We start from the raw sequence: 56533 nt of genomic DNA, 5'->3' as shown, positions 1-56533 counted from the left end.
GCCCGGGCGCGGAGTTTCCTCGGCGGCGGCCTGCTTGAGCCGTTCGGCCTGGAGCCGCTCGGCCGCCGTCTTGTACACCTCGATGTTGTAGCGCCGCCCGACGGCGACGAGGTGGATGCCGAGCAGGCGGCGCGGGTTGCCCGGCGCGCGCTGCTCGGTGTAGACGAGCCGGAAAGCGTTGCGGTCGTCGAGGTAGAGCTTGCGGGCACCGCGCAGATCGCGGTCGCCCTGCTGGTCCAGCAACGGCCCGCGGACCTCGGCGCGCAGCAGCCGGTCCAAGTACTCCAGCGCCAGGTCCCGAACGTCCGCGGGCGCGTCCAGGAGGTCGGCGAGCGCCTCCGGGTGGGCGGAGAACCCCACCGGAGGACTGCTCAGCCGCTGCTCGCTCACCGCACGGCCCGCCGCCCGGCCGGAACCGGGACAGGGACGGGGACGGCCTCGGCCGCGGTGCTCTTGGCGGGGGCGGTGGTGCGGGCGCGCGCCGCCAGGGCCTGCGGGCTGTAGACGACGGTGACCTCGCTCTGTGCGACGGGCGGCAGCGCGGTGCGCCGGGTCTCCAGCCACTGCTGAACCTCCTGCGGGCTGGCGAAGCCGCCCTCGCGCAGGGTGTAGCCGCGCTCCGGATCATGGGTCTCCAGCTGCAGGAGGAACGGGCGGGCCGCGCCGGCCGAGGTAGTGTCACGCAGCATCACCCACGTCTCGCCCGGCTCCACGCCGTGCTCGACCTGCTCGTACCGGGCGTGGTCGGTGATGAACCGGGCGGCGACGGCGGCGCTGCGCTCGTCGACCGGGGCACCACCATGCCCGGCGCGGTGGAGGAAAGCACCCGGATCGGCACCGCGGGCCACCAGCCACGCCGCCGCGATGGCGAAGGTGGGGGTCGGGCGGGTGGCCAGGGTGAAGGTGCCGTCGGTGCCGTAGTGCAGGTGGGCGGCGAGCGCACGGTTGGCGGTGTCGCCGTAGGCGTCAAGGTTCTCGAACAGCAGGAAGTTGTCGCTGCCGGGCTCGTGGCCGTCGAGGTCTTCGGGATCGGTCTCGATGAGGAGGTCGTAGACCTCTTCGGACTCCAGGAAGTGCTGCTGGGCGTGGGCGGAGGCGCTGTCCGCGGGCTGCCACTCGGGCAGGCTGAAGTCGGGCATGTCAGCCTCCGGTCAGGTCGAGGGGGGAGGAGTGAGGGAGTCGGGGTCGGTCAGCGCCGGGTGCTCCAGCAGGCGGTGGCTGACGTGGCCGCCGGAGCTGGTGCAGGCGCCGAAGGGGCCGTCCGCGCTGCGCAGCTTCATCAGCGCCGGCTCGAGGTGGTCGCGCTGCCAGGCACTGGCGCCGCTCGGCCCGGACTCGGGATCGATCGCGGCCTGCCAGGCCAGCCACAGGGCGTGCAGCCGGGCCACGGCCTCGGGATGCTCAGGCCAGCGCACGCACCACGGCCGCGATGCCGTGGTTTCGGGTCCGTAGATCTTCGTGAAGATCTCGTCGACCCACGGGACCATGAGTTCGACCTCTTTTGTAGTAGGCCGGGTCCTCGAAGGCGACGATGAACATGGGCTCGGCGGCGGCGCCGTCGTCCTCGGGCTCCAGCGCGATCGACATGGTGGCCAGCTGTTCGGCCTGCGCGTCGAAGCCCGCCGCCAGGGCGGTCAACTTCGCGGACAGGGCCTCGATCTGGGCGTCGCTGTAGCCGGAGGTCGGCTCGGCGCCCTCGTCGGGCTCGGATGCGGTCAAGGGAGGATGGGGCCTTTCGGTGTGGTCGCGGGGTTGATGGGACAAGATTCCGCCACGATCGGCCGGACACATCCGGCCGATCGTGCGGTATAAGCGGTGCCCGGCTCACCGCTGGCCGCCGCAGCAGGCGGCGGCGAGGAGACCAGGGGCGTCCAGCAACTGCAAGGCTGCGGAAGCCTGTTGGCGGACGACGCCGTTGCCGAGGGCGGTCAGTTGAGCCGAGCGGGACAGGCCGGGAACGCCGGTGACGTGCCCGGAATCGAGGCCCATGATCCACTCGACGAACTCGGGGGCCAAGCGACCGTTGCCGTCGACCGGCTCCGGGGCCGGCCGGGTGAGCCGCTCCCACCGGGCGACGGCCGGGGCGTACGGACCCCACCGGTTCATTCCTGCGGCGTCTTCTCCCACAGCGGCAACAGGACCGCCGACAGCGGGGGCCGGAACCCCTGCCCGGCCCTGCGGCCGGGCGTCCCGGTGTCCGAGGCCCGCGGGGTGGGCAGCAACTGCGCCGCCGCCGACGGGAGCGTCAGATCGCCCTTGGAGCCACGGGAGTTCGGACCCCCGTGCGTCCCGTCCGACGCCTTCGGCGTGGGCAGCAGCAGGTGCTCCACCTCGTCCGACAGGTTCGGGCCGTGCCCACCCGACCGGCGCTTGTCGGGGTGCTGACTGCCGCCGATCTGACCGAGGTTGGAGGTCGGCGTCTTGAGCAGCGTCACCGTGTGCCCCAGGTCCGCCCGCCAGGCATCCGGGCCCTTCGCATCGCGTGCCCGCGGCGTCGGCAGCCCCGGAGCCGCCGGGCCAGGCCACGAGGAACAAACGCTCGCGGCGGTGAGGGGCACCGACGGCTGCTGCGGATAGCACCGTCCATCGCGCATCCATCCCGAGGTTGGCCAGACTTCCGAGTACCGCGCCAAGTGCCCGCAGAGCAGGCTCACCTCCGCTGTCTCCCAGATCGCACCAGGGGCATCCCAGGTCGCCATCGGCTGGCGAGGCAGCGGCTGCGGAGAGGATTCCGCGTACGTTTTCGATCACCACCAGGTTGGGCTTGAGGACATCGATCGCGCTGGCGATCGTCAGCCACAGTCCGGAGCGGGTACCCTCCATCAGGCCGGCGCGCTTGCCGGCGACCGACAGGTCCTGGCACGGGAAGCCCGCCGTCAGGACGTCGACCGGAGGAACGCTCGACCAGTCAACTGCGGTGATATCGCCAAGATTTGGCGTCTCTAGGCCAGTGGTGGGCCAGAATCTGCGCGGCAGAAGGGTTCATCTCGGCATGCCAGACCACCTCGCCGCCGAGCACGGCCTGCACGCCCATGTCCAGGCCGCCGAACCCCGAGCACATCGACCCGATCCGCGGCCACCCGCGGTCGGGGACGGTCATCGGCGCGCCCCGGTACGGGCGCTGACCGCGCGGCTCGGCGGCGCAGCGACGACTGTGGCACCGGGCCCGGCCGCCTTCCGAGCGGTGTCCGGCTCGGCGGGCTTGGCGACCACCGCGGCCGAGCGGATCATGCGGACGGCGGCGTCGCCGGTGAACGCCTTGAGCAGGTCAGGCTCCTCGGCGGCGGTCAGGTGTTCAGCGGTCTCCCGCAGCTTCCAGACGGCCTCGTCGAGGACCTCTCGGCCGGCGGACAGCGACTTGAAGTAAGCCTGCCGGTGCGGGGAGCCGTATGCGGGGCCGGGCGTCAGGCAGGTGAGGGTGGCGGAGACGACGGCGGGCTGCAGACGCACGATCGCCTTGGCGTTCAGCAGCGCGGCATACGCGTACGCCACGCTGCACCGCCGCCAGGCGATGTCCTCGGGCCTGGTGGAGTCGAGCGCGACGATGTCGTACTCGTCGATGGCGTTGGCCTGCAGCTTCCTCTGTACTTGGGTCATCCCGTCCAGCACCGCGCCGAGGCGAGCGGGCTGGGGGTCGCGGTAGGTGTAGAGGCGCCACAACTCCTCGCGGAAGTCGTGCAGGTTGGTGGCGGTGCCGAGCAGCCACTGGGACTGCAGCTCGACAGGGGTGGTGTAGGTCATGACGGGGCCTCGGTTTCAGCGGCGCGGCTTGGCGGCGCTGCGGGGAAGGGCAGCGATGGGGGTGGGCTCGGCGGAGCGGCGGGTGAGAGCGCGGCGCATCCGCTGCGGCAGACTCACCGCTGCGCGCTGGCGAGCCTGGGCGGGCAGGTGCGAGACACCGGCGGACGGGAGGCGGTCCGCCTCGATCCGCAGCTCCCGCGCTGCAGCATTGAGTTGGTGCCGGGCGGCGCCGTAGACCTGGCGGGGGTCGACCGGCTGCGCGTCGGGCACGGTCCACACGTCCGCGGTGACGGAGTGCTGGAACAGGTGCGAGAGGTGCCGCGTCGCCTCCGTGACCCTTGTGTGGGCTCCGGCGAGGGCGATGGCGGTCAGCCGTGCGGCGCTGGTGGCGGAGGGTTCGAGCGGAATGTGGTTGGCGTAGTCGGCGGCGCCGAGCATGCTGGTCTGGACGAACTGGAGGGCGCTGAGCTGCTCGGCGACGATGCGGGCATCCGGGACACCGGGATCGCCGGCGGTGGGGCCGGGCAGCTTCTGGGCGAGGTCGTCGGCCTGGTCGGCGGCGAAGCGGAGGCGTGCTTGGAAGTCACCGAGTGTCAGCGGGCGTGTGAAGATGGACATGAGGCTCCGTCCATGGGGGCGGTGACCGGCGCGGTGGCTGCCAGGTCAGGAACGGCGGAACGGCAGAACGGTGGCGGACGTCGCGGTTGTACCCGGGGGCGCGGCGGGCGGGGCGTCGACGATCAGCAGATGCCGGGTCCGCCGACGTGCTGCGCGAGAGCGAGACTCGTGCTCTCCGGCGGCAGTTGGCATTGGGCCAGGTTCCGCTGAGGGAAGATCGGCGGGGGCGACTGCTGCAGCCGGCAGCGGCACCTTCGGCCAGGGAGGGCCGGTGGTGATTGCGGTGCTGACGGTCAGGAGGTCGGCCGACAGCGCGTGCAGGCCGGACTCGGTGCTCTCCAACCCCCGGACGACGGTGCGCTCCAGAGCGTCGAGCTGCTGGGAAGTGAGGGCGGCGGTTTCCGCGTCGAAGCGGTGTGCGGCAGCCTCCAGGGCCTCCCCGAGGACCGCGCCGACCAGGCTCAGTCGGGCCGCAGCCCGTGCGAACGCGAGCGCCCCGGCTCGGGCGGCCTGCTGGTCGGGGGATGCCTGGTTGAAGCGAGTGGCGTTGGCGGCAGCGTCCTGCTGCAGGACGAGTACATCCTGGAGCTGCTCGGCAACATCGACCGGTTCGACGGGTGGCACCCCACCACGCGCGGCCCTGCGGGCGTCGAACGCCATCGCCCGCAGGAGGCGTCCGACCTCGTACTGGTCGCCGATCATCGGCGCCCCCGACGCACAGGATCGGCGACCGGCCCGACAGCCGGGGGTTCGGCGGCACCCGCAGTGACGGCGGTGACGAAGCCCAGGACTTCCTGGTGGCCGCGGTCGGCCTCCTTCGCCGCTTCGGCCAGCGCCGCCAATGCCGCCTTGTGGCGGTGTTGGTGCAGCGACTCGGCCGCACTGCGCGGGGCGCCGCGCTCGATCAGAGCGCACTTGACGGACAGGTCGAAGGCGACGGCGAGGTGCCGGACGATCGTGGCCGCGCGAACGGCCGCTGTCGTGTAGGCACCGGCCAAGGCCGGGTTGGAGCCGCTGAGCTTCCGGTAGCGTCGGGCGTTGTCGGCGCACTGGCGCTCGAACACGAGAGCCTGGGCCATCCGCTCCAACACGGCGGCAGGGTCGGGAGGCGGCTGTCCTGGCCCAGGTGGTGCAGCGGTCACACGGCCGAGCAGGCGCAGCATCCCGGCGACGGTGCTCATGTCGCGCGTGGCGGAGTGGGGTGTGCTGGTCAGGGTGACTCCGAGTTCAGCGGCTTCGGCCGGCTGCGTGCTGCTGCAGAAGGGGGTCGGCGGCAGCACGCCGTCGCTGGGCGGCGCGGGAGCGGGAGACGGGCAGGGGCATGGGCACTCGCTTGCAGGTCAGCGCCGGGGCGGGGAAGGTTCGACAGGGGGCCGAGCGGACCGGTCCGAAGTGCCGGTGGTGCGGGTGGCGGCCTGGCGGCGAACGCCCAGGATCACGGGGCCGCGACGGTCCGAGGCGGGGGTACCGAGGGCGGCGCGATGACGTTGCTGGAGGCGATCGGCGGGCTCCAGCGCGCGTAGCGAGTCACCGAGCAGGGTGCCGGCGGAGACAGAGGCGTCCAGCGCCAGGACGCGTACGATCCCCGCGGAGGTGGCTGAGGCCCGTAGGAGCGAGGCTCGAAGGACGCGTTCGGCCCAGTAGTCCGGATCACCCGGCATGCCCGGTGCCACCAGGGACCGCACTTCCTTGACCGTGGTCGTCCCGTCGGCCAGGGCCCCACGACGCTGGACCTCCCACAGGGTGGTGAGCTCGTCGACGGGTTCCCCCCGGTGCGCGAGGGCGGCCAGGGCCTGGTAGACGGCGCGGTGCGCTGGGACAAGGAAGTCACCGCCGCTCAACCAGGAGGCGACCTCGCTGATTCGCGTCGGAGACTCGGTCAGGGACGCCAGCAGCATGCGCTCGTCGTCGCGGGCCGCCGCGGCGGCGCGTCCGGACAGCAGGCCGACGGGGGCGTCCGGTTCGGGCAGCGGCTTCGTCGATCGCACGTCGATCGTTCCCCACGCCCTCGTGAGCTGGTCGATCACGGTGTGCAGCGAGGCCGTCAGGTCGACCGTGGTCCGCACGGAGCCGCTCTCGGCCGCGGCCAGCAGCCGGTGGGCGTGCTGCTCCAGGGAGCGGCGCACAGCGGTCTCCAGCACCATGCGCCCGTATGCGGCGGCGTGCGCGGCCGTCGGGCATGCAGAGATCAGCGACTGGCCGTAGCTGGCGCTGAAGCCGGGAATGGTGCGGACGCCGGATGCCATCGCCCGCAGTGCCCAGTCGCGGTGCTGATCGTCGGTGGCGGGCAGGGGTGCCTGCTTGAGCTGGGCGAGCATGACCGCGAAGAACTGGCCGTGGGCGGGGCGCAGGAAGTGGCGGGGCTTCAACCAGGGTCGCAGCGAGCCGAGTTGTCCAGGGTCGAGGAGGCAAGCGCCGAGCAGCGCCTGCTCTGCTTCCAGCTGGGGGCTCAGACCGGGACTGTCAACGCTCACGGGCACCGCGCGGGCGAGGGGCGGCGGTCAGGAGCGTGGCGAGCGCTTCCAGGTCGCGGGTGAGGGCGTCGTCGTCGATCGAGATGTGTCCGCGGCCGACGGCCACATGCCAGCGCCCGTCGAACCGTGCGACGGGGAGTGTCGGCAGCGGGACACAGTGCCGGCCGGGGCGGGGGGTCGTCGGCGCGGTGGGAGACAGTAGGGGGTGAGTCATTGTGAGCGAGTCCGTTGCAAGTGGATGGCGAGCGTCTGGCGGACGGCGTGCCTGACGAGTGGCGTGGTGGGGGAGTCCGGCCTGGTCGGCGGTCCGGACGCCTGGACCGGAGAACCGGTCTGGTCCGACAGGCGGGCGGTCGGATGAGGGGTTCATGAGGGGCCCCCGAACTTGGTGGTGGGGGCTGTACCCACCCGGCCCCGGCGCGCCTTCGGGCACCGGAGCCGGACGGCGGGTCACCGGGTGCGGGCCGCCCGGCTGCGAGGGGTGGGCGCGGCTGCCACGAAGAGGTCGTCGAAGCCGGGCAGCATCTGCACCTGCGCGGTGCCGCTGGAGGTGGCCGCAGCCGCCCGGGACGACGCGGGCGCCGCGGCGGCCGGGGCTGCCAGGGCCAGGCTCTCGGGACTGTAGATCGTCTCCAGGTACTTGGAGACGGGCCGCTCCCACTCCTTGCGCAGGATCGCGCCGCCGACTACGCGCGCGGCCTCGGTGGGGATGACGATGTCGGCGAGCTGCTGGCAGGCGGACGAGCGGGAACCTGTCCACGGGTAGTCGGCCGGCATCGCGACCGTGAGGGCCGCCTCCGGCACCGTGTACTTGCGGTCCTTGTTGTCGGCCCAGTACCAACCGCGGATCTTGCTGGTGGTGCCGGGCGCGATCCGATCGGCCGAGAACTCGTTGCCACCGGAGGTCCGCCTGGTGCCTCGGGTGTTGACCCGCACCCCCTCCGGCCAGCCGAGGGCCTGGGCGAGGGTGCGCCCGGCGACCGGTTCGGAGGGCTGCATGGCCTGCAGGTTGACGTAGTGGTGGCGGCCGGCCACGAGGTAGACGCGCCTGCGGTGGGCGGCGACGCCGACATCGGCGGCATCCAGGACCTGGTAGTCGGCCGAGCACCAGTCGGCGAACTGCAGTTCCTCCGAGATCGCGTCCAGCACCACCTCCGGCAGGGCGCTGCTCTGCTCCATCGCCATCCAGCGGAGGTTGTCGTAGCGGGCGGTGAGCGCGAGCGACCAGATCAGCGACTCGGCGATCAGGCCGATGCGCTCGTCGCTCATCTGCGGCACCAGGGAGCGGGCCTCGTCGAACGTCAGCAGCGGGCCGGTGAATCCGTTGTAGCCGTCCCATTCGGGGTCGGAGCAGATGGTGCAGATGTCGGCGACCTCGCACTCCCCGGTGTCGTGGTAGTGCCCGAAACTCGCCTCGCACGCCATGGTGAAGGTGTCCAGCAGCAGCTCGACGTTGCGTTCCTGGTGGCCTTCGCGCTTGCCGGCCGGGGACCAGACCTGGCACGGCGCGCTGACTGTGAGCCCCTCGACGTACCGCAGCGCGGGGTGGATCGGGTTGAGGGTCCGCACGTCGGCGACGATGCGTCGGTGCCCGGCCGCGACGGCGGTCGCCGAGGCGTCCCAGCCGATCTCGACGCCGACGACATCGAAACCCGCAGGGTCCAGGACTCGCAGTCCCTGCTCCCAACCACCGGGGCCTGCGAAGAGGTTGACGACTCGCTGGGGGTCGCCGGGGCGAGGAGGGAACAACCAGGCGACGGGCCAGGGGTGGGCGAGGGCGACGAGCTGCTCGTGCGTCCACGGGCCCATCTGCGGGCCCTCGTCGGGCCAGTGCAGGTCACCGGCGGTCGACAGCCGCGGCCGGAAGTCGCGCGGCGGAATCTCGGGGTACCGGTAGCTCAGCGCCGGCCCCGATCTGCCGCCCGGCCTGGCGCTGAGGCGAAGGGCGTGGGGCCAGCGCCCGACCGCGCGGTTCCTGACGCGGCACCGGCGGCCGGGGAGGCGCTCATCGCAGCACTGGCACGGGCGCCCTCCGCGGCGGCGCGGTCCGCCGCCAGGTCGGCGGTGATCTCGTGGTCAATCCCGTCCAGGGTCGCCGCGTGGGCCCTGAACACGTCCCCGCGGCCGGGGTGTTCGCCCTCATCGGCGCAGTCGGCGACAGCGATCAGCGCCGTACGCAGTTGGCGGAGAGCGGCCGGCCACTCGGCCACCGCGACCGGTGCGCTGTCGGCCGCCTGCCGCTCTCCGGTGAGCGGCAGCAGGTCGAAGTAGATCTCGCCCGCGACATCCCGTAGGACCTCTGCGTGGGCGAAGGCGCGGCCGGCCAGGGTCTGCGAGGCGACCGAGCCCAGGTGGTCGAGTCGCCGGGCCATGCTGAACAGAGCGCCCAGATGGGCGGCAACGGTGAACTCCGGCGCGGGCGGCGGCGCGAAGGCGGCGGTGTACTCGGCGACGGCGTCCCGGAGGCGGCGGGCATCGATGCCGTCCAGGACCAGCAGGAAGTCAGCGTTGTAGCGGGTGAGTTCCCCGCCACCGTCGCGTGCGGACGGTGCGCGGTGCCGTTCGTTGAAGACGCCGTACTGCGAGAAGCCGAACCAGTTGGCGTCGATCGCGCCGGCGGACGGGGAGACGATGCGGATGCGGATGCCGCTCCAGGTGTCTTCCCTGATGGTCTGCGCCAGTTCAGCGGTAACAACCATGTCGTCGCGGCGGGCCACCTGACGCAGCCCGACGACAGAGCCGTCCGGCAGGGGGCAGATCAGGCGCAGGGCCTCGGCCTGATCGACGGACTCGATCCGAGCCAGGGGGTACCTCCTGATGAGGGGTGGGGACGCAGTCAGCGTGAGCGGGACGGATGCGGCGGCGGCACCGCGGAGTACGCGGGCGGCACAGCGGGCGCGGCGGCGTCAGCTCGGATCGTGGCGATGTTCGCGGCGGCAGCCCGGGCAGTGCGGGGCGAGGCCCGCAAGTCTTGCGCCAGGTAGTGGATTTCGTCGCCCATCAAGCGCAGCGCCTCGGCATGTTCAGCGAAGCTGGCCGCACGGGACTCGTCGCCGCTTTCGCGGAAGACCTCGCTGGCTCGGTCCAGAAACTGGTGAAGCGCGCCGACAGCATCATCGTTGGCGTGCTCCAACACGTCGGCCAGCTGCCCCGAGGTCCCGGCGCGATTGAGCCGCTCAGCCCACGAGAGCACTTGCGGCGCCAGCACGGACTCGTGGACGCCCGATTCGCACGGTTCAACGTCCCCGATCTCAGGATCACCGAAGCCGAGTTGGTCGATGCGGAAGCCGGCCCGGGCGAGGTCCGAGAGACCGAAGTCGCTGTCCTCCAGGAGGGCCGCGGACTCCATGGCCTCCTCCGCAGAAGAAGCCTCAACGATCAACGTGACCGCCCTGGGTATGGCGCTGAAGGAGAAGTGCGAGGCCGCCTCGACCGGCCCGCCGGTGCGAGGGTGGTGAGTGGTCACGCGACCGCCTCCCCGGAGCGGCAGCTGAACGGGGAGCAGCCGTCCTCCGGCCCGTTCTCCAGTTCCTCCTCCGCCAGCGGGAGTTGCTCCTGCAGGGCGGCGAGTTCGGCGCGGCTGAGGCGGTCAATCGGAGCTTCGGCCAGCGGCCGGCGGGAGCGGTGGAGGTAAGCCTGACCGAGCAGCGGGCGCCCCTCGGAGTTCGCCCGAGCATTCCCCGCGCGGATCGCGGCATCGAACTCGACGACGTCTACCCATTCTTCCGGCGACTCGTCGCGGATCCGCCTCCACTGGGCATTTCCATGAAATGGACACCCGAGGCATGCGGATTTCGGGGTGGATTCCCAGCCGTGATCAGCAAGGAGCTGTAGGCAGTCCTGGCGCGACAACCCGAGGTCGATCAGTGGAAAGCTGTGGCGGGTGTACTTGACGTCCGAGTCCTTGGCGCGGTGGAACTCGTCGGTCGAGATGCCGATCCACTGCTCGACGTATACCCCGAGCGGCACCCGTGCCGGATGCGGGTAACCGAGAATGCGTCGAACTTCCCGCTTTATCGGCTTTATCTTGTATTCGCCCGTGCATTGGCGACGAGTCATTCCCGGACTGCCATCCTTGTTCAGAATGTACAGCGGCATGGAGGCGAATCGGTGGCCAGGGTCCAGGGCGTCCGCCCTTATGTTCCCCGAGGAGACACGGAGGATCGGAATGTTCGCCGGGCGGGCGACCCGGCGCTCCACCTCGTCCAAATGCCGGTAAACGGCTTCGGGTTCCCAGCCGGTATCAGCGAAAATCGCGTAGTCGAGTTTGGGCAGCTCTCCGAGAGCGGACAGCAGGAGAAGCGTCGTGGATTGCACGCCGGCACCCAGTGACAAAATGCGGCTTACGGGCTCGGCGGTGTGGTTCACGCGGCCTCACCCGCCGCAGCGAGCGCGCGCTCGGTGATGAGGTCGGTCTGTCGCGAGGACGCCTTGCCGATCGCGCCGGCACCCGGCTCCCTGTACCAGGGCCGCAGGTCGAGCATGGCGGGGCGCATGCCGGTGGCGAAGAGCAGGGCGGTGCCCTTGCGCAGTGCGCGGATCTGGTCCGGCGGAAGAATGCGCTCCTGGCGCATGCTGGTCGAGGTGGACCGTCCGGATTCCGAGGTGGAGTGCGAAACGGTTTCCACATCGTGCTCGCCGACCAGCCTGGAGAGTTTGTCCGCGAAATCCGCGTCGTCGATTCCTGAGCCGACGACCTTGACCGTGGCGGCGGACCACATCGCGTCCATGCCCGCCTCTCCCCAGACCTTTTGGCCCTGGCGGTAGGACTGCAGAATGGTGATCGGGATGACGCCGCGCGACCCTAGGTGGGAGTACAGGTCGGGGAGGTCCGAGATTTTGCAGACGTTCGCGGCCTCGTCGAGGATCGCGAGGAGCGGAGGATCGAGCCGTCCGCCGGCGCGTTCGGCCTGGATGACCGCGGTGCGCATCACGGAGTCGGCTGCCGCAGCGATCAGGGCGCCCGCGGATCCACCGCCGTCCTTGGACAGCAGATACAGGGTGTCCTTGTTGGTGACGAATTCCTCGGGCTTGAACTCGGGCAGATCCGGATTCGGCGTGACCCACCGCGAGATCTTCGGGTCGAGCAGGCATGCCGCGTACTGGCGGGCGGTCTCATAGATTCCGTCCCGGGTTTCTACCGCGCCGGATACGGTGCCCTGTAGCTGATCTGCGATGGCCAGCAGATTGTGATCGCGGAGAATGTCGATCGGGGTGCGGTTGGAGGGTACCGCCAGCCACTTGAGAACATCGGTGATCGGGCGCCGGTCGCATCCGGCGGCCAGGAAGAGCGCGCACAGGGTGTTCTGGGCGGCGGTGCTCCAGAAGTCTCCCTGGGAGCTTTCGTCGACTGCGGCGGCGACGAAGTGTCCGGCCAAGCGCCTGGCGCCGGGGAGGTCCTTGGCGTCGGCCAGGATGTCCCACCACATGCCCTGCGGCGTGTGGGCGATGCCCTGCGGGTCCATCGTCCAGACCCGGCCGGCCTCGGACCGGGCCTCCAAGGTCGCGGTGTAGGCGTCTCGCGCGGCCTTGTTGCTGGTCAGGAGGACGGGACCGGGGGCCCGCAGAATCGCCGGTACGGCCAAGCTCGTGGTCTTGCCGCTTCGCGGCGCCATGATGGCGACGCACACGTCCTCCCAGGAGGCACGGACCTCCGGACCGGACGGGGCGAGGTTACCGAGCAGCAACCCGCTGTCGTCGGGGCGGATTGCCCGGTCTTTTACAGTCCGCGAGACTCGGCCGCAGGTCGCGCGCCTTGGCGGTGATCTCGGCGGGCAGCAGAGGCGCCAGGTCGCCGGAGGTGGCCAGGCCGCTGGGCTTGCTCCGGTGCCGGGACCACAGCCACAGGCCGGCGGCGGCCAGGGCGAGCGTGGCGATACCGGGGACGATGCGGGTGGCGATCAGCAGCGCCAGTGACGACAGGTTCGGATAGAGCTGGCCGGGGTGCAGCGCGGCGGTGACCGGCTCGAAGGGGGCGTGCCAGGGGCCGCTGCCGGTCAGGGAGTTGGCGGTGTTGCCGCCGATCCAGGCGAGGGAGCCGAAGACGGCGACGGCGGCGCCTGCGCCTATGAGGGCATAGAGCAGGGCGTCGGTGCCCGGACTCTGCGAGGGGCTTTTCGGGGTGGCTGGCAGAAGTGGTTCCTTACAGGTGGAGGGGAGTTGACCTGCTGGGCGCGGGCAAGGACAGCGACAGGTCGCCGCAAGCGGGCGGTGAAGTCGCCGATCGGCACCGAGCGAAGCCCGGGTGCCCGTCGACTGCGGCTGGCGCAGCGCGTCGAGCAGGGCGGCTCAGCGCGAATGCGGGCTGGCGAGGCGGCCCGGGACCGCAGGGCGGGTCGGCGGGGAAGGCGCAGGGTCCTGGCCGCCGGTGGTGGTGCGGGTGCGTGCGGCGGCGGCGCGGGGGGAGTCGGCCGGCTCCTCGCGGTGCGCCGGGGCGAGGTCGGCATCGGTGACGGTGTAGCCGAAGGCGGTCAGTTGGGTGCTGACCTCCTGCATGGCCTCGGCCAGGAGTTGCGCCCGGCCTTCGGTGATCGGGTCGGCGGCGGATATCGCGCTGAGCCGCTGGGAGGCGGTGTCCAGCAGGGCGGTCATACGTCCGATCAGGCCGAAGGCCGGGTCCATCAGCGGGCGGACGATCTCGTGGACGTCGTCCGTGGTGGTCGCGGTGTACGCCTGCGCGGTCGCGGCGACGAGGCGGCCCTCCAGGTAGGACCAGTCCTGGGGCTGGAAGGGCTGCCGCTCGATTCGCTGCCGGGGAAGCGGCGGAACCACGCGGGGCGCGTACCCGGCATCGGTGAGCATGCGCTCGGCGAGGCGGATCCGCTGGTTGGTGTCGCTGGGGCTGTGGCCTTCGACGGTGAAGACCGGATCGCTCTGCCCGGGGGACTCGATGTCGAAGCCGGCCCGTGTCAGCAGCGTGCGGCTGGCCAGGTCAGGAGCTTGCGCCCAGGCGCTGGCGGTGGTGCCGTCGGCGTTCGGGAAGCGAGCGATGACGATCGAGTAGGTCATCGGTGGTGAGGTTCGACGATGCGGGAGTGCGGGACGGCGGCGGGTGCGGCTTGGACTTGGGGCCCAGGGCCGGCCACCTGGATGGCCGGGGAGGTGGCGAGGGCCGCCCGGGGGCGAGGACCTTCGGCCAGGAGGTCGATGACGGGCGCGGCGGCGCGGTACCCGGTGGCGGCGAACCGGGCGCCCGCGTCCAGGACGGGCTCCCATACTTCGGGCTGGTCGCCCAGTTCGGTGCCGAGCCGGTTGCCGAGGGCGGTCATGGCGGCGGCGAGCCGGTGAGCCGGTCCGGGCCGCAGCCCGATCCACTCCACGACCTGGGCCGCGTCCTCCGCGGTCAGCTTCGGCGCGAGCTTCTCGATCTGCCGCAGCGCGTCGCTGGCGCGGACGACCGCAGCCTCGACGTGGGCCAGGGTGGGGTCGGTGGGCACGGGACTCCTACGAGGAACGGTGGAGGGGACGGGCTGCAGCAGCCTGCGGAACGGCGGCCGGTGGTGCGGCGACGACGGCGCCGCGGGGAGCGTGGGCCGAACGGGCAGCCGTGCAACGGGGGTTGAGGCCCTCGTGCTCGGCCAGCTGGCACACCGCCAGGGCGAGGGCTCGGTCGCGCGAGGTCTCGGCGAGGCTCTGGTCGGCGCGCGCCAACGGGGCCAGGAGACGGGCCTCGTGCGGGTCGGTGCGGATGAGGACCCAGCGGCAGCCGGCGGGGTCGCCCGGTGCGGCGATCCCTGTGGCCGCCAGGATCCGCCGGGAGACTTCGGCGAACCGGTGGTCAGGGGCTGGGGCCCGGTCGGGGTCGGTCCGCAGCGTGCACTGCCACACCATCCGGGACCTCAGCGCCTGGGCCGGGTTTTCTGGCGGGGGGGTGCCCCTATGTGTTTGGTCAAGCGGTTCGAGGTTGTTCCTCAGCTCTCGGTGGCTGGCTCCGGACCGGTGTAGGCGTAGATCCAACCGGCCCGGACGTCGGTGGAGCGGACCGCCTCGTAGGCATGCCGACTCGGGCCAGCTGGCCCGTCTGATGCGCGTATGACGGCGGGCGGCCTCCCGTCCTCACCGAGAAGCACGATCTTGGTCTGGCCGTCGAACGGGCCGCCGACGACCTTGATGCCGACGGTGTTGTTGACCACCTCACCAGCGAGCCAGCGGTCGATGGTCCTCATGTGCTCGGAGTTGTCGGTGCTCATGGGCAGAGCGGATCACGGCTGCTGCCGGTGAACAAGAGGCAGCATCACGTCGCGGCCGCGGGCCGGGATTCGTAGAGGGTGCCGTCTCGGAGCATGGCGAACAAGACGTCGGTCCGGCGTCTGGCCAGGCAGAGGAGTGCCTGGGTGTGGCGCTTGCCCTGGCCGATCTTCTTGTCGTAGTAGGCGCGGGAGGCCGGGTCGCCGAGCGAGGCGAACGCGGCCAGAAAGAAGGCCCGTTTCAGCTGCTTGTTGCCCCGTCGGGAGGGTTGCTCGCCGCGTATGGAGGATCCGGAACTGCGGGTCGCCGGGGCGAGGCCGGCGTAGGACGCGAGGTGGGCGGCGGTCGGGAACGCGCTCGCGTCGCCGACGTCGATCAGGACGCGGGCACCGGTCCGCGTCCCGATGCCGGGCATGGAGGTCAGGATCTGCGACAGCGGGTGCTCGTCCAGCAGTTCCTGGATCCGCTTCTCCAGGAGTCTGCGCTGATCGAGGACGGCCCGCAGCGAGCCGGCCAGGCTCGGCACGATCAGCGCGGCCGCCTCGGTGCCCGGGACGATGACGGTCTGCTCGTCGAGCGCAACCAGGATGTCCTCGACGAGACGCTCGAACATGCGCGGGGCCAAGGGCCGGGCGACGCCGAGCAGGCGTCGACGTCCGGCCTCGTGCAGGGCGGTCGGCGAGCCGAACCGCTCCAGCAGGGCCAGCACCGCCGCGTGGTCGATCCTGGGCCCCAGCACGCGCTCCAGGTGCGGATGGATCTGGGTGAGCAATCCGCGCAGGCGGTTGGCGATGCGGGTCGCCTCGCCGGCCAGGTCGTCGTCGAAGCCGACGATCATCTCCAGCTCGGCGATGGTCTCGTCGGTGACCTCGATGCCGCGCAGAGTGTGCGGCATGGTGCGGGCGGCGTCCGCGATGACGAAGGCGTCGCGTGCGTCGGTCTTGGCCTCGCCGGGGTAGAGGTCGGCGATGCGGCGCATCGTCAGACCGGGCAGGTAGGCGACGCGGCAGCCGGCGTCCCGGGCGACCGCCAAGGGCAGGGCGCCGATGGAGGCCGGCTGGTCGACGACGACCAGGACAGTGCCGTGCTTGGCGGTGAGCTTGTCGAGCATGGCCCGCATCTTGGGCTCGCTGTTCGGCAGCCGCTTGTCGAAGACCCGCTTACCCGCCCGAGTCAGGGCGGTTCCGTGGTGCTCGCCCTTGCCGACGTCCAGGCCGAGGAAGACGTCCACGTCGCCGGTGTCGATCACGCTGTTCCCTTACGAGGTCGTGCTGTCCCGGCCTCGTTGGCGTGGCACCAGTCGCCGGCATCCACGTTACGAAGAGCCTCCCAGCGAGCTGGTGGTCCTGCCCCTATCAGCGGTCTACCGGTGCCTCCGGCCCGGTGACACCACCCCCCGGATCATGCGAACTACAGGGGGGAACAGTCATGCCGAGCCGGAGGCCGGGAGCCCCGTTGCGGGGCCACGAAGAAGGTAACGGGGGGGGGGAGGTGGGCGGTCAGCTCGGCGATGAACGCCTGTTGGTCGAGGGCGGAGAGTTCGGGGACCGGTCGCCAGGCGTCCAGTAGCCGCAGCGGCTGTCCTCGTGTGGCTGCCGCCGTGGCCAGGCTGGCGATCAGGTCCTGGGCCGAGGAGTAGCGGGAGATCACTGGGTGCACGATCACCTCCCCGGCGCGATCGCGGCGGGCCGGGCCGCCGCGACCGGGGCGGGTTCTGTGGTTGGCGGTGGAGCGGTGGAGCGGTGGAGCGGCGGTCGGCCGGGCGGCCGAGCGGGCGAGTGCCGCCTGGTGGCGTTCGGCGGCGTCGAGTGGGCCGTCGTAGTCCCAGGGCCAGTGACCGCCGATCCGGTAGAGCCCACGCTCGTCCGGGGCGACGGACTCGGTGCCGCCGTCGCCGTCGTAGTCGGGCGTCCAGTGGAAGGTCAGTACCTCGCCGTCCCAGCGCGCGGTCATCCCGCAGTTGTCCTTGTGCAGGTCCACGACGATCTGCTCGGCGGTGTGCCGGGAGAAGGCGGGAGAGCAGTAGGGGCCGAGGTGCCCGAGGGCGTCGACCAGTCCGGGGTAGGGGCCGTGCTCCGAGCCGTCGACGAAGAAGTGGAAGAGGCGCTCGGTCACGGGGCTCAGTAAGGGTTCTCGGTGGTGCGGGCATTGTGGGCGGCGGCCACCAGTTCGGGCAGGTCAGCGGGGGCGGCGTCGCGCTGGTCGATCCACCAGGTGGCCTTGTCGAGCAGGCGCACCTGGTCCTCGATCTCCTGCCAGTCGGCCTCGTCCAGGGCGCCCTCTTCGACGAGCACTCGGTAGGCGCCGGTGACCAGCTGGTGGCGGCAGCGCTCGCCCCACGGCACGGCCTTGGGCGGGCCGTCGAGGTCGGGCATGCGGAACTGCTCGGCCCACTCGGTGGCGGCCTGCTGCTCGGCGGCGCGGCGTTCGGCCAGCCAGGCTTCGCGGGAGGCGGTGTCCGACTGGCGCTCGGCCAGCCAGCACTCCTTGCAGGAACGTTCCGCCAGCCAGCGGGCGAAGCCGGCGCGCTTGTCGGCGGGGCGTTCCGACAGATCGTGGTCGACGCTGTGGCCGCAGGAGTGCTCCACGGCCCAGATCTTCTTGACGGCCAAGTTGGCTCTCCTTAACGCGAGTTCGTGTGTCCGGCGGCCCACTGGATACGCGGGTCGATGGCGGGGACTGCGGCTGCGGCCGAAGCAGCGCTCTGCGCGTGGAGTGCTGCGCTGGCGCGGACCCGGCCGCCGGTGGCGAGCGCGGCGCGGGTTCGGGGGCTGGCGGGGCCCGGCCGGGCGGCGGCAGCGGGCCGGGCTGCGACGGCTGCGAGATCCCGGCTGTTGCCGGCCAGGACGGTGTCGGCCTGTGCGATCACGGATTCCACGCGGGAGAAGTTGACGGCGGCGGGGTCGGCGCGCAACTGGGTGTCGATGGCGCGAAGGCTCGCGGCAACCTCGTTGTTCATCGCCACGCGGTTGTGCAACAGCGCGTCGGCACCGCGGTCCTGGGCGCTCGGCCCGGTGTGGACGACCGTACCGAACGGGTCGGACTGACCAGCGGCGTGGGCGGGTGAGGCAGGAATGCGGGCCTCGGGCGCGATGAGCTGGGTGGCGAACGGGTTGGTGTGCTCGGCGGCCGGGCTCGGTGCCGGGGACGGTGGGGTGCGGTCCATGGCAGCGATGAGCCGGGTGGCGAACGGGTCGGTCGGCACGTACGGGCCGTCGAGCGGTTCGAAGGCGAGGTCGGCGGCCACGCGCAGGCCCTGTCCGCGAAGGGCGCGCAGGACGGTCGTGGCGCGCTGCTCGCCTTCGAACTCCGGCTCGTGGAGGGCATACAGGTCGGAGCCCGGGTCGGTGCGGACGAATCCCGCGTCGGCGAAGGCACGCTGGGCCTCCGGGCTGTGGGAGAGGTTGCGGGCGACGATGCCCAGCCGGGGGTGCCGGCCGAGCGTGACGTCGATGCTCGGCGTCCGGGGAGACGGGGAAGCCTGCACGTTCGCGGTGGGACCTGCGGCGGCCTGGGCAGGGCTCGGCAGTGAGGGTCGGCTGGCGGCGGTGTAGTCGAACTCCTCTGCGGCCTCGACCTGGACGCCGCTGTGACGCAGGAATGCGACGGTCTGCCGCACGTGGAGGAAGAGGGACTGTTGGTCGGGGGCGGCGCCGAGGGTCAGGCGGCCGTCGGCGAGCGGTCGGAACCCTGCGTTGAGCAGGATCTGGCGGGCTGCTGGGTCGGCGTCGGCGCCAAGTGAGGCGGCGACTCCGTACTGCGGATCTCGGGTGATGGCGACGTGGTGGGGGTTGATGCGCTGCTCCTGGTGGCGGCGGAGAAGGGGAGGTTCAGCGGCGGGCCGTCTGCCGGACCGGCTCGTGGCCGGTGGCGGCCGTGGCTGCGGGCGCGGCGATGACGCGGGTGGGACGGGCCCCGCTCCGGGCGGCGTCCGCGCGGTACGGCGGGGTGTTGCGGACGGCGATCTCGACGCCGAGGTGGCCGAGCGCGGCGATGGCCCGGTCGGTGGCGCGGTTCTGCTGGTTCGCGTCCCGGGTTACGAGCGAGTAGCGCTCGGGGGCGGCGGGCAGACCGAGTGCGAACCCGGCGTCCGTGAGCGCCTGGTGCACCGCCGGGTCTCGACTGGCCGTGGTGGCGGTGACGCCGGCTTCCTGGAACCGTCGGAAGGTGACACGGGAGGGGTGGGCGGATTCGGCATCCTGGTGCATGAGTTGGCTCCGTGGTGACGATTTTCAGCGGCGGCGGGACGCTCCGGGACGCTCCGGGGGTACCTGCGGCGGCGGGGTGGACGGGGCCGCGCTCATCCGGGCCAGCGGCGCACGGACCGCGGCGGCGCGCAGGCTGGCCGGGTCCGGTCGCGTGGTATCGCGCTGGTAGAGAACGCGGAAGTCCCGGCGCGGCAGATCCCCGTACGAGGGGTGCCACCGGTCGGTCCCGGACAGGTACCGATCGCGCGAGTTGTAGCGGATCATTACGAATTTCCTGTCCCGGTCGAGCTGTTCGCCGAGGCGGGCGAGCCACCAGTGGTCGTGGTCGAACCTCTGGATCGCTTCTACGACGATCCGACCGTCCTGGACATCGGCCGCGATCTCGCGGCTGAGCGGGTCCTTCAGACCGGTGCGCAGTTCCAGTTCCGCGACGTTGCGGGCAGTCGCGGCGGCCAGGTCGGCGTCCGGGAACGGCTGGGACGACTGGAGCCACTCGTAGTGGGCGAGGACCTCCAGTCGGGCCTGTTCCGGCCGATGCCAGTTCGCCACTTGCACGCCAGCCTTCATCAGGGCCCGCAAGGCGTCAGCAGCGTGACGGATCTGGTCGTGCGCCTCGACGCTGGGGCGCTGATGCCAGGCGTGGTGCTCGACGTCGGCGGCGCGGTACCAGAAGCCGGCCTGGTAGAGGATCTCTCCGGCGACGCGCGGGGGGCGACCTCGGATGACAGCGAACTCGCCCGCGTCGAAGTCCCAACCGAAGGCCACATGGGGCCTGCTCATCGGCGCCGGGGCGCGCCCTGGACCACAAGGGTCGAGCGGACCGGGGCGCGCACGGCAGCCCGGTCGTGCACGGCCGCCTGCTCGGCCTCCTCCTCGCGGGCCTGGATCAGGAGCAGCAGTTCCTCCTCCAGCCGGTCGCGCTGGTCGGCAGCGGTCTCCAACGCCTCCAGCTGGGCGTCGAGCTGGTCGAGGACGGCGTCGTTCACCCGGCGGCGCGCTGCGGCGATGTTGATCAGCTTGACGCGCAGGAAGGAGACGCGGCTCTCGGCCGCGACAAGGGCACGGTGGGCGTCGATGAGTCGTGCGGTGGCGGCGTCGGCACGGGCCTCGTTGGCGGACAGGGCGGAGAGCGAGTCGCCGGTGGTGGCCGACAGGCGCTCGTCCAGGCGGGTCAGGGTGTTCGGCATGGATCTCCAAGCACAGGCGGGAAGTTGAGCGTGAGGCTCTGTCAGAAGGGGCGCGGTGGGTGTCCGGTGGTCGGCCGGGGCATCGCTGGCACCGCGGACTGGGGCAGCGGGGCTGTGGTGTGCGTCGCTCGAGCAGGCGACGCGCTGAGGGCGGCGGCCCGACGCGAGCCGACGCCGGGAAGCTGGGCGGCGTAGCCATACGCCTCCCACTCCCTGAGCGCCGGGTCCAGGCCCGGATGGCGGCTGACTCCGTAGAAGCCGCCACCCTCGCTGTAGAAGACGGCGCCTTCGCCGCCGGCTGTGTAGCGGCCGAGCAACTCATAGGAGCCGGACGGTGATTCGTGGCTGGCGAGAAGCACCAGGTGTCCGTTGCAGATGTCAGCAGTGACCAGGTGCGACCAGGCGGTGCGGCCCGGAGGCGTGCAGAGCGGCCCGTCCTCGATCCACGGTGGCCGGTTCTCGACACGCGCACGTTGCTCGACTTCGCTGTACACCCTGGTGACGCCGTACTTGCCGGCGGTGAGCAGCCGGACCGCCTCGCGGAGCTGCCGTTCGGCGACGGAGAGGGGGGTGTCGCGGCGCGGGCGGTGCAGGTCGAGCGCGTCGTCGCGGACGAACCCGGCCTGCTCCAGGAGTTGGGCACTGCGGCGGTCTGCTGCCGCGGCCACGAGCAGGTCGAGGTCAGGGCGGTGACCGGAGGTGACGACGCGCGGGCTCACGCCGGATGCCCCGGGTCGTGCATGCGGGCGTCGGTGTCGAACAGCTCCAGCTCGGCCCTGTGCAGAAGATGCTGGACGATGAACGACCGGCCGGCCACCTTCCACAGGCCTCGGCCTCGGCCGAGCTGGGAGATCGCGGCGGTCTCCACGCCGGTCAGGCCGAGCAGCCCGGCGGTGGCTGCCAGCTGGTCCGCCTCCTGCCGGTAGATCACGCGGGTCGCGCAGTCGGTCATCAGGCCCTCGGCCAGCGCGCGGGCGCGGGAGCCCTGGTCGCCCGCCGACAAGAGGTCGGACAGGCGGTGGATGATCAGCATGTTCGCGATGCCGAGGCCGCGGGAGAGCTTCCACTGGCTTTGCATCCGCTCCAGCAGCGCGGCGTGGCGCATGATGCGCCATGCCTCGTCGTAGATCACCCAGCGCCGGCCGCCGTTGGGGTCGCTGAGCGCGGCCTCCATCCACGCGGACGCGCAGGTCATGGCCAGGGTGAGCGCCGTGTCGTCGCCGGTCGAGCCGAGCCGCGACAGGTCGATGGTCAGCATCGGGCTGCGGGGGTCGAAGACGGCGGTGGACGGGGCGTCGAACATGCCGGCCAGGTCGCCGGTGATCAGCCGTCGGAAGGCGTGGGCCAGATCCTGGGAGGCTTCGCCGACGCGACGTGACGGGTCTCCGAGGGCCGCGTCCAGCAGGGCGGGCTGCCCGAGGACGGTGGCGACATCGCCGAGAAGCGGAACCCGGCCAGCGGCAGCGGCCTGCTGAACAGCGGTGTCCAGCGCGACGTCGAGACCGGTGTACTCCATCGGCCGCAGGTCGCGGCCCAGGACGGTGCGGGCGAGGCTGCCCAGCAGCAACAGCCGGCGCTTGCGGACCTCGCCGGCCCACGCCTCCTCACCGATACCCTCCGGCGCGGCGCTCGCGTCGAGTGGATTGAGACGGCCGGGCAGGCCGGGGCCGAGTGCGATGGTCGTGCCGCCGACGGCCTGAGCGACGCTCGTCCACTCGCCCTTGGGGTCGGACGCCACGTAGACGCGGTAGCCGAAGGCGGTGGAGCGCAGTGCGATGGACTTGGCCAACGCCGACTTGCCCTGGCCGATGACACCCGCGATCAGGCAGTTGGGGTTCGTGAAGTTCTCGACCTTGCCGTAGAGCGCGAACGGGTCGAAAACGAACGACGCTTCGGCGTGGACGTCGCGGCCGATCAGTACGCCGGAGCTTCCGAGGCCGCCTTCGGCCAGGAACGGGTAAGCGCCCGAGGCAGTCGCGGTGGTCATCCGGTGGGCGGGGAGCTTGAGCTTGCCGCCGCGCAGGGATGCGGGGCCGGGGCGCCCGCCGGCCGGGTAGAACGGGCGCAGCTCCTCGTTCTCCTCGCGACGGGTGCGGGTGCGCGTAGGGCGGGAGTTGTCGCGGGCGGCGCGCCGGGCGGCGGCGAGGTCGCGGCGGGCCTGACGTCGGGAGGCCCGGTCGGAGCGACTGGGGGTGAACAGGGGTGAGGCTGAGGAGCGCAGGAACGTTTCTCCCGTCAGGATCGGAGTGCGGAGAGCGGGGTCCCGCGCAGCTCGGCGGGGGTGGAGATGCGCCGCATTCGGGCGGAGGCCAGGGTGTGCCGTTGGCAGATGACCAGGTCCGGGGCGCCCTCGGGCAGTCGCCGTGCGCAGGCTTCGCGGGTGGGGGCGCGGCCGTCGGCGCGGGCGGCGTGGTGGTAGGCGGAGTGGAGGGCGTCTGCGGTCTGCCAGAGGCGGATCCGGGCGGCGTGGAGCTGGTCGGCCTCGGCGGTCTGGTGCGGCCGGGTGGTCGCTGTGTGGGTGTCGACGAGCCGGAACAGTGCGGTGCAGTGAGCGTGGAGAGCATCCAACTCGGCTCGCGACGCGGGGAGTTGGTCCGGTGCATTGGTGTGGTGGTGGACGTCCACGGCGGCGGTGGCGAACCGCAGCAGCCGGGGGCTGTCGGCGGGAGGATGGTGCACGCGGTCTCCCGTCACAGGCGGGCGAGGGGGAGAGCGGCGCGGGAGAACGCCTCGGCCTGCTCGAACTTCAGGAGGCGCAGGTCCAAGCTGGTGCTGGCGGCGGCGGTCTCGATGGAGGCGCACTGACGGCGCAGGTCCTCGGGGGTGTCCGCGCTGACGACCACGAGGCCGGTGAAGTCGACGTCCGCGTGGCCGCTGATTAGCTCGCGCTCGTGCTCCTTGGCGTCGGCGTACTCCATGGAGTCCGCCTCACTGTCCACCTGGCCCTTGCGGACGCGCTCTGCCGCGTCGGCGACGATCGACGCCTTGCGTCGCTGCACCGCCTTGAGTGCAGCGTCGAGGTCCTCGGGGCTGTAGTGCAGGGACAGGGTGCGGCGCACGCCGGCGGAGAAGACCAGGCTGTGGAGGAAGCCGTGGGAGACCTCGCTGCGCGGCCACTGCTCGATCCAGTAGACGGCGTGGCAGGCGGTGTCGCTGGTGATGCGCTCGCTCTCCTCGACCAGGACGACCGGTCCGGCGGCGGCGGGGTCGGCTTCGGCGCGGCCGGTGTCGGACCACTGGTCCATAGCGGCAAGGGACTTGGGGTCGTAGGCGCTGCGGATCACGGCGGCGAACTCTCGGCTGGTGAGCCAGCCGGACGGGGTGAGGCCCGCATTGCGCAGCGACTGCTCGAAGCCGGGGGTGAGCTGGGCGAGAACGGTGAAGGCTCCGGTGAGTCCGCCGCCGGCCTCGCCGATCAGCCGTCGGGCGGCCTTGAGATCGAGGGCGATGGCGATGTACGCCTCGTGCGGGGCCGCGGTCGGTCCGGCGGCGGCGAGGAGTTCCTGGTAGACCGGTCCGGCGATCGGTGCGTCCGGGTCGCCGTGTTCGGCCCAGTAGCGCTGCAGCGCGTCGCCCGAGTCCGGCACGGTGCGCTCGATGACCTGGACCGCGCTGATGTAGCCGGTGCGGGCGAGGGCAGCCAGGGCGCGGCCCCATCCGGACACGTTGGCGGACTGGGCAGGCGCGTCGAGGAGGGCGAAGGCGCGGGAGGTGACACGCACAGCGGCGATCAGGGTGCCGCGTTGCGGGTCGTGGACCGCGCCCATAGTCCTGCCGGGGGCGGTGACGGCGCGCAGGCTCGCCGTGGTTCCGGGGAGGTGGAGCAGGCCGTCACGGCGGGGGCGGGAGCTGGGTCGGGCCAGCCAGATCAGCTGTCCCTTGGCGCGGCGCAGGTAGTAGCGGATGACGATGGGGGCCCAATCTGCCACGGAGCGGCTGTGGAAGCGGATGAGGACGAGTGCGGCTGCCAGCGCCCAGACGGGCGTGAGGAGGACGGCGCCGACCAGGCCGCTGGCGACCATGGTCACCAGCAGCAGGGCGCCGGCGAGGCCGACGACGGTCAGCTGGGCGGGACTCAGTCCGAGCAGGACGCCGCGGCGGGAGCGGGTCGGAAACCGCACGGTGGAGAGGAACTCGGTGGACAGGGGCGACTCCTGGTGGGGGCCCGGCCGGGGCGGCGGGATCGGCGCCCCGGCCGGGGCGGGATCAGGCGGACGGTGGGCCCGCCGCCGGGCTCGGGCTGGGGCCTGCGACCGGTGCGGCGGAGGTCGCCGGACCGGCGGGCGCGGGCGATGAGGCGCGCTGGGCCGCTGGGCGGACGCCGCGGACGATCGGGACCGGCGCGCCAGGACTGCCAGGTGCAGCGGCGGCTGCTACTGCCGGCGACGCTGCACCGCTGCCCGCGCCGGCCGAAGCGGGTGCGGCTGCGCCCTGCGCGGGGCTGCTGCCCGATCCGGTGGGGCGGGTGATCAGCGGGCCGGAGGCGCGGCGGGTGACCAGAGGCTTGGAGACGGCACCGCCGCCACCGCCGCCTCCGGTGCCGGGGTAGGCGAAGCTGCTCTGCGACGGGGCGTCCGAGGTGCTGCCCGATGGGGAGGGGGTGCTGCCGATGGCGCTGCCCTGGCCGGGGACCTTCGACGGACCCTGCGGCGCGGCGGTTGCGGCTGCTCCCGCGCCTCCGGTGCCGGCGGTCGCCGCCATCTGCCCGCCGCGCTTGGCGGCGGCAGCAGCGGTCTGCAGGCCGGCATTGGTGGTGCGGTGCAGGTCGGCGGCGCTGCCATCGGATGCCCAGTGGATGAACTTGTACGTCATCATCGGGCAGAGCAGGACCAGCACCATCACGACGATGCCCGCGAGGATGTCCGACAGAGCGGCGAGCCCGTCCTTGCTGTCGGAGTTGCCGATGGCGCTGACACCTACGAGGAAGACGACGGTCATGATCAACTTTGAGGCGATCAGGGCCGCGGTAGCCTCGATCCAGGCGCGCCGCCAGCGGGCCGCCGGTTCCCAGCCGCCGCCCGCTCCTGCGAAGACCGCCAGGGTGACCAGAACCAGGATGGCGACCTTGCGCAGCACCATCGTGCCCCAGTACATGACGGCACCGACCACGCAGCCGAGAGCTACCAGAGCGGGAACGGCCCAGCCGAGCTGGGAGGTGCCGGCGATCAAGCCGACCTTGATGACGCGGGAGACGGCGTCCGAGGTGGAAGTGTTGGCAATCTTGAACAGCCCGTTCGACAGCGCGTCCACCACGCTCAAGGCGATGCCGGTGCCGGCAACCGCGACGAACGAGAACAGCACGCCTGAGATCGTCCCGGTGACGGCCTGGGACAGGGCCTGACCGTCTCGCCTCCAGGCGGCGCGCACGAGCTGCAGGCAGAAGGTGGCGACGATCGCGATCAAGCCGATCGGCAGGATGATCGCGTAGTTCTCGCGGAACCATGAGGCTCCGAGGTCGATCGACGTGGTGGAGTCCACGGCCCGGGAAGCGAGGTCGGCGGCGCTCTGGGCGAGGTCGCCGCAGGATCGGGCGATCCAGTTGCCGATGGAGCTGGTGATCGAGTCGGCGATGCCGCCGGGGGTGACGTCGCAGACGCTGCCGACGAGAGGGATATCGCAGAAGCCGATGGGGCACCCCCTCCTTTCTTATAGGGGGCGGATCAGGGGTAGACGGTCGGCGCGATCGACGCGAGGGCGCAGTCGTGGCCCGGGCGGCACTGCACCGCGAGGGTGATCGCCCGCTGCTCGTCGCCCCGACCGCCGCCGGTCCAGGTGATGGACTGCGAGCCGGTGACGGTGACCGCGTACACGTAGGCGACGGTGAGCTTGGTGGGGTCGGCGGCCACGGCCTGGTTGAACGCGGCCGGCAGGTGCGCCTCGGTGACCCTGCCGGTGGCGAACTGGCCGTTGCTGCGCATCCGGTCCCACAGGGTGGGGTCGGGGACCTGGCTGGCGAGGGCGGCCGGGTCGGCGTACGTGCTCTCGCTGGTCAGCCAGGCGCGCAGGCCGGCGAGCTGCTGCGACTGGGATGCGGTGCGGGTGTCATAGGTCCACAGGGCCTGCGTAAACGCCTTCGCGAAGACGACCGGGTCGTGGGTGTGCGGCGGCGGGGCGACCGGGTGGGTGGTCGCCGGGCCGGTCGGAGCGGTGCTCGGCTCGGCGGCCGGCGTGCTGCTGGGCGCGGATGCGGTGGTGGCGGTGCTGGTGGCGGAGGGGGTGGCCTGGCTGGGGTGGCCGCCTCCGGTGAACCGGGCGATGAGCCCGGCCACCAGGGCGACGGCCACCACTGCCATCAGGCCGAAGAGCACGCGGCGGACCATGAGGGACTGGCCGCCGGGCTTGAACGGCTCGGGCAACGTGGGCATCAGTGGACGCTCGTCCCCACGTTGGAGAAGAAGCTCACGATCCCGTTTGCGGCGCCGAGGAGAAGCGCGCAGCCGGCCGCCACCAGGGCACCCTGCTTCCCCTTCTGCTCACTGCCGTGGGAGCCGGTGTGGTGGCCCCACGCCCACACGATGCCGGAGACGCACAGCGCGCCGACGACCGCGATGATCGCGAAGAGGTTGATCGAGCCGACGGTGCTCTTGAGCACGTCGAGGCCGGGGAGGCCGCCCTCACTGGGCTTGATGCCGGGGTCGAACGCCAGCTGCTGGACCTTGACGGCGGCGTTGGCGAGGTAGGTGGTCAATCACACTCCACGAGCTAGAGGACGGGTGGACGCGGCCGGGCCGCGGCAGAGAGAAGGGGAAAAAGGGCGCGCGAAGTGCGCAGAGAAGGGCCGCAGTTGGTTGTAGGTTCCGGTCTGACGTGTCATCCGGAGTGGCCGCGACCTGCGGCGATGAGCGAGTGTCCGGATGAGTTGTCAGCGGGTCTGTCCGGTCGATCTGTCAGATTCCTCGGGAATCCGCCCCGCTCCGGCGGGGATGGCAGATCGCTCGGATGGCTGACCTGCGGCTTCCCGCCAGTGGCGTCCGGTCGATGACAAAACGACCGGAAACTGACAGGTCTAACCGGAACCTACATTGGTGTCAGGGGACGATGCGGCGGGCGGCGACGATGCCGGAGCGCCAGGAGTTCAGGGTCGAGATCTTGACCACGTCTCCGGTGTGCGGCGCGTGCACGATCAGGCCCTGCCCGATGTACATGCCGACGTGTCCGGGGCCCTCGGGCCCGGGTTCGGTGAACAGCAGGTCGCCCGGTTTGAGGGCGTCGGCCGAGACGGCGGTGCCCTCGGTGACCTGTGTGTACGTCGTGCGGGTCAGTGTGATGCCGCTGGCCTTGTAGCTCTGCTGCATCAGGCTGGAGCAGTCGCAGCGACCCATCGGGTCGGGGCCGTGCGGCGCGGTGCACGTGCCACCCCACTGGTACGGGGTGCCCAACTGCCCGAGCGCGTACCGGATCGCGGACTGCACCGCGGGCGGCGCGTCGGTCGGGATCACGTACCCGGCGGGCAGGGTGCCCGGTGGGATCGTCCCCCAGTCGATGCCCGAGCCGTCCGTTCCGCACCCGGCCGGGGAGGGGGACGAAGAGCCGGGCGAGGGCGACGGCGCCGGGGTGGCGGAACTGCCGCCCAGGGCCTGGGAGATGGCCTGCTGGAGTGCGCCGGCCAAGGGCTCCCACTTGGCGTAGGCGTCCGGGAAGCCGGACCTCTGGACGGCCTGCGCCGCCTCGGTGAGTGGCAGCTGCTGCCACCCGTTCACCTTCAGCAGCGCCTTGTAGAAGGCGGTGCTGGCGTAGACGGGATCCTGCAGCTGGGCCGGGGTGCCCCAGCCCTGGCTCGGACGCTGCTGGAACAAACCCAACGAGTCCCGGTCGCCGTACGAGAGGTTCTGGAGGCCGGACTCCTGCAACGCGGTTGCGAGGGCGATGACCTGGCCGCGGGCCGGGACCTGCATCGCGATGCCGGTGGCCACGATGACCTTGGCGTTCGGGATCTGGGTCGTCGGCTTGTCGAGGCCGGACACCGGGGCGGTGGGCCCGGCGTTGCCGGACAGGATCTGCTGGACCTGAGCGGCGACGGCCGCAGCATCCACCTGCTGGGTGCCGGTATTGCAGTTCGCCTTGGTGGCGGCGTCGTTCGCCATCATTGCCACGGCCGGGAAACCGATCGCGATGGGAACGCCCAGGATGAACGCGCCGCAGCCGCACGCTGCCTTCTGCCAGCTCATCGGACGGCCGGCCGACCGCCTTCGACGGCGGCCGGGAGGCCGGTCGAGGGCCGGGGCGGGCACGGGTTCAGGGAGCTGATGGGGGTCTCCATTTCAGGCGGGGGCGGGGGCGCCGTCCCGGCCGTGAAGGTGCGGCCGGGACGGTTCGGGAGCGGCAGCAAGCCGCCCTCGTAATCTGCGAAAAGGCATGACGGTGCCCTTTCCGTGGCATGACGGAATTCGTCGGACGTGGTTTTCCGACCGTAGGACCGGCGCGGCCGTTTACCTAAAAGCAGGGACGTGGCCTGCCCGAGGGCCAGGTGGATCCGGCAGGCTCGGACCCTCTTCGGCCCTTGGCCGTAGGTGCCGTCATCTGGCGCGGAGGGGCCCGGTCCTGCCGGTGTGTCACACAGTAGGAGCCGGGCGGCCGGAAACCTAAAAAGGGATCTGGCGGCGTCGGATCGGGTTCGCCGTGCGACGTGGAGGACGTTAGGCGTCGGTCGGCCGGAAACCTAAAAAGATCATGACTTGGTGGGAAGCAAGGCCCTTTTTAGGTTTCCGGCCAGAGAGTGCCTAACGTGCCGTTTTCCGCCCCGCGAAAGCCCCTGACCCGCACGGTCCGCGCTTCGCGCTGCCACCCGACCACCCGGGTGGCCGGGGGCGACGACACCCTGTTCCCGTTGCACAGGAGACCCCCTGAGCTACAAGATCCACCGCGGCGATGCCCTGCTCCGGCTCGCCGACATCCCCTCGCAGTCCGTCGACTGCGTCATCACCGACCCGCCCTACAACTCCGGCGGGCGCACGGCGAAGGAGCGCACCGCCCGCACCGCCCGCGAGAAGTACACCACCGCGGGATCGCAGCACACGCTGGAGTCCTTCCCCGGGGAGAACAAGGACCAGCGCTCCTACACGTACTGGCTCTCCCAGCTGCTCGCCGAGTCCTACCGCGCCACTCGCGACGGCGGCACTGCCCTGGTCTTCACCGACTGGCGCCAGCTTGCCGCCACTGCCGACGCGTTGCAGGCCGGCGGCTGGATCTGGCGTGGCGCACTCGCCTGGTACAAGCCCGCAGCCCGCCCGCAGCGCGGAAGGTTCACCCAGCACTGCGAGTTCGTGCTGTGGGGGAGCAAGGGCGCGATGGACGCCGACGCCAACCCCGTCTACCTGCCGGGCCTGTACACCGCGTCGCAGCCCAAGGGCGCGGGCCGGGTGCACATCACCCAGAAGCCGGTCAGCGTGATGCGCGAGCTGGTCAAGATCGCCAAGCCGGGCGGCACGGTACTGGACTTCTGCATGGGCAGCGGTTCCAGCGGGGTGGCCGCGCTGCTGGAGAACCGGAGCTTCGTCGGCATCGAGGTCACCGACCACTACGCCGGCGTGGCCGAGAAGCGTCTGGCGGAAGCCGCCCGGCAGGTCCGCGAGGGCACGGCCGGCACGGAGCCCTCCCCCTGACCGCAACCGCCATCGGCCGGGCCGCCGAGGTCGGCGGCCCGGCCAACTCCTCTCGCACGGAGAGCGAATGAACCCCGACACCCCCGTCCGTGTCACCCCCGGGCACCTGGCCGGACCGGGCACGCGGAGGCCGCCTTCGACGACTTCTTCGAGAGCTGCCCCACCTGGAGCCGGTGGCGCCCGCACGACGAGACAACCCTCGCACTGCACAGGCGCCTCACCGCCGTGATCGAACTCGACCACGAGACCACCCAGAATCCCCGCTGGACCATCGCCTCCTACCACTCGCCGGTAGACCAACTCGCCTGGCAGGCAACGTTCTGCCCCCGGACACCCGTCGAGATCGTGATGGCCGTCGCCCGCCGGCTGACCGCCGCGCTCGACTCCCCGTCGCGGCTGGCCGGCGAAGACCTTGTGTGGGGCCCTCGCCCCTACGAGGACGCCGTCCGTCACGCCGTGGAAGGTGCCGCGGTGCCGTGGAAGCAGGCCGCAGACTCGCGCCTGTGGACGCGGGCGGACGGGACCGCAGCGATCACGCTGGCGTCACACGACCCGTGGGCGCCCGGCCCGGCGGAATCCGTCACCAGGCTGTCAGGAGGTCCCAGCGGCAGTGACTGCGAGCAGCACCGGTGGACGGCGACGTTCACCCGGCACACGCCCACCACCCTGATCACCGCGGCCCTGGAGGAGGTGGCCGAACCGCTGCCCGCCGACCGCGAGTTCGGACAGGTCCCGGAAGCCAACCGCACCCTCGTGCAGATCGAGGCTCGCCGCAGTCGGGCCGCCAGCGCGACCTCCGGCGGGATCCCCGTCATCGGTGCCGCCGTCCCGGGACCCGCGGTCGCCTACCCCCAGACCGGCCCGGCGAGGAGGGGCCGGTGAACCGAACCCACGGTCAGCCAGCTCACGCCGAAGCCCGACGACCAGGCGGACGCCGCCCGGGCGAAGCCGGCGCGGCCCCCGGACTCGGCACCACACCCAGCGAGCCTCCAACAGCCGGACCGCACCGCGCCGGCCCCGACGGCGGACTGTCCCGATGAGCTTCCGACACCCCCCGAAGGAGCGCCCCACGCCGACCGACCAGCCGATCCCGGTAGCCCCTCGCTATCTCGCCGGGCCGGGCTACGACACGGACCAAGCCCTCGAAGTCCTCTACAAGAAGCGGGGCTGGCCCATCCACCAGGACCTCGACGCGGGCAACACGTTCATCCACAGCCCCTGTGGACGAGTGGACGTCGCGTTCATGGGCGACCACCTGTCCCCGTGGCAGGTCCGGGTGAGCCGCGAACCGATGGAAGAGCCCGCCTGGTTCGCCGCCTTCGACGGGAACACCCCGCCGGAGATCGTCGCGGCCTTCTTCGAGACGCTGGCCGGCACCCTCGAAAACCTCCCCGACCAGCTCACCCAGAGCCGCACCATCTTCGTCACAGAGGCCGCCCGCCTTCTGGAGCAGGCCGGCTGGGACAAAGAAGTTACCAGCACGCACACCCACATAACGCCGAACGGCGAACACGCCGGGCTGGCCGGGCTGTCCGTCCAGCAGCGACCCGAGGCGTGGCAGGACGAGGAGTTCGACCCCTACTCCGAGCCGATCATCATGTGGGGCGGTCCGAGGGCGGCGACGACCGATGGGAGGCCAAGTTCACCCGCGACACCCCGATGCACTTGGTCGCCGCGGCCACCCGCTCGCTGATCACCACGGCACCGGTCGAGCGCTACCAGGAGGACCTCGACCCGGCTGTCCTCCGGTACCTCACCGGTCCGAACACCGCGCCCTCCACCCGGGCAGCCGCCGCTCGTACCGCCAGCACAGCCGCTGCAGTCGCCGTCCCCGGCAGCGCCAGCATCGTCTCGGCCCCGGCCGCCGTTCAGCGCGACACCGCGGCTGCCGCGAAGAAGCGCTGAACCTGTCCGCGATCCGGCTCAACCCGGCCCGGGCTCCCCCCTGCGCCCCACGGCCCCCAGCCCTGGGGCGGACACCACCACCTCGACCTGGAGAACCCGCTGTACTACGCCCCGTTCACCGACATCGTCTCCGACCTGGACCTCGACGAACTGATGCCGGCCGACGAGAACACCGCGCGAGTCCTCGCCCGACTGGCCGACTGGGAGGACCCCTGCATCACCCTGGCCAGGTACGACCAGCCCGACCACCGCACAGGCCGGTCGGACCACTTCTACCTCGCACACGACGAGCAGATGGCACAGCAGCACAAGCCGTCCTACCTCGGAGTGCACCTGGAGCTGGACCAGAACGCGGGATTGGTGCGAGCCACCGTGCGCGACGCGGCGATGCCCGTTCTGGCCGAGGCATGGCTCCTCACCCGCGGAGCCAACCCCGATCGGCTGCGAGAACGTGTGCGCTCCAGCGAACTCGAGCCCGCCGACACTGAGACCGAGGCGGCCGAGGCCATGCTGCGCCACTCCGGAACCCGCTTCGACGTCCACGACTCGGCATCCACGGCCGGCCCGCTGTACACCACGTGGGTGATCGCGATCGACGCCGAGGCCCCCGACCCGGCTCGCCCGGTGGCCGTCTTCGTCGGCCAGCGGGAGAAGGACAGCGACACGTTCACCCTCCGCCACGGGCACTTCGCCAGCGTGGAGAGCGCCTACGACTGGACGCGCCATCCCGACGCCCCTCTGCCGCAGCCCGGTCCAACCGGTGCAACTCGCGCCGACGCCGCTCGCCTCGACCGCCGCACCCGCACCCAGAGCGAGGCCGCCGCCGGCACTGCGGACCAGCCCGCTCCCAAGCCCGACGCCAAGCCGCGCCGACCGCGCGAACGCTGACCCTCGAAGGGAACCCTTCCGATCACCACCGAGCCCACCCCGAACACACCCCTCGACATCGTGCCGCGCTACCTCGCCGGAGCCGGCTCCCGGACGGCCCCCCTCGCACGCCACGCCCTCGTCTTCCACTGGCCGCGGAACTACAACCGGGAACTCGACCAGACCTTCGTCAGCAGCCCGGACCACCGCATCCGCATCGCCTCGGGCCAGCTCGACCCCGGCGCCTGGTGGCGCATCAGTGCCGCCCGCGAACCCCTCGGCAAGCCCCAGTGGATGGCCGCGTTCTCCAAGGACATCCCCGAGGAGTTCGTCACCGCCGCGATCGACTCCCTCATCGTTCCCATGCCCACGACGGACTGGACCGGCGAGAAGCACCCGGCCCTGAAGAACGGCCAGTTCAACGGGGATGCCGCCATGGACGCGCTCGTCGCCGCAGGCTGGCGCCACATGGGCGGTCTCGGGGGAGTTCGGCGCGCCGAGTCGCCCGACGGCCTCGCCCGCGCCGTGCTGCGCCGGGACGCCGATCCCCTAGACCTCATGGGCCACTGCGCGCTGGCCATTGAGGCAGGCCCTGAAGACGCCGGCGAGCCGTACTGGCAGGCCCTGTTCACCGCCGACACCCCCGCACTGGTCACTGACGCGTTCGTCCGCTCGCTCACCGACCCGGCACCGCTGCGGCGCGACGGGGAGTGGATGGACGAACACCTGCTCGCCCACGCCGGCTACACCCTGACCGAGGACGGCCTCGTCCCGATCCCGCCGGCCTACACCGACAAGGACCTCACCCTCGCCACCGCGCAGACGCTGTCGACCCTGCTGGCCGCCGCGGACGGAGTACTGAGCGTCGAGGACGTCATGGCCCACCTGGCCGACCGGGCACTGCCGAGCACGCAGACAGGCCCCGGCCCGCACACCACCTGGGGCCAACTCCCCGCAGAACAGCAGCGGCTGGCCGCGATGCTCACCCTCGACCTCGTCATGGACTCCGCCCGGTACAGCCATCGCCTGCTCGGCCTGAGCGACACGGACGCCACCCGGCACAGCCGCAGCCTGTTCGCCCCGGACGGCGCCGTCTCCCGCCCGGCATGGCAGCGCACCACCCGCGGCCGCATCCCGAACACGCCGCTGGACAGCCTCACGTTCACCAACGACGACCTGTACGCGGCGGCGGGAGCGATCACCGCCCACGCGATCGCCTGCACCGAGCCCATGGGCGTGTCCGAGGGCTTCTACGATCAGCCGATTCCCAGCCGGAGCACGCCGGACGGCCAGGACGTGTACTGGGACGACCTGCCGCAACACCTCGGGAAGCCCGCACACGATGAGATCTACCGCCGGTTCGCCGCGGTCAGCGAGACCGCCGGCGGCCTGTTCGCACCGGGCATGCCCCGCCCCGCACCGCTGGTCGCCGCCGCACCTGCCTACCTGGCCGGGCCCGGCCACACCGCAGCGAGCACCCCCGCGACCCCCCTGCTGGCCGCCGGCTGGAACTTCGTCGACGCCCCGCTCGGTGACATCTACCTCAGCCCCTGCGGCCGGATTCGCACGACCGCCACCTACGCGGCGGGCGGCGTGAGCTGGAGCACGGTCTACACCGACCCATCGACCGGCGACCCGATGTGGCACTTCACCGCCGACGACCGGACCCCCGCCGAGATCACAGCGGCAGTGCACGAGGCGCTCGCCGACGCCCAGGCCACCACACCGGCTGACCTCCGCTACCCCGCACTGTCCGGCGGCCTGGAGCCCTTGGCCGAAGCCGACTGGTTCATGGACAACGTGCCCGGCCACATCATCTGGACCGCACCCGGAGGCGAGACGGCCTCGGTCAGCCGCACCATCAGCGCCTCCGCGATCGCCGATGGCGCCAATCCCCACTGGATGGTCTGCGGCGGCGACCTCCAGCCCGGCGGCCAGGGCTGGTACATCGAGATGGCCGACCGGGTGCCCCGTCCGCTGCTTACCGCGGTCGCCGCCGCCCTCACCAGCACCGAACCGGTGGCCCGGCTCGCCCGGCAGATACCACCCGAGCACAGGCTGCACCTGGACACGGTCCCTCTGGAGTGGCGAACCGCAGCGCCGCCGGCCGACCGCGCAGCCGCCGCCCGCCGACGCCCCCTCGACGGCAAGGCAACGACCCCCGGACCTCATCCCGCCGACCCGCCCCGCACACCGCTGCCCGCACCCCGCCGGCGGACGCCATGACCGGCACCTGGGGAAAGCCCGCCGCCGACCGCGTCGCCGAACTGCGCGCCACCGCCCAGCGCTACGACGACCACCAGACCGCGACGCTGTCCGACCTGGACCTGCTGAACGAAGCGTACGAGCGCGTCCTGCGCGAACAGATCGACACCCGCGACCGCTACATGACCGTGCTCACCTCACTTCGCGGGCACGACGCGGCCGTCCGCACCGCCGCGGTCGCCGGCTTCCGCGACGGCGCCGACCGCTACGCCCAGCACCTCGTCGGCCAGCACATGCGCCCGTACGCGGAACTCGCCTACCGGATATCGCAGTTGCCTGACCGTCCCGGCGTTCGGCAGCTGGAAGACCTGCGGTCGGCGGCCGTCAGGGTCAAGGCCGGTCTCGCGGACCAAGACCCACTCGAGGAGTGGGTCGACCCTGGTGACGCCCGGCGCCCCCTGCGCACCCTACGCAACGTCGTCAGCGTCCTCGACGACCGGCAGGGACTGGACGCCAACGAGGTGCTTGGCCTGGTCAAGGCCGCGCTCAACGACGGATCGCTGCGCGACCTGTTCTCCGTCGCTGACCGCGGCGAGCGTCCCCACGAGAAAGCCGCCGCCCCAGAGTTCGTCGGCCCCGGGTGGAAGCCGCTCCACCGCACCCTGTGGCACTACCAGCCAGAGTCCGACCAGGCCCATGTGAAGGCATTCCCCCTCGGCGGCGAGTGGTACCTCGACCTGTGGTCCAGCGACGGGTCGCTGCTGGCCTGGGGCGCTGTCCCAGCCGACGAAGTCGCCGCACTGGCCCCTGCCCTGGCTGCCCGAGCATCGAGCTGGGCCGCCGACCGAACCGACTACGCATGGCGCCGGTTCGCCGAGATCGCTGAGGAATCACGCGCCCAGGTCGCATCGCCCGCGGCCGCTTCCGTGCTGGAAAAGTCGTCGCGCGCGAGCGCCGCTCGGGCAACACCGACGCACCAAGGCCCGGTCACCAAAATCCCCGTAGCTCACCAGACCACACAAGCCGCACCGGCTCGCCTCAGTCGCTGATCCGCAAGAACCTGATGAACCGGGCCGCCACCACTTTGTCGGGCCGTCGCTTCGACATCTACCCCTATAGGCGTGCTGCCGCCGACGAGCGGGCCGGTCAAATGGCGATGGGCAGTACCCCGGAAGGGGGTACTGCCCATCGGCATTTGACGAGCTACGCCGCAGCGGCGTAGCTCGTTCGCAGCAGCGCCATCGACCGATCGAGATCCTCCACCGATCCGATCCGGACCTCCAGCTCGCCCGTCCCGAGGTGCCCGATTCTCCGGACGTCGCGGGTCCAGCCTGGGACCAGCTGGACCGTCGTCGGGTCGACGCGCAGGAAGACGACCAGAGCCTGCTCGCGCGTCAGAACCCGGACGCAGGCGAAGTTCCGCCGACGGCGGTAGGCGACGTAGTGCTGCAGTGGCACCGAGTGCCCCTCGCCCAGGTCGAGCAGACGCGAGTCAAGATCCTCGTACAGCCCGCGGATCTCGCTGCTGGACTGCGCGAGCATGTCGGTCACCGTCCGGCGGTTGGCCGAGACCGGCCGCGTAAGCTCCGACCGACGTCCTGGAAGGGCACCGCACCCGCCGGCGACCGACGCCGCCAGCTCCAGCGTCACCAGGTCGTCCCCGTAGCGACGGTAGACCACCATGTCGATCCGGTGGTGAGACATTCCGGCCGCCGCCAGGTCGTACCGCGTGAAGCCCGCTGCGATGCACACCACCCGCGGGCGGCTCCAGTCCACCTGCTCCGCAGCCTCAGTGCCGAGCCGCTGCTCGACGAGCGCCTCGAACTCGGCGCGGTTCTCCACCAACCACGACAGGTAGAACAGCCCCTGCGCGAGGACCGACTCGCTGCGCTGGCGCTTGTACTCGATCAGCACCGGGCTGCCGTCCTCGTCCAGACCGAGGCTGTCGATCCGGCCCCGGTGCACCGGGCCGGTGGAGTACTCGCTCGCCAGGAAGCGGACGCCGCCCAGCATCTCCTCCATGTTCGCCTCGACGAGAGCCTGGAGGTGACGCTCCAGCTCCACTGTGTCGGCCTTGACACGACGAACATCCCCATCAGACACGCGGAACACCTGCAGACCCGCCACGTACCCCCCAGTACCCCACCTGCCGGTCCTTCCGGCGATGGGCGAGACAACGTACACGCAGTAAATGGGACAGTCTAGGGATTGTTGGATTTGTCGCACTTGGTGGCAGCGGGAATAGTCCTGGCCGAGGGATGGGCAGGGATGCGCTCACCGGAATGTTTACCCTGTGTGACGGTCTCGCCGGGCGATGTCCGTTACCGGAAGTCGGGGCGGAGACTGCCCGTTTGCAGGTTGCGCTGAGCTACGATGGGCCTTGGGACCATTTTGGGACCAGGAACGCTGGACCCTGAAGGACGCATGTGGACGGAGTTGGACATCTCTGGCCATTGTCACAGCTGGGCCTCCGTCAGCTCGCGGAAGCCTTCCGATTGCCTCTCCCGGGCCAACTCTGTTGTCCGGCAAGCAAGTTGACCCCCTGCTCGGGACCCGTCGAGCAGGAGGTCAATCGGCAGGCTAGCGAACGCACTTGACTGGGGGTCAAGGGGTCGCAGGTTCAAATCCTGTCGTCCCGACTGTGAAGTCGGTTGTGAGAGCCGGTACTTGGGAAACCGAGTGCCGGCTCTTTCTGTTGCCGTGTCAGCTGGTGGTCGCATGGTGGTCGCCCGGCCACATCGGCCAGTCCTCGGTGGGGTCGTCTGTTCGCGGGGTGCGGTTGGCGGGGCGTGGCCGGTGGGGGCGCGGGTGCTGGCGTGCGGGACGGCGGGCGCGGCAGACGGGGGTGCCGAGTAGTTCGCGGTCGGCGGTGTCGAGAATCCAGGCGATGCCGTCGACGCCCGCGCGGGCGGCGCGGGGGGTGAGTTCGGCGTAGATGTTGGCGCTGGTGGACAGGGTCCGGTGGCGCAGGGTCTTGGACATGATCGGCAGCGGGACGCCTGCGGCGAGGCCGAAGCTCATAGCGAGGTGGCGTAGGTCGTGGAGTGCGATGCGGGGGACGCCGGCTTTGGCGCAGAGCAGGTGGAAGCGGTCGAGGACGCTCTTGGGGTGCAGGGGGCGGTCGTGGCGGTGGAAGACGTATCCGGTGGGGTCGCCAAGGCGCCGGTGCAGGCGCGGTTGTCGAGGGCGGTGGCCGCGCGGGGGGAGAGGGCGACCCAGGTCCTGCTGTGCGGGGTCTTCGGCGTGGTGAGGACGAGCTGGGTTGTCGACGACGGAGAGCGTGTGGCGGACGAACAGGACGCTCTCGGCCTGGTGGACGTCGTCCCAGTGGAGGGCGAGTGCTTCGCCTTTGTGCAGGCCGGTGTCGATCACGAGTTCGGCGAGGTCGGCGTAGAAGGGGTCGACGGCGCGGGTGAAGCGCAGGAAGTGGACGGTCTGGGCTTCGGTCCATAGGTGTCGGGGTGCGGAGGCGGGGCGGGGCAGCAGTGGGGGTTTGGCGGCGTTGCGGGACAGGCGGTCGCTGTTGACGGCGCTCGAAAGGGCGCTGGAGAGGGTCGCCATGATCCGGTGGACGGTCACGCGACCGCGGCCGGCGTGGAGTTCGCGGGTGACGTAGGCGCGCAGGTGCTGCCGGTTGAGGTCGTCGAGGGGGATGTCGCAGAGGGTGGGGGCGAGGTCGTTCTCGACGTAGTCGCGGTAGCGGGCCATGGTGGTGGGCTTGAGGTACAGGGCCTTCTCGTCGAGCCACTGGTGCAGGTAGTCGGCGGTCTTCTGCCGCGGGTCGGTGATGAATCCCACGGCGAGGGACTGGTTGAACTGCCGCAGTGCGGTGCGCGCTTCGGCCTCGTCGGGAAGCCTGAGCGGCGGGCGGTGTGGCGGCGGCCGTCGAGGGAGGGGGCGTCGACGGCGAACGCCCAACTCCCGTGGTTCGCATCGGTGGCCAGGCGCGGGCAGGAGGTGCCACGCTGGCGACGGTGGGCGTCGCGGCAGCCGCAGCGCCGGTAGACACGGCCGCGGTCGGGGGCGGGGGTGGGGGTGGGGGTGCGCATGGTGATCGCCTCGAAAGGGCCGGGTGCGCGAAGGTCGTCCGCCTCCCAGGGTGCTCCCGTGCTGCGACCACCGTGCGACCACCGTGCGACCACCGTGCGACCACCAAGGTGGGATAACGGGGTCTGACCTGTGGTTCCCCCTTGACCAATCGCAGCTGGGAGACACTCCTATCGCGGGCCTGCGCCGTCGCCGAGTGCACGGCCGACCCCGTACTGCTGAACCGGGTCGCCCAGTGGATGCTGCCCACCAGGCCGTCGGCGGCGGCTGGTCCGCCTACCCGGCGGGCAGCGTCGAACCGGCGGTCATGACGTGCGGAGTGCCTCGCCAGGGACCTTCTCGACGTGTGCGTTCAGGGGTGAATGGAGCGGATCGTCAGATGCCGTAGACGCGCGCCGCGGTGGCCCCGAGGACGGCGTCCCGTTCGTGCCCGGCGAGAGCGGAGAGCAGGCCGGTGACGGCGTCGGCGGTGCGTCGGTAGTCTCCGGCGAGGGTGGACACCGGCCAGTCGGAGCCGAACATCAGGCGGTCGGGGCCGAACGCCTCCAGGGCGGTCTCGACGCAGGGGCGGAGGTCGTCGGCGTGCCAGGTGCGCCAGTCGGCCTCGGTGGTCAGGCCGGAGATCTTGGCCGTGGTGTTGGGGAGGGCGGCCAGCAGGCGGACGTCCCGCTGCCAGCGGTCGATCCGCCGGGCGGCGATCGGGGGCTTGCCGAGGTGGTCGAGCACGAAGGTGAGGCCGGGGACGGCCGCTGCCGCGGCGACGGAGGCCGGGAGCTGGTGCGGGCGCACGATCAGGTCGTAGGCGAGTCCGGCCGCGCCGACGGCGTGCAGGCCGCGCTGGACCTCGGGCCGGAGCAACCAGCGGGGGTCGGGCTCGTTCTGCACCTGGTGCCGGATGCCGACCAGACGGCGGCCGCCGGGCAGTTCGCGGAGAGCGGCGAGGCGGTCGGCGACGTCGGGAGCGGTCAGGTCGGTCCAGCCGACGACGCCGGCCACCAGAGGGTCGGTGTCGGCGAGCGCGAGGAGCTCGGGGGTCTCCTCGGCCAAGCAGACGGTCTGGACGGCCACGGTGGCCCCGATGCCCGCGGCGGCGGCCTGCGGGCGGAGCTCGTCGATGGTGAAGTCGCGGCGCAGCGGCGTGAGTTCGGGTGCGTCGAGCCAGTCCTGTGCGCGAACGGACAGGTCCCAGAGGTGGTGGTGCGCGTCGATGCGGCGAGCGGCGGTCATGGCGGGTCTCCGGTGCGATGGCTGCGAGGGGGACGGCGGTCAGCGGATCGGCGCGTCCCGGGGGATCAGCTCCAGGTCGCGCAGCTCTCGCCAGAGCTCGGCGGGGATCGGGTGCCGGGCCATCGCGGCGGCGTCGGCGACCTCGGCGGCGCTGCGCGCACCAACGAGCACGCCGGCCACGGCCGGATGCCCGAGCGGGAACTGCAGCGCCGCCGCCCGCAGCGGGACGCCGAAGGCCGCGCACAGGTCCTTCAGCCGCAGCGCCTGGTTCAACAGGCCGGTGGGGGCGGGGGCGTAGTCGAAGGTGGTGCCGGGCCGCGGGTCGGCGAGCAGTCCGGAGTTGAACACCCCGCCGGCGACCACCGAAACGCCGCGGCGGGCGGCCTCGGAGAGGACGGTGTCCAGCCCGGAGTGGTCGAGGAGCGTGTACCGGCCGGCCAGCAGCACCACGTCGACGTCGGTGTCGCGGACGAACCGCCGCAGCATTCGGGTCTGGTTCATGCCGGCGCCGATCGCGCCGACCGTGCCCTCCCGGCGCATCCGCTCCAGTTCCGGGTAGGCCTGGTCGAAGGCCTGCTGTTCGTGGTCGTCGGGGTCGTGCAGGTAGACGATGTCGACGCGGTCCAGGCCCAGCCGGGTGAGGCTTTCCTCGATGCCGCGGCGTACGCCGCGGGCGCTGAAATCCCACACCCGCCGGTGGGTCGCGGGGACGGCGAAGCCGTTGGCCAGGTCGTCGCCGTGCGGGTGCGCCTCGGGCCGCAGCAGCCGGCCGACCTTGGTGGAGAGCGTGTACTGGTCGCGCGGACGGGTGCGCAGGGCCTCGCCCAGCCGGCGTTCGGACAGGCCGAGCCCGTAGTGGGGGGCGGTGTCGAAGCTGCGCAGCCCCAAGTCCCACGCGGTGTCCACGGTGGCTGCGGCGTCTTCGTCGGTGACGGTATGGAAGAGGTTGCCGAGTGCGGCGGCGCCGAGGGACAGCTCGGTCACGGGGACGGTGCCGCGTCCGAGTGGGACGGTGCGCAACGGGGGTCGCCTTTCGCTGGTGGTGCCCGGCCGGGGGGGGGGGGCGGGGGCGCCCCCCCCCGCCGGGGGGGGGGGGGGGCCCCCGCCGGGGGGGGGCCGCCCCGGGCCGGGCCCCCCCCCGCGCCCGCGCGGGGGGGGGCCGAAGGGGAGAGGGGCGGGTTGGGGGGGGGGGTGGGGGGGGGGGGGGGGGGGGGGGGGGGGGGGGGGGGGGGGGGGGGGGGGGGGCGGCCCCCCCCCCCCGGGCCGGGGGCTTTCGGGTCAGCCTGCGGCGGGTCGCAGGCGCAGGCCGGCCATGCCGCCGTCGACGGCGAGTGCGGTGCCGGTGACGGATCCGGCGGACGGGGAGGCGAGGTAGGCGATGGCGGCGGCCACTTCCTGGGCGGTGACCAGCCGGCCGGTGGGCTGGCGGGCGTTGAGGGCGGCGCGTTCGGCGGCCGGGTCGTCGGCGGCGTCCAGCAGGCGGCCGACCCAGGGGGTGTCGACGGTGCCGGGGTTGACGCAGTTGACCCGGACGCCTTCGCGGACGTGGTCGGCGGCCATGGCCAGGGTGAGTGAGAGCACCGCGCCCTTGCTCGCGGAGTAGAGGGCGCGCTGGGGCAGGCCGGCGGTGGCGGCGATCGAGCAGGTGTTGACCACAGCGGCATGGGACGAGTGGCGCAGGTGGGGCAGAGCGGCCCGGGTGGTGCGCACGATGCCCAGGACGTTGACGTCCAGGACGCGGTGCCACTGCTCGTCGGGGTTGTCCTCGACCGTCCCGGCCGCGCCGATTCCGGCGTTGTTGACCAGGATGTCGATCCCGCCGAGCGCCTCGGCCGCGCTCTCGACGGCCGTGCGGACGGAGTGGTCGTCGGAGACGTCGGCGGTGAAGCCGAGCAGCGGCGCTTCGACGCGCGCCGGGTCGAGGTCCAGGACGGCCACGCGCGCGCCCCGCGCGGCGAGGAGTTCGGCGGTGGCCAGGCCGATGCCGGAGGCGCCGCCGGTGACGACGGCCCGAAGGCCCTGAAGGTCCGTCATGAGTCGAGCTCCCGGCTCCAGAAGGTACCGCCCGGGAAGGAGTAGGTGTCGACGGCGTCCCGGTGCAGCTGCGCGGAGAAGCCCGGGGCGCACGGCGCGCGATAGCGGCCGTTGACGATCACGGCCGGGTCGACGAAGTGCCCGTGCAGGTGATCGGCGAACTCGACGACGCGGTCCTCGGTGGTCCCGGACAGTGCGACGAAGTCGAACATGGACAGGTGCTGCACCAGTTCGCACAGCCCGACGCCGCCGGCGTGCGGGCAGACGGGGATGCCGAACTTGGCGGCGAGCAGCAGGATTGCCAGGTTCTCGTTGACGCCGCCCACCCGGGTGGCGTCGAGCTGGAGGATGTCGATGGCCCCTGCCTGCAGCAACTGCTTGAAGACGACGCGGTTCTGCACGTGCTCGCCGGTGGCCGTCCTGATCGGCCGCACGCCCGCCCGGATCGCGGCGTGGCCGAGGATGTCGTCGGGGCTGGTCGGCTCCTCGATCCAGTACGGGTCGAACTCGGCCAGCGCGTTCGTCCACTCGATCGCCTCGGCCACGTCCCAGCGCTGGTTGGCGTCGATCGCCATTCGCACGTCCGGCCCGATCACGGCGCGGGCGGTGCGGCAGCGCCGGACGTCGTCGGCGAGGTCGGCGCCGACCTTCAGCTTGATCTGGGTGAAGCCGTCCGCGACGGCCTGCTTCGCCAGCCGGGTGAGCTTCTCGTCGGAGTAGCCCAGCCAGCCCGGCTGGGTGGTGTAGGCGGGGTATCCGTCGGCCAGCAGCCGGGCGGCGCGCTCCTCGCGGCCCGCGCGGGCCGCCCGCAGCAGTTCCAGCGCCTCGTCCGGGGTGAGGGCGTCGGTCAGGTAGCGGAAGTCGACCTGGGAGACCAGCCATGCGGGCTCGGCCTCGGCGAGCAGGCGCCACAGTGGCAGGCCGGCCCGCTTGGCGGCGAGGTCCCAGACAGCGTTCAGCACGGCGCCGACGGCCATGTGCATCACGCCCTTCTCCGGTCCCAGCCAGCGCAGTTGGCTGTCGCCGATCAGGTCGCGGCTGAGCGATCCCGGGTCCGCGCACAGCTCGTCGACGGACCGGCCCACCACGTGCTCGCGCAGCGCGGCGATGGCGGCGACCTGCACGTCGTTGCCGCGGCCGATGGTGAAGGTGAAGCCGTGGCCCTCCAGGCCGTCGGGCGCGTCGGTGCGCAGCACGGCGTAGGCGGCGGAGTAGTCGGGGTCCGGGTTCATCGCGTCCGACCCGTCCAGCTCACGGGAGGTCGGGAAGCGTATGTCGTGGGTGTCGAGAGCGGTGATGCGGGCCGAGGTGGCGGGCATGGGTTTCTCTTTCAGGCTTGTGCGAAGGTCTGGCGCTGGCTGCCGAGCCGGTCGACGGCGAGTTCGACGGTGTCGCCGACGCGCAGGTACGGGTTGCCGGGCAGGCCGAGGGCGACGCCCGCCGGCGTGCCGGTGTTGATCACGTCGCCCGGCTCCAGCACGAGGTACTGGCTCAGGTACCGGACGATCTCGGCGACGTCGAAGATCATGTTCTTGGTGCAACCGTCCTGGCGGGCCGTCCCGTTGACGGTCAGGCGCAGTCCGAGGTCCTGCGGGTCGCCGACCTCGTCGGGGGTGACGAGCCAGGGGCCGAGCGGATTGAAGGTCTCGCACGATTTGCCGAGGTCCCACTGGCCCGAGTACTCCAGCTGGAACTCGCGCTCGGACACGTCGTTGCTGATCGCGTACCCGGCGACGCAGTCGAGGGCGGCCTTGCGGGAGTCGAGGTAGCGGGCGCGGCGGCCGATCACGACGGCCAGCTCCACCTCCCAGTCGGTCTTCGCCGACCCGCGCGGGATCAGCACCTCGTCGTAGGGGCCGACCACGGTGCCGGGGTCCTTCATGAAGACCACCGGACGTGCCGGGACCGCCGCACCGGTCTCCTCGGCGTGGTCCCGGTAGTTCAGCCCGATGCACACCACCTTGCCGGGACGGGCCACCGGCGCCCCGACCCGAAGCTGCGCGGCGTCGAGCTCCGGGAGCCCGCCGCCCGCCAGGGCCTCCCGCACCCGATGCACGCCGCCGCCGGCCAGGAAGCGGCCGTCGATGTCCGGCGTGAGCGCGGACAGGTCGAGCACCCGGCCGTCCTCGCCGAGCACGGCCGGAGTCTCCTGGCCTGCCGGGCCGATTCTCAGCAGTTTCATTCGGGGTCCTTCCGAAGGTCGGGGATGGTGGCCGACCCGCGCCGCTGGGGTCGCAGGCCGGCCGGAGGAGGCCGGGTCCGCGGCGCCGGCGCACCGCGGACCCGACCGGTCAGGGTTGGACTCTCGTGCCGGCCCGGGTCAGCCGAGCGTCCACTGCTGCGCCGCCGATCCCGTGTACAGCTCCTGGGTCACGGTCGAGCCGGTGGCGGCGGGGGCGGTGAGGACCAGGCCGCTGCGCACCGAGGTGACGGTGTAGGCGCCGCCCGGCAGCTGGGTGAAGGTCCACAGCTGGTTGGCGTTGCCGGTGCAGGTCCACTGGTCGAGGGTGGCGCCCGGGCTGCTGGAGCCGCCGCTTACGTCGGCGCACAGCCCGGACTTGCCGTTGACCAACTCGTAGGATCCGGGGGTCTGTTGGACGAACTTCCACTGCTGGTTGGCGGCGCCGGTGGAGGGCCAGGTGATCAGCGGGTTGCCGGGGGCGGTGCTGCCGCCGGAGTCGTCGAGGGCGGTGCCGCCGGTGACCAGCATGCGGGTGCCGGTCATGAGGGCGTGGACGGTCCAGCCGAACGACACCGTGCCGTCGGCGCTGCCGGAGGAGGCGGTGACCGTCACGGTCGACGTCCCGGAGGCGGTGGGGGTGCCGGAGACCAGTCCGGTGGGGCTGATCGTCAGTCCGGCGGGCAGGCCGGTGGCGGAGTAGGTCAGGGGCTTGCCGGCGTTGTCGGTGGCGGTCAGCTGGAGCGAGACGGCGGTGCCGACGGTGCCGGTCCGGTCTCCGGGGCCGGTGACCAGCACGCCCTCGGGTGCGGTCCCGACCGGGGTGACGGTCAGGGTCTGCTCGGCCGCGGTGCGGCCGCCGCCGACCGGGTTGCCGGTGGCGTCGCTCCAGGAGCGGGCGGGCGTGGTCTCGGCGAGCCGCCCGGCGGTGGCGGACATGCCGATCACCAGGCCGCTGTAGCGGTTGACCAGGTGGAAGCCGCCGCTCGGGGCCGGCAGCACGAACCACTGCTGTCCCACGGCGGCCCGGCCGGTGGCCGCTGCGGCGACGGTCGGCGCGGCGCCCCAGGCCCGGCCGGCCGGGCCGGCGGCGTCGACTCCGAGGGGCTTGCCGGTGGCGGAGTTGACGACCCGGTAGGAGCCGTCGCCGTTGGCGAGGAAGTACCACGACTCCAGGGCGGAGCCGGTGCCGGCCGTCAGCGAGGTGGTCGCGGAGCTGCCGGAGACCTGGGCCAGCACCCGGCCGTTTCCGGCGCCGATCCGGTAGGTCCTGGTCAGGTCGAACGGCGCCGGGGCGGGCGCGGAGGAGCTCACCGTGACGTCGGCGTACTCGCCGGAGGAGCCGTGGCAGCTGATCGAGCAGTACGACCGGAAGCTCTTGCCGACGATCGTGGAGCTGGTGAGGTTGCCGCTGTCAACGAACCAGCGGTACCAGGAGCTGTCGGTGTAGCTGCCGGTGTCGCCGGCCAGGGTCCACTTCTGGGTGGCGAGGTCGTCGGTGACGTAGAAGCGCTGCGGCACCGTCCCGGAGACGGCCTCGGGCTCGCCGATGTACTTGCCGAGGTGGGCGTCGTAGGCGATGTTCATGATGAACAGGTCCGACTTGGCCGGCAGCGTGCCGGCCGCGACCTGCTGGTCGACGGTGCCGGTGCTGGCCGGGCTGTAGTCGCTCGCCACGGGCGTGTAGCCGTTCGGGTCGGCCGCGCTGACCGGGACCATGTTGCTCTCCCGGCCGCCGAGACCCGGCTGCGACCAGGTGCCGTCGTACCACTTCTGCCAGGAGCCGGCGGCCATCTTGGCGGAGATCGGAGCGCGGGCGACGTGCGCCAGGCCGCCGTTGCTGCCGCCGACGCCGCCCTTGGGGACGATCCGGGAGCCGTAGTAGACGTAGAAGTAGCCGGAGGCGGTGTCGACGAACAGCCGGGGGTCGCCGTCGCCGTAGTCGTAGGTCTGGTTCGGGAACACCGCGTTGTCCCCGCGGGTGGTGCTGTACGGCGAGGTGATCGCGTGGCCCGCGATGGTCCAGGTGCGGCCCTGGTCGGTGGACTTGGCGTAGTCGATCGAGTCGTAGTGCAGGCCGTCGCCGAAGGGCTGCGGGGTGAACTCGTTGTGCACCAGGCCGTACCAGTCGCCGGTGTCCGGGTCGACCCAGGTGCCGACGAGGTCGCAGAAGTTGCGCTGCGAGTAGCCGGAGCCGGCGGGCGCGGGGGTGGCCTCCCGGCCGGTGGGGCTGTTGTTGCAGCGCCAGGTGGTGTCGTTGTTGGCGTCGCTGCTGTTGGCCGGGTCGACCGCGTCGCTGATCGGCGACCTGGTGGCGTGGTCGAAGTCGCTGCCGGTGTAGAACGACCAGTTCCTGGCCTCGTTCGCGCCGTACAGCGCGACGGACTGCTGGAAGTAGAACGTTCCGTCCTTGTCGATGTACGCGCCGGCGGGGGTGTCGGTGGGGTACGCGTAGGACCCGGTCGATCCGACGGACACGGTGTAGGCCGCGGGTGGGGCCGCGGCGGTGGCGGGGGCCGTCGCCGCGGTGAGGCCGGCGGCGGCCAGCGCACCGGCGAGTACCGCGCCGGTGAGCCTTTGTCGAGGAGCTGACACAGGTACTCCTTCAGTGTGACGGGGTGCGTCCTCGCACCCCGGAACGGGCCGGCGCCGTTCGTGGCGCCGGCGGGGTCGGGGTGGGGCCCGGCTCGGCCTGCGTTCCCGTGGTGCGCGGCTCCCTTCCCACCCCCCGGTGGGAAGGGAGCCGCGGTCTCAGGCCTCCGGCATGCCGTCCGACATGCGGAAGTCGTAGTGCGGCGGCACCGGTTCACCGGGGTGGACGGCGAGCCAGAGGGTGTCCAGTGACACCTCGCCCTCGCGCATGTTGTCCACCTGGATGCCGTCGGCCAGCAGTTGCCGCACCCGGTGGTCGTCGCCGCAGGCGTGGGCGGCCTTCGCCTCGGCCAGTCGGATCCTGCCGTGGGCGCGGGCGGCGCCGGTGAGTGCGCCGATGATTCCGAGGGCGTCCGCCGGGCGGTCGGCCCGCAGCAGCGCGTCCACCGCCTCGATGGTCAACTCCTGGACATCGGGACGGAGTTCGTGGGCCTCGGCGAGGAGCTCGGCGGCCTGTTGCGGCGACGGCGCGAGGAAGGCCAGGGCGCGCAGCGCCCAGGGGGTGCGGCGCTCCTCGACGGAGCTCTCGAAGGCGGCTCGGGCGCCGTCGCGTTCTCCGTCGGCCAGGCGGATCAGCCCGAGCTGGTACCGGGCGTGCCAGTCCCGCGCGCCGGCCTCCAGCAGGGCGCGCCAGTGCGCTCCGGTGACCGGGGCGGCGGGCGGGTCGCCGACCGGCAGTGTGCCGGTGGCCAACAGCTGCCGCCAAGGCTCCTGTTCGGTGCCCGGGGTACCGAACGGCAGCAGCGGGGAGCCGGTGAAGCGACCGGCCTCGATCTCCAGTGCGGCCCACCCCGAGCCGTGCGCCAGCAGCTCCTCGGGTGCGCCGAAAGCGGCGGCCGCGGCGTGGGCGGCGGCGAGGTCGGCCGGTGGCAGCAGTTCGGCCAGAGCGTCGGCGGCGGCGGACCGGGCCTGGTCCCAACTCCCGTGCACGGCAGTGGGATCGGCCTGGAGCAGGCCGTAGGCCTCGGTCCAGGACCAGGTGGCCCCGGCGGGCATCGGCAGGTGCTCCAGCTGGGTGCGGGCCAGGCCGGCCTGGATCTCCAGGTAGGCGCTGTCCGGGCCGGAGAGCCATTCCTGCCAGTGCCGGCCGCCGGTGCCGGTGCCCCAGCAGAACAGCTTGCGGCCGCGCAGCAGGTCGGTGGAGGTCTGCACCAGGCCGGCGCCGGTGGCGTCCAGGGCCGCGATCCAGCGCCGCTCCTCGGCCGGCAGGTCGAGGAAGTAGTCCGCGGCCCGGGCGACCCGGCCGGGGTAGCTCCGGTCCTCGCCGTCGTCCAGCTGCGGGAACGGTACGTGTTTCAGGTCGCTGACGTAGTCGCAGTGGAACGCGTGCCCGGTCGGGGCGAGGACGCGGGTGTCCGCGTCCTCGGGCACCGCGATGTTGGACCACCAGTAGACCGGCGTCTCGTCGGCCGACGGGTTGTGCAGCTCGACGTGCACGAAGAGCACCGGGGAGCCGGCGGGCAGCCAGGTGTCCATTCGCAGCACGATGCCGCGCAGCCGTTCGAAGGCGTACATCCGCAGCACCGGGGTGCCGTCCGGCGCGGTCAGGCGGGCGGCGTGCAGCGGCTCGCAGGTGAGCGGCCAGTGCCCGGTGGTGCCGAGGTTCCACTCGACGCCGCCGGCCAGCCAGGCGTCGCGCAGGGCGAGGTTGGCGGGCTGGTAGACCGGGTTGCGGTGCAGCAGTTCCCGGCCGGAGCGGCGGTCCGTCAGCGACCAGAGCCGTCCGCCGAGTCCGGGCAGGAAGACGGCCGTCAGGTGCTCGTTCTCCAGGACCACGGAGGGGATCTCGCGCGGGGCGCGGTGGCGGTCGTAGCGGTCCTGCCGGGTGTAGGGGAGGAGCGAGTGCGGGGCGCCGTAGGCGAGGTTGCGGCGCATCTCGGCGTCGATCCCGACGCCTTCCGCGGTGTAGCTGGAGATGCCGTGCAGGATCGGCAGGGTGCCGACCGGGTCGGCCGCCCCTTCGATCCGGAGGGCGTCCGTGCGCAGGGTCGAGGTCATTTGCCGATCCCCACCGTCATGCCCTGGATGATCCGGGTGCCCATCCAGGAGAACAGGGCGATCATCGGGGCGAGGATCAGGCAGACTCCGGCGAACATGGTTCCGTAGTCCAATCCGTTGAGCTGCGCGGAGGCGACGAACTCGGCGAGCGCCACCGGCAGGGTGATCTGGTCCTGGCTGTGCGTCAGGACGATGGCGAACAGGGTTTCGTTCCAGTTGCTGATGAACTGCAGCAGGAACGCGGTGATCAGGCCGCCGCGGGCCACCGGCAGCACGACCTGGAGGAAGGTGCGCAGCGGGCCCGCGCCGTCCAGGACCGCGGCCTCCTCCAGGACGGCGGGGATGCCGCTGAAGAAGCCGGTCAGCAGGAAGACGGTGAAGGGCATCGCGAGGCCGATGTAGACCAGGATCAGGCCGAGTTGGCTGTCCGTCAGGCCGACCTGGGCCAGGCCGACGAAGAGCGGGACCACCAGGACCTGGCCGGGGACGCCGAGGCCCATGGCGAAGGTCATGGTCAGCGCCGAGGAGGTCTTCGACCGGCGCCGGGCCAGCGCGTAGGCGCACGGCGCGGCGAGGGCGACGGCCAGGACGGAGGCGACCACCGAGACCACGACGCTGTTCAGCGCCGCCGGCCCGAAACCGCCCTCGTTCACGGCGGTGGCGTAGTTGTCGAACTTCGGTGAAGTCGGCAGCCCGACGGGGTGCTTGAGGATGTCCGGGCTGTCGCGCAGAGAGGTGAGGAGGATCCAGAGGACCAGGAGGAGATCGGCGGCCACCACGCACCAGATCAGGGCGGTGCCGATCAGTCGTGCCGGCCCGGCCGACCCGCGCTTGCTTCGCACGTGCTGCGACCTTTCTCAGTACTCGATCGGCTCACGGCGCATCAGGCGCCGCAGGACCAGCGTCACCACCGTGACCATCACCAGGCTGGTGATCGCGGCGGCCGTGGCGATGCCCAGCCGGGGGATGGTGGCCTGCGGGAACGCCTCGGTGTAGACGTACAGGGCGGTGTTCCAGCTGCTGATCGGCGGGTAGGCGCTGCTGCTGCCGCCGAACAGCAGGATCAGTTCGAAGATCTTCACCGAGCTGACCGTCCAGAGCACCGCGCAGACCGAGATGACGTCCCAGGCGCACGGCAGGGTGACGTGCCGGAACCGCTGGAGGGCGTTGGCGCCGTCCAGCTCGGCCGCCTCGTAGAGGTAGGCGGGGATCTGGTCGACGGCGGCCATGATGATGGAGGTGTAGTAGCCGGTGGCCGTCCAGATCAGCGTCCCGAGGACCATCGGCAGCAGGTTGTCGGTCGACAGCCACTTCGGCGGTGTGGTGACACCGAAGAAGTGCAGCACCTGGTTGACCGGGCCGGTCGGGGAGAACAGGAACCCGGCCGCGATGCCGAAGACCATGCCGTTGACCAGGCAGGGGAAGAACAGCACCGAGCGGGCGAACAGCCGCCCCTGCATCTCGCGCAGCACCAGGGTCAGCGCGAGGCTGATCGCGAAGGTGACCGCGCCGCCGATGAACATCAGCTTGAGCGTGTTGACCAGCGAGGTCCGGAACGTCGGGTCGTCGAAGAGCAGTTGGTAGTTGCGCAGGCCCCGCCACTGCATCGCGCCCATGCCGTCCCACTTGTGCAGGCTGGTCCAGAAGGCGTAGCCGACCGGGGCGAGGAACAGCACCGCGTAGGCGAGCAGTGCGGGGGCGGTGAACGGCCAGAACGTGCGCCGCTGTTGGCGCTCGTGCGGGCCGGTACCGCGACGGGAGGAGCGGGCCGCCCGGACCGCGCGGGTCCGGGGGGCGTCGAGGATGCCGGCCAAGGCTCAGCCCTGGGTCTGCCAGTAGGAGACCTGGTCCGCCTTGCACTTGGCGACGAACTGGGCGGCGTCGGTCCTGCCGTGCCACAGGTCGAGGAGGTTCTGGTTGAACACCTTGGCCGGCCAGCCGCCCGCCACACCGTCGTAGGGCAGCCGGACGGTCGCGCCGCCGAGCGCCTTCTGCGCGTCCTCCAGGCCGGCCGGGGCGGGGATGTCGGCACGCGGGGTGAGGTTCAGCGCGGTGGTCGCCATTCCCGCCATCTGCTTCTTCTGCATGAAGAAGGCGATGAACTTCTCGGCCGCCGGGGCGTGCTTGGCCTTCTTGGTGATGGCGAAGCCGAAGAGGTTGGCGTCCGGGGCCTTGGCGCCGGGCGGCAGGATCGACCCGAACTTCCAGCCTGCCGGGATCTGCTTGGCGACCTCGGCGGTCACGTAGCTGCCGTCCATGTAGAAGGCGGCCTTGCCGGAGGTCCAGTTGGTCTCCTGCGCCGGGTACTTGGTGGCGTCGTAGCCCGGGATGACGTACCCGCCCTTGACCAGCTGCTCGACCTGCTGGGCGGCGGTGAGCACGGCCGGGTCGGTCCAGGCTGCGCCGGACTTGTCGGCGGAGAGCTTGTTGACGTCGACCCCGCCGGCGTTGAGCAGGTAGTCGAAGTACAGGCCGTTGGTCCAGGGGTCCTCACCCTCGGAGGCGAGGCAGGGCTTGTTCTTCGCCTTGAGCGCGTCGCAGACCTTCAGCAGACCGGCCCAGTCGGCGGGGGCGCTCGGCATGGCGGCGGCGATGTCCGGGTCGGCCGCGTTGTAGTACATGCCGGTGGTGGCGATCTCGTAGGGGATCATGTAGTGGTTCGAGCCGGCCGGGTCCTTCGGCAGCATGTCGAAGTACTTGGCCGGGATCACGGCCGAGACCGGCACGTTCTCACCGGGGACCTGCTGGTCCAGGACCGGCGACAGGTCCAGGGCCTGGCCGGCCGAGGCGGTCGAGCCGTAGATCACGTCATTGGACTCGTCCCACAGGTCCGGGGCCTGGTTGGCGGCGATCGCCGGGCCGATCTTCTTGGAGATGTCGCGGCCGGTCCAGTTGACGTCGACCTTGATGCCGGTCGAGGCGGTGAAGTCGGCGATCGCGGCCTTCAGCACCTGTGCCTGCGGCTCGTCGGCCCGCCACATCGACCAGTAGGTGAAGCTGCCGCCGGACTTCGCGTCACCGCCGGAACCACCGCTGCTGCCGCAGGCGGTCGCGCCGAGGGCGAGGGCCACGGCCGTGGCGGCACCGACGATACGGAGCGAGGGCAGGGGAAGTCTTCCCATGGGGGGTCCTCTCGGAGGCAAGGAAGTCGCACAGATGGGGGCCGGCGACGGGGACAGTCACTGAGGGAGATCCGTCGACCGGCTCAGAACGTACGGTTCTATTGACCGGTAAAACAAGAGGAGGGCAGATAACGTTTCGGTGATGCCACGGCCAGATGAAGCTTTTGCGTAGTTTGCCCGTCCAAAGGGCGCGACCCCGGCGGAGCGCGGCTTGACCCGGCCCGGGAGTGGGGGCTAGCCTTCCGGCTCATTCGATGGACCGGTCAAATGGGGAGGGCCTACTCATGGTGACGATGCAGGACGTGGCTGAACGGGCCGGAGTCACCAAGCAGACCGTCTCCAACGTCATCAGCGGCCGGGTGCCCGTCCGGCCCGCGACGGCGGCCAAGGTGCGCGCCGCGATCGCGGAACTCGGCTACACGCCGAACCTCGTCGCACGCTCGCTGGCCACCGGCGCGACCAGGACGGTCGGCCTGTTCGTCCCCAGCGTCTTCGGGGCCTTCTACGCGGGCATCGTGGAGGAGGTCGAGGACGTCCTGGAGGAACACGGCTACCACCTGCTGCTCTCCACCACCCGCCTGGACGGCGAACGGGCCCGGCGGCACCTGGCCAACCTGACCAGCCGCTCGGTGGACGCCCTGCTGATCGCCGGCGACCGGGACCTGATCGACCATCTGCCGCTGCTGGGCGACGCCCGCTTCCCCGTGGTGCTGTGCGCCTGGGAGACCGAGGCGCCCGACAGGTTCCCGGTGGTCACCATCGACTACGAGCGGGCCGGCCACCTGGCCGGCCGCCACCTGCGCGAACTCGGCCACCGGAACGTGGCGGTGCTGGCCAGCCCGGCCCACGCCGTCCGCATCGAGGGCTTCCGCCGCGCCTTCGAGGCGGACGGGCTGACCGTGCCGGACTCCGCCGTGCACTACGCGCCCGAACCCACCCCCGGCGGCGGTTTCGAAGCGGCCACCGCCGCCCTGACCGCGAACCCCGAGGCGACCGCCCTCTTCGCCACCCACGACGTGCTGGCCCTCGGAGCACTGGACGCCGCCCGGGCCGCCGGCCGCTCCGTCCCGCACGACCTCTCCGTCATCGGCCACGACGACATCCCCGAAACCCGCACCACCCGACCGGCGCTCACGAGCGTGGCGACTCCCAACCGGGAGATGGCCCGCCAGGCGATCGAACTGCTGCTGCGCGCCGTCACCAAGTCGGGCACCCTGACCAACTCGCTCCAGCTCCTGCGACCCGAACTGGTCGTACGGGACAGCACCGGCCCCGTCGGCGACCCGCCGACGCGGCGCGGCGCCTGACCGGCGAACAGCCCACGGGGTGAGCGCCCGACCGGCGCACACCCCAGGGGGCCGCTGCCGGCGCACACCCCCCGAAAGGACACTCAGTTGTCGATGGACCCCGGCCCCGGACCGGACCGACTGTGGTACCGCCGACCGGCCGCCTCCTTCCTGGAAGCCCTCCCGCTCGGCAACGGCCGGCTCGGCGCCATGCTGTACGGCGGCACGAACGAGGACACTGCGCCCGGCGCAGGAGAGACCCTCCGGCTCAACGCCGACACCCTGTGGTCCGGCGGGCCCGGCCCGCACGACCGGGAAGGCGCGGTCGAGCACCTGGCCGCGCTGCGCGCCGCGGTGCTGGAGGACCGTGACTACGCCCGCGCGGAGACGCTCGCCACCCGCATGCAGGGCCCCTACACGCAGGCCTACCAGCCCCTCGCCACCCTCCGACTCCACTGCGGCGAGGACCGGACGGACGACTACACACGCTCGCTCGACCTCGCCTCCGGCCTCCACCGCGTCAGCTACCGCAGTGGCGACGCCGACATCGTGCGCGAGTCCTTCGTCTCGGCGCCCGCCGGGGTACTGGTCACCCGCATCACGTCCTCCGTCCCCGGGCGGCTCGACCTCACCGCGCGGTTCGACACCCCGCACCCGGGCTCGCCCACCGGCGTCGACGACCACGGCGACCTGCTGATCACCGGCCGGGCACCGGCCCACCTCGCCTTCGCCGAGCCGGACGCGGCCCACTACCGCGCCGACGCGGGAATGGGATTCGCGGCCGGCCTGCGGGTGCTCGCCACCGGCGGCCGGATCGAGCGGCAGCCGACGGCCGTGGTCGTCGACGGCGCGGACGAGGTCGTCCTGCTGGTCGCCGTCGCCACCGGCTACCGCGGCTACACCGAAGTGCCGGCCGGCCCCGAGGACGGCCCTTCGTCGGAGGTGGCCGGGATGCTGGCAGCCGCCTCCGCACTGACCTACCAGCGTCTCCTGGACGAGCATCTCGCCGACCACCGGCGGCTGTTCACCACCAGCACGCTCCGGCTCGGCGCCGAAGGGCCCGCCGACCGGCTGCCCACCGACGAACGCGTCGCCGCCGTCCGCGCCGGAGCCGCCGACCCGGGGCTGGCCGCCCTGCTGTTCGCCTACGGCCGCTACCTGCTGATCGCCTCCTCACGCCCCGGAACCCAGCCCGCCAACCTGCAGGGCATCTGGAACACCGAAGTGGTCCCGCCGTGGAACGCCAACTGGACCACCAACATCAACCTGCAGATGAACTACTGGCCGGCCGAGACCACCGGCCTGGCCGAGTGCCACGAGCCGCTGTTCGACCTGCTCGCCGACCTCGCCCACACCGGTGCCCGCACCGCGAAGACCTACTACGGCACCGGCGGCTGGGTGGTCCACCACAACGTGGACCTGTGGCGCGCGGCCAACCCGGTCTCCGGCGAGCCCGTCTGGGCCAACTGGCCGATGGCCGGCGCCTGGCTGTGCGCCCACCTGTGGGAGCGTCACCTCTTCGACGGCGACCCCGACTTCCTGGCCGGGCGCGCCTACCCGCTACTGTCCGGCGCCGCCCGGTTCCTGCTGGACTTCCTCACCGAGGACCACGAAGGCCGACTGGTCACCTGCCCGTCGACCTCCCCGGAACACCGCTTCCGCCTGCCCGACGGCAGCCTGACCGCCGTCTCGGCCGCCGCGACCATGGACCACTGGCTGACCCGGGAACTGTTCGCCAACACCGCGGCGGCAGCCCGGACCCTGGGCGTCGACGAGCAGTTCGCGGCCGAACTCGACGCCGCGAGCGCCCGCTTGAGGCCACCGGCGACGACCGCCGACGGGCGCCTGCTGGAGTGGTGGGAGGACCTGCCCGAGGAGGACCCCGGCCACCGCCACCTCTCCCACCTCTACGCGCTCTACCCCGGCAGCGAACTCGACCCGCTCACCGACCCGGCCGGCACCGACTCCGCGCGCCTGGCTCTGCTCCGCCGACTGGCGCACGGCGGCGGCTCCACGGGCTGGAGCCGGGCCTGGGTCGCGGCCCTCGCCGCCCGGCTTGGCGACGCCGACCTCGCCGGGCGCAGCGTGCACACGGCGCTCGCCGAGTACACCGCCCCCAACCTGTTCGGCCTCCACCCGCCGGACCTGTTCCAGATCGACGGCAACTTCGGCATCACCGCCGCCATCGCCGAGATGCTGCTGCAGAGCCACAACGGAGTGCTGCGCCTGCTGCCCGCGCTGCCCGCCGCCTGGCCCACCGGCCGCGTCGACGGGCTGCGTGCCCGCGGCGGAACCACCGTCGACCTGCGCTGGGACGCGGGCCGCCTCACCGAAGCGGTCCTGCACCAACGGGCGGAACGGGAGGTCGCCGTCCTGCTGCCGCCCGGCACTCCGCAGTGCAGGGTGACCGACCGCACCGGCCGACCGGTCGGCGCGGTCGCCGTCCGGACCGCCGCGGGCCTGCGCCTGGACCTCGCACCCGGAGGCGAGGGCCCGCTGACCCTGCGCCCCCGCCCGGACTCCGCCCGTCGCTGACCCGGGCACCGGCCGCCTCCCCGGACGGCCTGAGGCATCGTCATGTGCTCGGCGTCGGCGTGCTGGTTGCCGGGCCGGGTGCGTGTGAGGGGGCCCGGGCGAGTCCAACCCGCCCGCCGCCACACACGGTCGGCCGCCGAACGACCTCTTCCGCACGCATCATCGGTGACGGTCGATCAGCCTGGAGCGGGGCGGTTTTCGATCCGCACCCGAAGGGGTGAAGATCCGGGCGTTCGCAGAGCAGCGCCTCCTGCGGGGCGTAGGCGTCCTCCGGGATCGCCCCGGTGCGGGGCCTGCGCGGCGGGGCCGCCCGGGGCGGGCCGTCGGGATCCGCTTCAGACCAACGGACGGCCCGCCCCGCTGACGGCGGTTTCTAGCGGTCGTTGCAACACGTGGTCGGTTGTCTAGGCCGCGACGAGTTTAGCGAGACGCTCGGCTGGGGTTTCCCAGCCGAGCGTT

General features: G+C 72.0%; 56 protein-coding genes and 2 pseudogenes (1 of these 58 cut by a window edge). 9 read left to right on the top strand and 49 right to left on the bottom strand.

Annotated features, from left to right (window positions below; all coding sequences use genetic code 11):
- The 37 genes and pseudogenes from ACIHEI_RS28100 to ACIHEI_RS27920 form a co-directional block, all read right to left on the bottom strand.
- On the bottom strand, positions 1-390 hold the 5' portion of the coding sequence (locus ACIHEI_RS28100; protein WP_396608581.1) for a hypothetical protein. Its footprint begins 132 nt before the window's first position; only the first 390 of its 522 coding nucleotides appear in the window; the start codon lies at positions 388-390; its stop codon lies beyond the left edge, outside the window.
- Positions 387-1139: a hypothetical protein gene (locus ACIHEI_RS28095; protein WP_396608580.1), complete on the bottom strand. Its 753-nt coding sequence runs from the start codon at positions 1137-1139 to the stop codon at positions 387-389. The genes ACIHEI_RS28100 and ACIHEI_RS28095 overlap by 4 nt, the downstream gene beginning before the upstream one ends.
- A gap of 12 nt (positions 1140-1151) precedes the next feature.
- Positions 1152-1487, bottom strand: coding sequence for a DUF4913 domain-containing protein (locus ACIHEI_RS28090; RefSeq protein ID WP_396608579.1), 336 nt, complete (start codon positions 1485-1487; stop codon positions 1152-1154).
- Positions 1402-1719, bottom strand: coding sequence for a hypothetical protein (locus tag ACIHEI_RS28085; protein WP_396608578.1), 318 nt, complete (start codon positions 1717-1719; stop codon positions 1402-1404). The genes ACIHEI_RS28090 and ACIHEI_RS28085 overlap by 86 nt, the downstream gene beginning before the upstream one ends.
- 105 nt (positions 1720-1824) lie before the next feature.
- On the bottom strand, positions 1825-2106 hold the full coding sequence (locus ACIHEI_RS28080) for a hypothetical protein (RefSeq protein WP_396608577.1): 282 nt from the start codon (positions 2104-2106) through the stop codon (positions 1825-1827).
- Positions 2103-2435 (bottom strand): hypothetical protein, encoded by a 333-nt coding sequence (locus ACIHEI_RS28075; RefSeq protein ID WP_396608576.1) that lies wholly within the window; start codon positions 2433-2435, stop codon positions 2103-2105. Before ACIHEI_RS28075 ends, ACIHEI_RS28080 begins: the two co-directional genes overlap by 4 nt.
- A gap of 145 nt (positions 2436-2580) precedes the next feature.
- Positions 2581-2880 (bottom strand): annotated as a pseudogene (locus ACIHEI_RS28070) (DNA cytosine methyltransferase); the annotation flags it as partial.
- 28 nt (positions 2881-2908) lie between these two features.
- Positions 2909-3100: a hypothetical protein gene (locus tag ACIHEI_RS28065; protein ID WP_396608575.1), complete on the bottom strand. Its 192-nt coding sequence runs from the start codon at positions 3098-3100 to the stop codon at positions 2909-2911.
- Complete coding sequence (locus ACIHEI_RS28060; RefSeq protein WP_396608574.1) at positions 3097-3741, bottom strand: hypothetical protein; 645 nt, start codon at positions 3739-3741, stop codon at positions 3097-3099. The genes ACIHEI_RS28065 and ACIHEI_RS28060 overlap by 4 nt, the downstream gene beginning before the upstream one ends.
- Before the next feature lie 15 nt (positions 3742-3756).
- Positions 3757-4359, bottom strand: coding sequence for a hypothetical protein (locus ACIHEI_RS28055; RefSeq protein WP_396608573.1), 603 nt, complete (start codon positions 4357-4359; stop codon positions 3757-3759).
- A 45-nt stretch (positions 4360-4404) separates the two neighbouring features.
- Positions 4405-5061 carry a hypothetical protein gene (locus ACIHEI_RS28050; RefSeq protein ID WP_396608572.1) on the bottom strand — a complete coding sequence of 219 codons (657 nt, stop codon included), beginning with the start codon at positions 5059-5061 and terminating at the stop codon, positions 4405-4407.
- Positions 5058-5438: a hypothetical protein gene (locus ACIHEI_RS28045; RefSeq protein WP_396608571.1), complete on the bottom strand. Its 381-nt coding sequence runs from the start codon at positions 5436-5438 to the stop codon at positions 5058-5060. The genes ACIHEI_RS28050 and ACIHEI_RS28045 overlap by 4 nt, the downstream gene beginning before the upstream one ends.
- Positions 5439-5699: 261 nt before the next feature.
- Positions 5700-6833, bottom strand: coding sequence for a DnaB-like helicase N-terminal domain-containing protein (locus ACIHEI_RS28040; RefSeq protein ID WP_396608570.1), 1134 nt, complete (start codon positions 6831-6833; stop codon positions 5700-5702).
- A gap of 450 nt (positions 6834-7283) precedes the next feature.
- Positions 7284-8642, bottom strand: a complete 1359-nt coding sequence (locus ACIHEI_RS28035) for a DNA cytosine methyltransferase (RefSeq protein WP_396608569.1) — start codon at positions 8640-8642, stop codon at positions 7284-7286.
- Positions 8643-8731: 89 nt separating this feature from the next.
- Positions 8732-9550, bottom strand: coding sequence for a hypothetical protein (locus tag ACIHEI_RS28030; RefSeq protein ID WP_396608568.1), 819 nt, complete (start codon positions 9548-9550; stop codon positions 8732-8734).
- A gap of 119 nt (positions 9551-9669) precedes the next feature.
- Positions 9670-10299 (bottom strand): hypothetical protein, encoded by a 630-nt coding sequence (locus tag ACIHEI_RS28025; RefSeq protein WP_396608567.1) that lies wholly within the window; start codon positions 10297-10299, stop codon positions 9670-9672.
- Positions 10296-11150: a hypothetical protein gene (locus ACIHEI_RS28020; protein WP_396608652.1), complete on the bottom strand. Its 855-nt coding sequence runs from the start codon at positions 11148-11150 to the stop codon at positions 10296-10298. Before ACIHEI_RS28020 ends, ACIHEI_RS28025 begins: the two co-directional genes overlap by 4 nt.
- 47 nt (positions 11151-11197) lie before the next feature.
- A pseudogene (locus ACIHEI_RS28015) lies at positions 11198-12965 on the bottom strand (type IV secretory system conjugative DNA transfer family protein).
- Positions 12966-13121: 156 nt separating this feature from the next.
- A complete protein-coding gene (locus ACIHEI_RS28010) occupies positions 13122-13841 on the bottom strand; it encodes a hypothetical protein (RefSeq protein WP_396608566.1) in 720 nt (239 codons plus the stop codon).
- Entirely contained in the window at positions 13838-14269 is a 432-nt protein-coding gene (locus tag ACIHEI_RS28005; protein WP_396608565.1) for a hypothetical protein, read from the bottom strand. The genes ACIHEI_RS28010 and ACIHEI_RS28005 overlap by 4 nt, the downstream gene beginning before the upstream one ends.
- Positions 14270-14276: 7 nt before the next feature.
- Positions 14277-14663, bottom strand: a complete 387-nt coding sequence (locus ACIHEI_RS28000) for a hypothetical protein (RefSeq protein ID WP_396608564.1) — start codon at positions 14661-14663, stop codon at positions 14277-14279.
- 80 nt (positions 14664-14743) lie between these two features.
- The gene (locus ACIHEI_RS27995; RefSeq protein WP_396608563.1) at positions 14744-15022 is read right to left on the bottom strand and encodes a hypothetical protein; all 279 of its coding nucleotides are present in this window, start codon (positions 15020-15022) and stop codon (positions 14744-14746) included.
- Between the two features lie 44 nt (positions 15023-15066).
- Positions 15067-16269, bottom strand: coding sequence for an IS110 family transposase (locus ACIHEI_RS27990; RefSeq protein WP_396608562.1), 1203 nt, complete (start codon positions 16267-16269; stop codon positions 15067-15069).
- A gap of 161 nt (positions 16270-16430) precedes the next feature.
- Entirely contained in the window at positions 16431-17135 is a 705-nt protein-coding gene (locus ACIHEI_RS27985) for a hypothetical protein (protein ID WP_396608561.1), read from the bottom strand.
- Between the two features lie 5 nt (positions 17136-17140).
- Entirely contained in the window at positions 17141-17632 is a 492-nt protein-coding gene (locus ACIHEI_RS27980; protein ID WP_396608560.1) for a hypothetical protein, read from the bottom strand.
- A gap of 11 nt (positions 17633-17643) precedes the next feature.
- Positions 17644-18639 carry a hypothetical protein gene (locus ACIHEI_RS27975; protein ID WP_396608559.1) on the bottom strand — a complete coding sequence of 332 codons (996 nt, stop codon included), beginning with the start codon at positions 18637-18639 and terminating at the stop codon, positions 17644-17646.
- Positions 18640-18850: 211 nt separating this feature from the next.
- Positions 18851-19228: a hypothetical protein gene (locus ACIHEI_RS27970; protein ID WP_396608558.1), complete on the bottom strand. Its 378-nt coding sequence runs from the start codon at positions 19226-19228 to the stop codon at positions 18851-18853.
- A 24-nt stretch (positions 19229-19252) separates the two neighbouring features.
- On the bottom strand, positions 19253-20008 hold the full coding sequence (locus tag ACIHEI_RS27965) for a hypothetical protein (RefSeq protein WP_396608557.1): 756 nt from the start codon (positions 20006-20008) through the stop codon (positions 19253-19255).
- Complete coding sequence (locus ACIHEI_RS27960; protein ID WP_396608556.1) at positions 20005-20415, bottom strand: hypothetical protein; 411 nt, start codon at positions 20413-20415, stop codon at positions 20005-20007. Before ACIHEI_RS27960 ends, ACIHEI_RS27965 begins: the two co-directional genes overlap by 4 nt.
- A 41-nt stretch (positions 20416-20456) precedes the next feature.
- Entirely contained in the window at positions 20457-21134 is a 678-nt protein-coding gene (locus ACIHEI_RS27955; protein WP_396608555.1) for a hypothetical protein, read from the bottom strand.
- Positions 21131-22654 carry an ATP-binding protein gene (locus tag ACIHEI_RS27950; protein ID WP_396608651.1) on the bottom strand — a complete coding sequence of 508 codons (1524 nt, stop codon included), beginning with the start codon at positions 22652-22654 and terminating at the stop codon, positions 21131-21133. Before ACIHEI_RS27950 ends, ACIHEI_RS27955 begins: the two co-directional genes overlap by 4 nt.
- Positions 22651-23094, bottom strand: coding sequence for a DUF6238 family protein (locus ACIHEI_RS27945; protein WP_396608554.1), 444 nt, complete (start codon positions 23092-23094; stop codon positions 22651-22653). The genes ACIHEI_RS27950 and ACIHEI_RS27945 overlap by 4 nt, the downstream gene beginning before the upstream one ends.
- An 11-nt stretch (positions 23095-23105) precedes the next feature.
- Entirely contained in the window at positions 23106-24536 is a 1431-nt protein-coding gene (locus tag ACIHEI_RS27940) for an SCO6880 family protein (RefSeq protein WP_396608553.1), read from the bottom strand.
- A gap of 85 nt (positions 24537-24621) precedes the next feature.
- Complete coding sequence (locus ACIHEI_RS27935) at positions 24622-26043, bottom strand: ATP-binding protein (protein ID WP_396608650.1); 1422 nt, start codon at positions 26041-26043, stop codon at positions 24622-24624.
- Positions 26044-26075: 32 nt separating this feature from the next.
- On the bottom strand, positions 26076-26780 hold the full coding sequence (locus ACIHEI_RS27930; RefSeq protein WP_396608552.1) for a hypothetical protein: 705 nt from the start codon (positions 26778-26780) through the stop codon (positions 26076-26078).
- Positions 26780-27103, bottom strand: a complete 324-nt coding sequence (locus ACIHEI_RS27925; RefSeq protein WP_396608551.1) for a DUF6112 family protein — start codon at positions 27101-27103, stop codon at positions 26780-26782. The genes ACIHEI_RS27930 and ACIHEI_RS27925 overlap by 1 nt, the downstream gene beginning before the upstream one ends.
- 340 nt (positions 27104-27443) lie before the next feature.
- Complete coding sequence (locus ACIHEI_RS27920) at positions 27444-28583, bottom strand: C40 family peptidase (protein ID WP_396608550.1); 1140 nt, start codon at positions 28581-28583, stop codon at positions 27444-27446.
- Positions 28584-29258: 675 nt separating this feature from the next.
- On the opposite strand from ACIHEI_RS27920, the gene ACIHEI_RS27915 reads away from it, so the two are divergent.
- The 7 genes from ACIHEI_RS27915 (at position 29259) to ACIHEI_RS27885 (ending at position 36043) form a co-directional block, all read left to right on the top strand.
- Positions 29259-30017 carry a DNA-methyltransferase gene (locus tag ACIHEI_RS27915; protein WP_396608649.1) on the top strand — a complete coding sequence of 253 codons (759 nt, stop codon included), beginning with the start codon at positions 29259-29261 and terminating at the stop codon, positions 30015-30017.
- 225 nt (positions 30018-30242) lie between these two features.
- Positions 30243-30899 carry a DUF317 domain-containing protein gene (locus ACIHEI_RS27910; RefSeq protein WP_396608549.1) on the top strand — a complete coding sequence of 219 codons (657 nt, stop codon included), beginning with the start codon at positions 30243-30245 and terminating at the stop codon, positions 30897-30899.
- A gap of 154 nt (positions 30900-31053) precedes the next feature.
- Entirely contained in the window at positions 31054-31710 is a 657-nt protein-coding gene (locus tag ACIHEI_RS27905; RefSeq protein WP_396608548.1) for a DUF317 domain-containing protein, read from the top strand.
- Complete coding sequence (locus ACIHEI_RS27900; protein ID WP_396608547.1) at positions 31617-31922, top strand: DUF317 domain-containing protein; 306 nt, start codon at positions 31617-31619, stop codon at positions 31920-31922. The genes ACIHEI_RS27905 and ACIHEI_RS27900 overlap by 94 nt, the downstream gene beginning before the upstream one ends.
- Before the next feature lie 153 nt (positions 31923-32075).
- Complete coding sequence (locus tag ACIHEI_RS27895) at positions 32076-32810, top strand: hypothetical protein (RefSeq protein WP_396608546.1); 735 nt, start codon at positions 32076-32078, stop codon at positions 32808-32810.
- A 60-nt stretch (positions 32811-32870) separates the two neighbouring features.
- A complete protein-coding gene (locus tag ACIHEI_RS27890) occupies positions 32871-35015 on the top strand; it encodes a DUF317 domain-containing protein (protein WP_396608545.1) in 2145 nt (714 codons plus the stop codon).
- Positions 35012-36043: a hypothetical protein gene (locus ACIHEI_RS27885; RefSeq protein WP_396608544.1), complete on the top strand. Its 1032-nt coding sequence runs from the start codon at positions 35012-35014 to the stop codon at positions 36041-36043. Before ACIHEI_RS27890 ends, ACIHEI_RS27885 begins: the two co-directional genes overlap by 4 nt.
- Before the next feature lie 154 nt (positions 36044-36197).
- Here ACIHEI_RS27885 and ACIHEI_RS27880 read toward each other — a convergent pair whose 3' ends face one another.
- The 12 genes from ACIHEI_RS27880 to ACIHEI_RS27825 form a co-directional block, all read right to left on the bottom strand.
- On the bottom strand, positions 36198-37121 hold the full coding sequence (locus ACIHEI_RS27880) for a DUF5655 domain-containing protein (protein ID WP_396608543.1): 924 nt from the start codon (positions 37119-37121) through the stop codon (positions 36198-36200).
- Between the two features lie 576 nt (positions 37122-37697).
- Positions 37698-38792 (bottom strand): tyrosine-type recombinase/integrase, encoded by a 1095-nt coding sequence (locus ACIHEI_RS27875; RefSeq protein ID WP_396608542.1) that lies wholly within the window; start codon positions 38790-38792, stop codon positions 37698-37700.
- Between the two features lie 624 nt (positions 38793-39416).
- Positions 39417-40268: an amidohydrolase family protein gene (locus ACIHEI_RS27870; protein WP_396608541.1), complete on the bottom strand. Its 852-nt coding sequence runs from the start codon at positions 40266-40268 to the stop codon at positions 39417-39419.
- 39 nt (positions 40269-40307) lie between these two features.
- Positions 40308-41288, bottom strand: a complete 981-nt coding sequence (locus tag ACIHEI_RS27865) for an aldo/keto reductase (RefSeq protein ID WP_396608540.1) — start codon at positions 41286-41288, stop codon at positions 40308-40310.
- 258 nt (positions 41289-41546) lie between these two features.
- Entirely contained in the window at positions 41547-42302 is a 756-nt protein-coding gene (locus tag ACIHEI_RS27860) for an SDR family NAD(P)-dependent oxidoreductase (protein WP_396608539.1), read from the bottom strand.
- Positions 42299-43621, bottom strand: coding sequence for an L-fuconate dehydratase (locus ACIHEI_RS27855; RefSeq protein ID WP_396608538.1), 1323 nt, complete (start codon positions 43619-43621; stop codon positions 42299-42301). The genes ACIHEI_RS27860 and ACIHEI_RS27855 overlap by 4 nt, the downstream gene beginning before the upstream one ends.
- Before the next feature lie 11 nt (positions 43622-43632).
- Positions 43633-44484 carry a fumarylacetoacetate hydrolase family protein gene (locus ACIHEI_RS27850; protein WP_396608537.1) on the bottom strand — a complete coding sequence of 284 codons (852 nt, stop codon included), beginning with the start codon at positions 44482-44484 and terminating at the stop codon, positions 43633-43635.
- A gap of 138 nt (positions 44485-44622) precedes the next feature.
- On the bottom strand, positions 44623-47076 hold the full coding sequence (locus ACIHEI_RS27845) for an RICIN domain-containing protein (RefSeq protein ID WP_396608536.1): 2454 nt from the start codon (positions 47074-47076) through the stop codon (positions 44623-44625).
- A gap of 156 nt (positions 47077-47232) precedes the next feature.
- Entirely contained in the window at positions 47233-49131 is a 1899-nt protein-coding gene (locus ACIHEI_RS27840; protein ID WP_396608535.1) for a DUF5107 domain-containing protein, read from the bottom strand.
- Positions 49128-49973: a carbohydrate ABC transporter permease gene (locus ACIHEI_RS27835; RefSeq protein WP_396608534.1), complete on the bottom strand. Its 846-nt coding sequence runs from the start codon at positions 49971-49973 to the stop codon at positions 49128-49130. The genes ACIHEI_RS27840 and ACIHEI_RS27835 overlap by 4 nt, the downstream gene beginning before the upstream one ends.
- Positions 49974-49988: 15 nt before the next feature.
- Positions 49989-50945 carry a carbohydrate ABC transporter permease gene (locus ACIHEI_RS27830; RefSeq protein WP_396608533.1) on the bottom strand — a complete coding sequence of 319 codons (957 nt, stop codon included), beginning with the start codon at positions 50943-50945 and terminating at the stop codon, positions 49989-49991.
- A 3-nt stretch (positions 50946-50948) separates the two neighbouring features.
- The gene (locus ACIHEI_RS27825; protein WP_396608532.1) at positions 50949-52253 is read right to left on the bottom strand and encodes an ABC transporter substrate-binding protein; all 1305 of its coding nucleotides are present in this window, start codon (positions 52251-52253) and stop codon (positions 50949-50951) included.
- A 254-nt stretch (positions 52254-52507) separates the two neighbouring features.
- Here ACIHEI_RS27825 and ACIHEI_RS27820 point away from each other — a divergent pair, with 254 nt between their 5' ends.
- Positions 52508-53560, top strand: coding sequence for a LacI family DNA-binding transcriptional regulator (locus ACIHEI_RS27820; RefSeq protein WP_396608531.1), 1053 nt, complete (start codon positions 52508-52510; stop codon positions 53558-53560).
- A 93-nt stretch (positions 53561-53653) separates the two neighbouring features.
- Entirely contained in the window at positions 53654-56074 is a 2421-nt protein-coding gene (locus ACIHEI_RS27815; protein ID WP_396608648.1) for a glycosyl hydrolase family 95 catalytic domain-containing protein, read from the top strand.
- Positions 56075-56533: the final 459 nt, after the last annotated feature.

It is taken from the genome of Kitasatospora sp. NPDC051984 (genome assembly GCF_044593455.1).
GTDB lineage: Bacteria > Actinomycetota > Actinomycetes > Streptomycetales > Streptomycetaceae > Kitasatospora.
The sequence above is the reverse complement of the archived record's forward strand: the minus strand, read 5'-3'. Positions and strand labels throughout refer to the sequence as shown.

Excerpts from the sequence above, each read along its gene's own strand:
- ACIHEI_RS28045 (WP_396608571.1), bottom strand. The coding sequence starts at position 5,438 with ATGGCCCAGGCTCTCGTGTTCGAGCGCCAGTGCGCCGACAACGCCCGA.
- ACIHEI_RS27840 (WP_396608535.1), bottom strand. The coding sequence starts at position 49,131 with ATGACCTCGACCCTGCGCACGGACGCCCTCCGGATCGAAGGGGCGGCC.
- ACIHEI_RS28065 (WP_396608575.1), bottom strand. The coding sequence starts at position 3,100 with ATGACCGTCCCCGACCGCGGGTGGCCGCGGATCGGGTCGATGTGCTCG.
- ACIHEI_RS28010 (WP_396608566.1), bottom strand. The coding sequence starts at position 13,841 with ATGACCTACTCGATCGTCATCGCTCGCTTCCCGAACGCCGACGGCACC.
- ACIHEI_RS27965 (WP_396608557.1), bottom strand. The coding sequence starts at position 20,008 with ATGAGCAGGCCCCATGTGGCCTTCGGTTGGGACTTCGACGCGGGCGAG.
- ACIHEI_RS27905 (WP_396608548.1), top strand. The coding sequence starts at position 31,054 with ATGAGCTTCCGACACCCCCCGAAGGAGCGCCCCACGCCGACCGACCAG.
- ACIHEI_RS27825 (WP_396608532.1), bottom strand. The coding sequence starts at position 52,253 with ATGGGAAGACTTCCCCTGCCCTCGCTCCGTATCGTCGGTGCCGCCACG.
- ACIHEI_RS28080 (WP_396608577.1), bottom strand. The coding sequence starts at position 2,106 with ATGAACCGGTGGGGTCCGTACGCCCCGGCCGTCGCCCGGTGGGAGCGG.
- ACIHEI_RS28095 (WP_396608580.1), bottom strand. The coding sequence starts at position 1,139 with ATGCCCGACTTCAGCCTGCCCGAGTGGCAGCCCGCGGACAGCGCCTCC.
- ACIHEI_RS28050 (WP_396608572.1), bottom strand. The coding sequence starts at position 5,061 with ATGATCGGCGACCAGTACGAGGTCGGACGCCTCCTGCGGGCGATGGCG.
- ACIHEI_RS27930 (WP_396608552.1), bottom strand. The coding sequence starts at position 26,780 with ATGCCCACGTTGCCCGAGCCGTTCAAGCCCGGCGGCCAGTCCCTCATG.
- ACIHEI_RS28000 (WP_396608564.1), bottom strand. The coding sequence starts at position 14,663 with ATGGTGTGGCAGTGCACGCTGCGGACCGACCCCGACCGGGCCCCAGCC.
- ACIHEI_RS27860 (WP_396608539.1), bottom strand. The coding sequence starts at position 42,302 with ATGACGGACCTTCAGGGCCTTCGGGCCGTCGTCACCGGCGGCGCCTCC.
- ACIHEI_RS27870 (WP_396608541.1), bottom strand. The coding sequence starts at position 40,268 with ATGACCGCCGCTCGCCGCATCGACGCGCACCACCACCTCTGGGACCTG.
- ACIHEI_RS28035 (WP_396608569.1), bottom strand. The coding sequence starts at position 8,642 with ATGGGCCCGTGGACGCACGAGCAGCTCGTCGCCCTCGCCCACCCCTGG.
- ACIHEI_RS27820 (WP_396608531.1), top strand. The coding sequence starts at position 52,508 with ATGGACCGGTCAAATGGGGAGGGCCTACTCATGGTGACGATGCAGGAC.
- ACIHEI_RS27920 (WP_396608550.1), bottom strand. The coding sequence starts at position 28,583 with ATGAGCTGGCAGAAGGCAGCGTGCGGCTGCGGCGCGTTCATCCTGGGC.
- ACIHEI_RS27895 (WP_396608546.1), top strand. The coding sequence starts at position 32,076 with ATGCCGGCCGACGAGAACACCGCGCGAGTCCTCGCCCGACTGGCCGAC.
- ACIHEI_RS27995 (WP_396608563.1), bottom strand. The coding sequence starts at position 15,022 with ATGAGCACCGACAACTCCGAGCACATGAGGACCATCGACCGCTGGCTC.
- ACIHEI_RS27850 (WP_396608537.1), bottom strand. The coding sequence starts at position 44,484 with ATGAAACTGCTGAGAATCGGCCCGGCAGGCCAGGAGACTCCGGCCGTG.
- ACIHEI_RS27815 (WP_396608648.1), top strand. The coding sequence starts at position 53,654 with ATGGACCCCGGCCCCGGACCGGACCGACTGTGGTACCGCCGACCGGCC.
- ACIHEI_RS28055 (WP_396608573.1), bottom strand. The coding sequence starts at position 4,359 with ATGTCCATCTTCACACGCCCGCTGACACTCGGTGACTTCCAAGCACGC.
- ACIHEI_RS27960 (WP_396608556.1), bottom strand. The coding sequence starts at position 20,415 with ATGCCGAACACCCTGACCCGCCTGGACGAGCGCCTGTCGGCCACCACC.
- ACIHEI_RS27855 (WP_396608538.1), bottom strand. The coding sequence starts at position 43,621 with ATGCCCGCCACCTCGGCCCGCATCACCGCTCTCGACACCCACGACATA.
- ACIHEI_RS28060 (WP_396608574.1), bottom strand. The coding sequence starts at position 3,741 with ATGACCTACACCACCCCTGTCGAGCTGCAGTCCCAGTGGCTGCTCGGC.
- ACIHEI_RS27885 (WP_396608544.1), top strand. The coding sequence starts at position 35,012 with ATGACCGGCACCTGGGGAAAGCCCGCCGCCGACCGCGTCGCCGAACTG.
- ACIHEI_RS27970 (WP_396608558.1), bottom strand. The coding sequence starts at position 19,228 with ATGCACCAGGATGCCGAATCCGCCCACCCCTCCCGTGTCACCTTCCGA.
- ACIHEI_RS28090 (WP_396608579.1), bottom strand. The coding sequence starts at position 1,487 with ATGGTCCCGTGGGTCGACGAGATCTTCACGAAGATCTACGGACCCGAA.